The sequence below is a fragment of the Pseudomonas sp. S2_C11 genome, assembly GCF_054668395.1.
Map to the genome: position 1 here is coordinate 4,925,000 of NZ_CP162765.1, position 57,671 is coordinate 4,982,670.

Annotated in this window: 46 protein-coding genes and 3 pseudogenes (2 of these 49 running past the window's edge); 32 read left to right on the forward strand and 17 right to left on the reverse strand. The window is 61.3% G+C overall.

The window, feature by feature from the left end:
- A protein-coding gene (gene putP / locus AB4N48_RS22170; RefSeq protein ID WP_150638076.1) for a sodium/proline symporter PutP crosses the window boundary here: on the reverse strand, window positions 1-1,400 show its 5' portion. The gene continues 85 nt to the left of window position 1, outside the view; the window shows 1,400 of its 1,485 coding nt (coding positions 1-1,400); its start codon is at window positions 1,398-1,400; the stop codon falls past the left edge of the window.
- Window positions 1,401-1,858: 458 nt separating this feature from the next.
- Here putP and putA point away from each other — a divergent pair, with 458 nt between their 5' ends.
- On the forward strand, window positions 1,859-5,812 hold the full coding sequence (gene putA, locus AB4N48_RS22175; RefSeq protein ID WP_217851110.1) for a trifunctional transcriptional regulator/proline dehydrogenase/L-glutamate gamma-semialdehyde dehydrogenase: 3,954 nt from the start codon (window positions 1,859-1,861) through the stop codon (window positions 5,810-5,812).
- A 312-nt stretch (window positions 5,813-6,124) separates the two neighbouring features.
- A complete protein-coding gene (locus tag AB4N48_RS22180; RefSeq protein WP_460094331.1) occupies window positions 6,125-7,927 on the forward strand; it encodes an acyl-CoA dehydrogenase in 1,803 nt (600 codons plus the stop codon).
- Window positions 7,928-8,129: 202 nt separating this feature from the next.
- Here AB4N48_RS22180 and AB4N48_RS22185 read toward each other — a convergent pair whose 3' ends face one another.
- Window positions 8,130-8,975 carry a methyl-accepting chemotaxis protein gene (locus AB4N48_RS22185; protein WP_371857551.1) on the reverse strand — a complete coding sequence of 282 codons (846 nt, stop codon included), beginning with the start codon at window positions 8,973-8,975 and terminating at the stop codon, window positions 8,130-8,132.
- Between the two features lie 69 nt (window positions 8,976-9,044).
- Window positions 9,045-10,067: pseudogene (locus AB4N48_RS22190) on the reverse strand (cache domain-containing protein); the annotation flags it as partial.
- A 252-nt stretch (window positions 10,068-10,319) separates the two neighbouring features.
- Here AB4N48_RS22190 and AB4N48_RS22195 point away from each other — a divergent pair.
- Window positions 10,320-10,691, forward strand: a complete 372-nt coding sequence (locus tag AB4N48_RS22195) for a hypothetical protein (RefSeq protein WP_056787429.1) — start codon at window positions 10,320-10,322, stop codon at window positions 10,689-10,691.
- A 57-nt stretch (window positions 10,692-10,748) separates the two neighbouring features.
- Here AB4N48_RS22195 and AB4N48_RS22200 read toward each other — a convergent pair whose 3' ends face one another.
- Together AB4N48_RS22200 and AB4N48_RS22205 are read right to left on the reverse strand one after the other, a co-directional pair.
- Window positions 10,749-11,051 (reverse strand): cell division protein ZapA, encoded by a 303-nt coding sequence (locus tag AB4N48_RS22200; protein WP_056787426.1) that lies wholly within the window; start codon window positions 11,049-11,051, stop codon window positions 10,749-10,751.
- Window positions 11,048-11,278, reverse strand: a complete 231-nt coding sequence (locus AB4N48_RS22205) for a hypothetical protein (protein ID WP_016772015.1) — start codon at window positions 11,276-11,278, stop codon at window positions 11,048-11,050. The genes AB4N48_RS22200 and AB4N48_RS22205 overlap by 4 nt, the downstream gene beginning before the upstream one ends.
- A 343-nt stretch (window positions 11,279-11,621) precedes the next feature.
- On the opposite strand from AB4N48_RS22205, the pseudogene AB4N48_RS22210 reads away from it, so the two are divergent.
- The 5 genes and pseudogenes from AB4N48_RS22210 to selO all read left to right on the forward strand — a co-directional run.
- A pseudogene (locus AB4N48_RS22210) lies at window positions 11,622-12,278 on the forward strand (MCP four helix bundle domain-containing protein); the annotation flags it as partial.
- 303 nt (window positions 12,279-12,581) lie between these two features.
- A pseudogene (locus AB4N48_RS22215) lies at window positions 12,582-13,181 on the forward strand (methyl-accepting chemotaxis protein); the annotation flags it as partial.
- Window positions 13,182-13,496: 315 nt separating this feature from the next.
- Window positions 13,497-15,239 (forward strand): potassium/proton antiporter, encoded by a 1,743-nt coding sequence (locus tag AB4N48_RS22220; RefSeq protein ID WP_041477603.1) that lies wholly within the window; start codon window positions 13,497-13,499, stop codon window positions 15,237-15,239.
- 34 nt (window positions 15,240-15,273) lie between these two features.
- On the forward strand, window positions 15,274-18,627 hold the full coding sequence (gene mscK, locus AB4N48_RS22225) for a mechanosensitive channel MscK (RefSeq protein ID WP_095181005.1): 3,354 nt from the start codon (window positions 15,274-15,276) through the stop codon (window positions 18,625-18,627).
- A gap of 48 nt (window positions 18,628-18,675) precedes the next feature.
- Window positions 18,676-20,139, forward strand: coding sequence for a protein adenylyltransferase SelO (gene selO, locus AB4N48_RS22230; protein WP_460094332.1), 1,464 nt, complete (start codon window positions 18,676-18,678; stop codon window positions 20,137-20,139).
- A 5-nt stretch (window positions 20,140-20,144) separates the two neighbouring features.
- Here selO and mazF read toward each other — a convergent pair whose 3' ends face one another.
- Both mazF and mazE read right to left on the reverse strand, forming a co-directional pair.
- Window positions 20,145-20,507, reverse strand: coding sequence for a type II toxin-antitoxin system toxin MazF (gene mazF / locus AB4N48_RS22235; RefSeq protein ID WP_056787412.1), 363 nt, complete (start codon window positions 20,505-20,507; stop codon window positions 20,145-20,147).
- The gene (gene mazE / locus AB4N48_RS22240; protein ID WP_008077592.1) at window positions 20,507-20,776 is read right to left on the reverse strand and encodes a type II toxin-antitoxin system antitoxin MazE; all 270 of its coding nucleotides are present in this window, start codon (window positions 20,774-20,776) and stop codon (window positions 20,507-20,509) included. The genes mazF and mazE overlap by 1 nt, the downstream gene beginning before the upstream one ends.
- Window positions 20,777-21,012: 236 nt before the next feature.
- Here mazE and trxC point away from each other — a divergent pair, with 236 nt between their 5' ends.
- The gene (gene trxC / locus AB4N48_RS22245; protein WP_056787410.1) at window positions 21,013-21,447 is read left to right on the forward strand and encodes a thioredoxin TrxC; all 435 of its coding nucleotides are present in this window, start codon (window positions 21,013-21,015) and stop codon (window positions 21,445-21,447) included.
- Between the two features lie 130 nt (window positions 21,448-21,577).
- On the opposite strand, the gene AB4N48_RS22250 is transcribed toward trxC, so the two are convergent.
- Window positions 21,578-22,348 (reverse strand): ParA family protein, encoded by a 771-nt coding sequence (locus tag AB4N48_RS22250; RefSeq protein WP_056787407.1) that lies wholly within the window; start codon window positions 22,346-22,348, stop codon window positions 21,578-21,580.
- A gap of 356 nt (window positions 22,349-22,704) precedes the next feature.
- Here AB4N48_RS22250 and AB4N48_RS22255 point away from each other — a divergent pair, with 356 nt between their 5' ends.
- The 22 genes from AB4N48_RS22255 (at window position 22,705) to AB4N48_RS22360 (ending at window position 41,854) form a co-directional block, all read left to right on the forward strand.
- A complete protein-coding gene (locus tag AB4N48_RS22255; RefSeq protein WP_041477598.1) occupies window positions 22,705-23,430 on the forward strand; it encodes a beta-ketoacyl synthase chain length factor in 726 nt (241 codons plus the stop codon).
- Window positions 23,406-24,218 (forward strand): lysophospholipid acyltransferase family protein, encoded by an 813-nt coding sequence (locus tag AB4N48_RS22260; protein WP_041477597.1) that lies wholly within the window; start codon window positions 23,406-23,408, stop codon window positions 24,216-24,218. The genes AB4N48_RS22255 and AB4N48_RS22260 overlap by 25 nt, the downstream gene beginning before the upstream one ends.
- Window positions 24,196-24,471, forward strand: a complete 276-nt coding sequence (locus AB4N48_RS22265; protein ID WP_039756723.1) for a phosphopantetheine-binding protein — start codon at window positions 24,196-24,198, stop codon at window positions 24,469-24,471. The genes AB4N48_RS22260 and AB4N48_RS22265 overlap by 23 nt, the downstream gene beginning before the upstream one ends.
- Window positions 24,472-24,480: 9 nt before the next feature.
- Window positions 24,481-24,735: an acyl carrier protein gene (locus AB4N48_RS22270; RefSeq protein WP_150638062.1), complete on the forward strand. Its 255-nt coding sequence runs from the start codon at window positions 24,481-24,483 to the stop codon at window positions 24,733-24,735.
- Window positions 24,732-25,277, forward strand: a complete 546-nt coding sequence (locus tag AB4N48_RS22275) for a COG4648 family protein (RefSeq protein WP_041477595.1) — start codon at window positions 24,732-24,734, stop codon at window positions 25,275-25,277. The genes AB4N48_RS22270 and AB4N48_RS22275 overlap by 4 nt, the downstream gene beginning before the upstream one ends.
- Window positions 25,274-26,953, forward strand: a complete 1,680-nt coding sequence (locus AB4N48_RS22280) for an AMP-binding protein (protein ID WP_353188801.1) — start codon at window positions 25,274-25,276, stop codon at window positions 26,951-26,953. Before AB4N48_RS22275 ends, AB4N48_RS22280 begins: the two co-directional genes overlap by 4 nt.
- Window positions 26,946-27,680 carry a glycosyltransferase family 2 protein gene (locus AB4N48_RS22285; protein WP_056787395.1) on the forward strand — a complete coding sequence of 245 codons (735 nt, stop codon included), beginning with the start codon at window positions 26,946-26,948 and terminating at the stop codon, window positions 27,678-27,680. Before AB4N48_RS22280 ends, AB4N48_RS22285 begins: the two co-directional genes overlap by 8 nt.
- Window positions 27,677-28,624 carry an LpxL/LpxP family acyltransferase gene (locus tag AB4N48_RS22290; protein WP_252887199.1) on the forward strand — a complete coding sequence of 316 codons (948 nt, stop codon included), beginning with the start codon at window positions 27,677-27,679 and terminating at the stop codon, window positions 28,622-28,624. Before AB4N48_RS22285 ends, AB4N48_RS22290 begins: the two co-directional genes overlap by 4 nt.
- A complete protein-coding gene (locus tag AB4N48_RS22295; RefSeq protein ID WP_095181015.1) occupies window positions 28,605-30,149 on the forward strand; it encodes an HAL/PAL/TAL family ammonia-lyase in 1,545 nt (514 codons plus the stop codon). The genes AB4N48_RS22290 and AB4N48_RS22295 overlap by 20 nt, the downstream gene beginning before the upstream one ends.
- On the forward strand, window positions 30,142-30,567 hold the full coding sequence (locus AB4N48_RS22300; protein WP_056787385.1) for an acyl-CoA thioesterase: 426 nt from the start codon (window positions 30,142-30,144) through the stop codon (window positions 30,565-30,567). The genes AB4N48_RS22295 and AB4N48_RS22300 overlap by 8 nt, the downstream gene beginning before the upstream one ends.
- Window positions 30,564-31,166, forward strand: a complete 603-nt coding sequence (locus AB4N48_RS22305; protein ID WP_460094333.1) for an outer membrane lipoprotein carrier protein LolA — start codon at window positions 30,564-30,566, stop codon at window positions 31,164-31,166. Before AB4N48_RS22300 ends, AB4N48_RS22305 begins: the two co-directional genes overlap by 4 nt.
- Window positions 31,150-33,480, forward strand: a complete 2,331-nt coding sequence (locus AB4N48_RS22310) for an MMPL family transporter (protein ID WP_460094334.1) — start codon at window positions 31,150-31,152, stop codon at window positions 33,478-33,480. The genes AB4N48_RS22305 and AB4N48_RS22310 overlap by 17 nt, the downstream gene beginning before the upstream one ends.
- Window positions 33,477-34,640 (forward strand): cation:proton antiporter, encoded by a 1,164-nt coding sequence (locus AB4N48_RS22315; RefSeq protein WP_056787377.1) that lies wholly within the window; start codon window positions 33,477-33,479, stop codon window positions 34,638-34,640. Before AB4N48_RS22310 ends, AB4N48_RS22315 begins: the two co-directional genes overlap by 4 nt.
- Window positions 34,627-35,874, forward strand: a complete 1,248-nt coding sequence (locus AB4N48_RS22320; protein ID WP_252887197.1) for an NAD(P)/FAD-dependent oxidoreductase — start codon at window positions 34,627-34,629, stop codon at window positions 35,872-35,874. Before AB4N48_RS22315 ends, AB4N48_RS22320 begins: the two co-directional genes overlap by 14 nt.
- Window positions 35,871-36,596 carry a class I SAM-dependent methyltransferase gene (locus AB4N48_RS22325; RefSeq protein WP_150638049.1) on the forward strand — a complete coding sequence of 242 codons (726 nt, stop codon included), beginning with the start codon at window positions 35,871-35,873 and terminating at the stop codon, window positions 36,594-36,596. Before AB4N48_RS22320 ends, AB4N48_RS22325 begins: the two co-directional genes overlap by 4 nt.
- Window positions 36,596-37,207 carry a hypothetical protein gene (locus AB4N48_RS22330; RefSeq protein ID WP_191637005.1) on the forward strand — a complete coding sequence of 204 codons (612 nt, stop codon included), beginning with the start codon at window positions 36,596-36,598 and terminating at the stop codon, window positions 37,205-37,207. Before AB4N48_RS22325 ends, AB4N48_RS22330 begins: the two co-directional genes overlap by 1 nt.
- Window positions 37,204-38,400 (forward strand): beta-ketoacyl-[acyl-carrier-protein] synthase family protein, encoded by a 1,197-nt coding sequence (locus AB4N48_RS22335; protein WP_217851087.1) that lies wholly within the window; start codon window positions 37,204-37,206, stop codon window positions 38,398-38,400. Before AB4N48_RS22330 ends, AB4N48_RS22335 begins: the two co-directional genes overlap by 4 nt.
- Complete coding sequence (locus AB4N48_RS22340; protein WP_056787367.1) at window positions 38,397-38,861, forward strand: hotdog family protein; 465 nt, start codon at window positions 38,397-38,399, stop codon at window positions 38,859-38,861. Before AB4N48_RS22335 ends, AB4N48_RS22340 begins: the two co-directional genes overlap by 4 nt.
- Window positions 38,854-39,582, forward strand: a complete 729-nt coding sequence (gene fabG, locus AB4N48_RS22345) for a 3-oxoacyl-ACP reductase FabG (protein ID WP_041477582.1) — start codon at window positions 38,854-38,856, stop codon at window positions 39,580-39,582. Before AB4N48_RS22340 ends, fabG begins: the two co-directional genes overlap by 8 nt.
- Complete coding sequence (locus AB4N48_RS22350; RefSeq protein WP_041477581.1) at window positions 39,582-40,808, forward strand: beta-ketoacyl-ACP synthase; 1,227 nt, start codon at window positions 39,582-39,584, stop codon at window positions 40,806-40,808. The genes fabG and AB4N48_RS22350 overlap by 1 nt, the downstream gene beginning before the upstream one ends.
- Before the next feature lie 29 nt (window positions 40,809-40,837).
- On the forward strand, window positions 40,838-41,281 hold the full coding sequence (locus tag AB4N48_RS22355) for an excinuclease (RefSeq protein ID WP_071174154.1): 444 nt from the start codon (window positions 40,838-40,840) through the stop codon (window positions 41,279-41,281).
- A gap of 135 nt (window positions 41,282-41,416) precedes the next feature.
- Window positions 41,417-41,854 carry an excinuclease gene (locus AB4N48_RS22360; RefSeq protein ID WP_460094335.1) on the forward strand — a complete coding sequence of 146 codons (438 nt, stop codon included), beginning with the start codon at window positions 41,417-41,419 and terminating at the stop codon, window positions 41,852-41,854.
- Window positions 41,855-41,923: 69 nt separating this feature from the next.
- Here AB4N48_RS22360 and AB4N48_RS22365 read toward each other — a convergent pair whose 3' ends face one another.
- Together AB4N48_RS22365 and AB4N48_RS22370 are read right to left on the reverse strand one after the other, a co-directional pair.
- Window positions 41,924-42,919 (reverse strand): IS110 family RNA-guided transposase, encoded by a 996-nt coding sequence (locus AB4N48_RS22365; protein WP_150638880.1) that lies wholly within the window; start codon window positions 42,917-42,919, stop codon window positions 41,924-41,926.
- A 300-nt stretch (window positions 42,920-43,219) separates the two neighbouring features.
- A complete protein-coding gene (locus tag AB4N48_RS22370; protein WP_150741719.1) occupies window positions 43,220-44,122 on the reverse strand; it encodes a LysR family transcriptional regulator in 903 nt (300 codons plus the stop codon).
- Between the two features lie 118 nt (window positions 44,123-44,240).
- Between AB4N48_RS22370 and AB4N48_RS22375 the strand changes: the two genes are divergently transcribed.
- A complete protein-coding gene (locus AB4N48_RS22375) occupies window positions 44,241-45,515 on the forward strand; it encodes an MFS transporter (RefSeq protein ID WP_095181025.1) in 1,275 nt (424 codons plus the stop codon).
- Between the two features lie 176 nt (window positions 45,516-45,691).
- Here the strand turns inward: AB4N48_RS22375 and hemE are convergent, their stop codons facing one another.
- The 7 genes from hemE to pilQ all read right to left on the reverse strand — a co-directional run.
- Complete coding sequence (gene hemE / locus AB4N48_RS22380; RefSeq protein WP_056787355.1) at window positions 45,692-46,759, reverse strand: uroporphyrinogen decarboxylase; 1,068 nt, start codon at window positions 46,757-46,759, stop codon at window positions 45,692-45,694.
- Window positions 46,760-47,005: 246 nt separating this feature from the next.
- Window positions 47,006-48,424: an FAD-dependent oxidoreductase gene (locus tag AB4N48_RS22385; RefSeq protein WP_460066127.1), complete on the reverse strand. Its 1,419-nt coding sequence runs from the start codon at window positions 48,422-48,424 to the stop codon at window positions 47,006-47,008.
- A 33-nt stretch (window positions 48,425-48,457) separates the two neighbouring features.
- Entirely contained in the window at window positions 48,458-52,903 is a 4,446-nt protein-coding gene (gltB, locus tag AB4N48_RS22390; RefSeq protein WP_150638042.1) for a glutamate synthase large subunit, read from the reverse strand.
- Window positions 52,904-53,253: 350 nt separating this feature from the next.
- The gene (locus tag AB4N48_RS22395) at window positions 53,254-54,840 is read right to left on the reverse strand and encodes an AAA family ATPase (RefSeq protein WP_056787348.1); all 1,587 of its coding nucleotides are present in this window, start codon (window positions 54,838-54,840) and stop codon (window positions 53,254-53,256) included.
- Window positions 54,841-54,850: 10 nt separating this feature from the next.
- Window positions 54,851-55,951 (reverse strand): 3-dehydroquinate synthase, encoded by a 1,101-nt coding sequence (gene aroB, locus AB4N48_RS22400; RefSeq protein ID WP_073471604.1) that lies wholly within the window; start codon window positions 55,949-55,951, stop codon window positions 54,851-54,853.
- A gap of 152 nt (window positions 55,952-56,103) precedes the next feature.
- A complete protein-coding gene (gene aroK, locus AB4N48_RS22405; RefSeq protein ID WP_024011270.1) occupies window positions 56,104-56,622 on the reverse strand; it encodes a shikimate kinase AroK in 519 nt (172 codons plus the stop codon).
- Window positions 56,623-56,626: 4 nt separating this feature from the next.
- Window positions 56,627-57,671, reverse strand: partial view of a type IV pilus secretin PilQ gene (gene pilQ, locus AB4N48_RS22410; RefSeq protein ID WP_315434785.1) — the 3' portion only. It continues 1,034 nt past the right edge of the window; only the last 1,045 of its 2,079 coding nucleotides appear in the window; its start codon lies beyond the right edge, outside the window; its stop codon occupies window positions 56,627-56,629.

The following is a 57,671-nucleotide window of genomic DNA, read 5'->3' on the forward strand; positions in this document are numbered from 1 at the left end:
TAGATGGCCAGGCTGGCGAAGATGAAGCCAGGAATGATTTCGTACAGACCCAGCAGTTCGAAATGCTTCCAGACCACCACGGTGATCGCGCCGACCAGAATGCCGGCCAGGGCGCCGTTGCGGGTCATGTCTTTCCAGACGACCGAGATCAGCACCACCGGACCGAACGCAGCACCGAAACCGGCCCAGGCGTAGGACACCAGACCCAGTACGCGGTTTTCCGGGTTGGCAGCCATCGCGATGGCAATCAAGGCTACCAGCAGCACCATGGCACGACCGACCCAGACCAGCTCAAGCTGGGAGGCGGACTTGCGCAGAAAGGTCTTGTAGAAGTCTTCGGTCAGGGCGCTTGAGCACACCAGCAACTGGCAGCTCAGGGTGCTCATTACCGCAGCCAGAATGGCCGACAGCAGCACACCGGCAACCCATGGGTTGAAGAGGATTTTCGCCAGTTCGATGAACACGCGCTCCGGGTTCTCGGTGACCGGACCGGCCACTTCCGGGTGCGCCGAGAAGTAAGCGATACCGAAGAAGCCCACCGCCACGGTGCCGCCCAGGCAGAGGATCATCCAGGCCATGGAAATGCGACGCGCCTTGGCGATCGACTTCACCGAATCCGCCGCCATGAAACGCGCGAGGATGTGCGGCTGGCCGAAGTAGCCCAGACCCCAACCCATCAGCGAGATGATGCCGATGAAGGTGGTGCCTTTGAGCATGTCGAAGTTGCTCGGATCCTGCGCTTCGATGGCCAGGAACGTGGTATCGACGCCGCCGGTGGCCAGCAGGACGATGATCGGCGTAAGGATCAGCGCGAAGATCATCAGGGTCGCTTGTACGGTGTCGGTCCAGCTCACCGCGAGAAAACCGCCGACGAAGGTGTAAGCAATGGTCGCCGCAGCACCGGCCCACAGCGCCGTCTCGTAGGACATGCCAAAGGTGCTTTCGAACAGACGCGCACCGGCGACGATGCCGGAGGCGCAGTAGATGGTGAAGAACACCAGAATCACCACCGCCGAGATAATCCGCAGCAAGCCGCTTTTATCTTCGAAACGGCTGGAGAAGTAGTCCGGCAGAGTCAGTGCATCGCCGTTGTGCTCGGTCTGCACCCGCAGACGGCCGGCGACGAACAGCCAGTTCAGGTAGGCACCGACGATCAGGCCGATGGCGATCCAGCTTTCGGACAGACCGGACATGTAGATGGCGCCCGGCAGGCCCATCAGCAACCAGCCGCTCATGTCGGAGGCACCGGCAGACAGCGCGGTGACGACGCTGCCGAGGCTGCGACCGCCGAGAATATAGTCGGAAAGGTTATTCGTGGAGCGATAGGCCATGAAGCCGATCAGCACCATTGCTGCGATGTAGATCACGAACGTGATCAGGGTTGGATTGCTTACGCTCATTGAGTTACGCCCTGGCTTTGTTTTTATGTAGCGGCGGTAGTGAACCGCTCGCAAACGACGACGTTTGGCAGACGATCCGGGATCCCGCGCATTTAAGACTGATGTTTCCCCAGGAAAGCCATCAGCCGGTACACCGGGTTATTCCCGGTTGCACCTTGGCGGCGAATGCTATGCAACAAAGCAAATAAGGTGCAACCAGTTTCGCGAGAATTAGTTGCACCCAGTCGGATTAATCGACGATCACCCCGTTTTTGCTCCCTTTTGTGGCAGTCACGCCTCTTTGCTAGAAGTAAAAGCACCAAGCAGGAGCAGCACTTTCGTACCAGAAATTATTTCCTGACGAGCTGCGTATTATTCCGGCAAAAAAAGGGTTGCACCCGGTTGCACCTCATTCAGCGCACGGCTAATCTTGCGGCCAGCTGATGCCACGCAACTGTGGCAACCATGAGGATAAAAATATGGCTACCACCACCCTTGGGGTCAAACTCGATGACCCGACCCGCGAGCGCCTGAAGGCTGCCGCAACCTCGATTGATCGCACGCCGCACTGGCTGATCAAGCAGGCAATTTTCAATTACCTGGAAAAACTCGAGGGTGGTGCAACCCTGACCGAGTTGAACGGTTTGACCGCCAAAGACGCCGATGACGCGGGCGAAGTGCAGACCGATCACGCTCACCAATGCTTCCTCGAATTCGCTGAAAGCATCCTGCCGCAATCGGTGCTGCGCGCTTCCATCACCGCTGCTTACCGCCGTCCTGAGCCGGAAGTGGTGCCAATGCTGATCGAGCAGGCACGCCTGCCGGCACCTATGGCCGAAGCCACCAACAAGCTCGCGGCGACCATCGCGGAAAAACTGCGTAACCAGAAAAGTGCCGGCGGTCGCGCGGGCATTGTTCAGGGTCTGTTGCAGGAATTCTCCCTGTCGTCCCAGGAAGGCGTGGCGCTGATGTGCCTGGCCGAAGCGCTGCTGCGCATCCCGGACAAAGGCACCCGCGATGCGCTGATCCGCGACAAGATCAGCACCGGCAACTGGCATCCGCACCTGGGCAACAGCCCTTCGCTGTTCGTCAACGCTGCGACCTGGGGCCTGCTGCTGACTGGCAAACTGGTTTCCACTCACAACGAAGCCGGCCTGACCTCGTCGCTGAGCCGCATCATCGGCAAGAGCGGCGAGCCGATGATCCGCAAGGGCGTCGACATGGCCATGCGCCTGATGGGCGAGCAGTTCGTTACCGGCGAAACCATCGCCGAAGCACTGGCCAATGCGAGCAAGTTCGAAGCCAAAGGCTTCCGCTATTCCTACGACATGCTCGGTGAAGCGGCACTCACCGAAGTCGACGCACAGAAATACCTGGCCTCGTACGAACAGGCGATCCACTCGATCGGCAAAGCGTCCCACGGCCGTGGGATTTATGAAGGCCCGGGCATCTCCATCAAGCTCTCGGCGCTGCACCCGCGCTACAGCCGTGCGCAGTACGAGCGCGTGATGGACGAGCTGTATCCGCGCCTGCTGTCGCTGACCCTGCTGGCCAAGCAATACGACATCGGCCTGAACATCGACGCCGAAGAAGCCGACCGCCTCGAGCTGTCGTTGGATCTGCTTGAGCGCCTGTGCTTCGAGCCGCAGCTGACTGGCTGGAACGGCATCGGTTTCGTCATCCAGGCTTACCAGAAGCGTTGCCCGTACGTGATCGACTACGTGATCGATCTGGCCCGCCGCAGCCGCCATCGCCTGATGATCCGCCTGGTAAAAGGCGCGTACTGGGACAGCGAAATCAAGCGCGCCCAGGTTGAAGGCCTGGAAGGCTATCCGGTCTACACCCGCAAGGTGTACACCGACGTTTCCTACATTGCTTGCGCACGCAAACTGCTGTCGGTGCCGGAAGTCATCTACCCGCAATTCGCCACCCACAACGCCCACACCCTGTCGGCGATCTACCACATCGCCGGTCAGAACTATTACCCGGGCCAGTACGAGTTCCAGTGCCTGCACGGCATGGGCGAACCGCTCTACGAACAGGTTGTAGGCAAGGTTTCCGAGGGCAAGCTGAACCGTCCGTGCCGCGTGTACGCACCGGTCGGCACCCACGAAACCCTGCTGGCGTACCTGGTGCGTCGTCTGCTGGAAAACGGCGCCAACACTTCGTTCGTCAACCGTATCGCCGACCAGTCGATTTCGATTCAGGAACTGGTGGCCGATCCGGTGGCGCAGATCGAGCAGATGGCCACCGTGGAAGGTGGTTTCGGCCTGCCGCACCCGCGCATTCCGCTGCCGCGTGACCTGTACGGTGCCGAGCGCGCCAACTCGAGCGGCATCGACATGGCCAACGAACATCGTCTGGCCTCGCTGTCCTGCGCCCTGCTCGCCACCGCGCACAACGACTGGAAAGCCGCGCCGATGCTCGGTTGCGCGTCCAGCAACGAAACGCCGGTCGCCGTGCTGAACCCGTCCGATCACCGCGATGTGGTCGGTCATGTTCAAGAAGCTACCGTTGAAGATGTCGACAGCGCCATTCAATGCGCGCTGAACGCCGCGCCGATCTGGCAGGCCACCCCGCCGGCCGAACGTGCGGCGATCCTGGAACGTGCCGCTGACCTGATGGAAGGCGAGATCCAGCCGCTGATGGGCCTGCTGGCTCGCGAAGCCGGCAAGACCTACGCCAACGCCATCGCCGAAGTCCGCGAAGCCGTCGACTTCCTGCGTTATTACGCGGTGCAGGCGCGCAACGATTTCAGCAACGACGCCCACCGCCCACTGGGCCCGGTGGTGTGCATCAGCCCGTGGAACTTCCCGCTGGCAATCTTCAGCGGCCAGGTCGCTGCGGCATTGGCTGCCGGTAATCCGGTACTGGCCAAACCGGCCGAGCAGACTCCGCTGGTAGCGGCTCAGGCTGTGCGCCTGATGCTCGAAGCCGGCATCCCGGAAGGCGTGCTGCAACTGCTGCCGGGGCGCGGTGAAACCGTCGGCGCCGGTCTGGTCGGTGACGAGCGCGTCAAAGGCGTGATGTTCACCGGTTCCACCGAAGTCGCGCGCTTGCTGCAACGCAACATCGCTGGCCGTCTCGACAGCCAGGGCCGTCCGATTCCGCTGATCGCCGAAACCGGTGGCCAGAACGCGATGATCGTCGATTCCTCGGCTTTGACTGAACAAGTCGTGATCGACGTAGTGTCGTCGGCCTTCGACAGCGCCGGTCAGCGCTGCTCGGCGTTGCGCGTGCTGTGCCTGCAGGAAGATTCCGCCGATCGCGTCATCGAAATGCTCAAGGGTGCCATGGCCGAAAGCCGTCTCGGCAACCCCGAGCGTCTGTCCGTGGACATCGGTCCGGTGATCGACGCCGAAGCCAAGGCCGGCATCGACAAGCACATCCAGGGCATGCGCGACAAAGGTCGCAATGTTTACCAGGTTGCGATTGCCGACAGCGAAGAGATCAAGCGCGGCACCTTCGTCATGCCGACCCTGATCGAGCTGGAAAGCTTCGACGAACTGCAACGCGAGATCTTCGGCCCGGTACTGCACGTGGTGCGCTACAAGCGCAAAGAGCTGGATCAACTGATCGGTCAGATCAACGCCTCCGGTTACGGCCTGACGCTGGGCGTGCACACGCGCATCGACGAGACCATCGCCAAGGTGATCGACAACGTCAACGCCGGTAACGTCTACGTCAACCGCAACATCGTCGGTGCCGTGGTCGGCGTGCAGCCATTCGGCGGCGAAGGCTTGTCGGGTACTGGCCCGAAAGCCGGCGGCCCGCTGTATCTGTACCGTTTGCTGTCGACGCGTCCTAGCGACGCCATCGAGCAATCCTTCGCTCGCGGTGACGCCATCGTCGCCCCGGACGTGCGCTTGCGCGATGCCATGAGCCAATCGTTGAACGCTCTGAAAGCCTGGGCCGACAACAACAAGTTCGCCGATCTGAGCACCCTGTGCGTGCAATACGCAGCACAATCGCAGAGCGGCATCACCCGCGTGCTGGCTGGCCCGACCGGCGAGAAAAACAGCTACGCCATTCTGCCGCGCGAACACGTGCTGTGCCTGGCGGAAGTTGAAGGTGATCTGCTGACGCAACTGGCGGCGGTGCTGGCGGTTGGCGGTTCGGCGGTGTGGCCGGAAACCGAGCTGACCAAGGCGTTGCTCGCCCGTCTGCCGAAGGAAGTCCAGGCGCGGATCAAACGCGTTGCCGACTGGAACAAGGACGAAGTGGTGTTCGATGCCGTGCTGCATCACGGCCACTCCGACCAGTTGCGCGGCGTCTGCCAGCAGATCGCCCAGCGTGGCGGCGCGATCGTTGGCGTTCAAGGATTGTCCCAGGGCGAAACCAACATTGCCCTGGAGCGTCTGGTGATCGAACGGGCATTGAGCGTTAACACCGCTGCGGCGGGGGGTAATGCCAGCTTGATGACCATCGGTTAAACCGCTGTAAATCCAGGCGACCGCAATGGTCGCCTGGTACGCAATACTCTGTGGGAGCGAGCCTGCTCGCGAAGACAACGTTTCAGTCGACATCAATGTTGCCTGAACCACCGCTTTCGCGAGCAGGCTCGCTTCCACAGAAGATCAAAAGATCGCAGCCTTCGGCAGCTCCTACAGGGAAACGCATTCCAAATGTAGGAGCTGCCGAAGGCTGCGATCTTTTGCTTCTGCATCACTCTCATCAATCATCCTATCCAGCCTCTATTCCACCGACTTAGACTCGGCCCAACCCCAATTTCCAGGTAGGCCGCCATGTCCGAGACGCTGCTCAGTTCCCGCAATCTGGCTTTCGAGCTGTACGAAGTCCTCGATGCCGAGGGCCTGACCCGGCGCGAGCGCTTTGCCGAGCACAATCGCGAGACCTTCGACGCCGCCATCGGCACCGCGCGCAATATCGCCGAGAAGTATTTCGCCCCGCACAACCGCAAGGGCGACGAGAACGAGCCGCGCTACGAGGATGGTAAGGCGATCCTGATTCCTGAAGTGAAACCGGCGGTGGATGCCTTCCTTGAGGCCGGATTCCTTAACGCAGCGCGCAGTTTCGACGCCGGCGGTATGCAATTGCCGACCCTGCTGTCGCAAGCCTGCTTCGCGCACTTTCAGTCCGCCAACGCAGCGTCGACGTCGTACCCGTTCCTGACCATGGGCGCGGCCAATCTGATCGAGAGCTTTGGCAGCGAAGAGCAGAAACAGCGCTTCCTGCAACCGATGATCGACGGACGTTTCTTCGGCACCATGGCCCTGACCGAGCCCCATGCCGGTTCATCGCTGTCGGACATTCGTACCCGCGCCGAGCCTGCGTCCGACGGCACCTATCGCCTGAAGGGCAACAAGATCTTCATTTCCGGCGGCGATCATCCGCTGTCGGAAAACATCGTACACATGGTGCTCGCCAAACTGCCGGACGCACCGCCGGGGGTGAAAGGTATTTCGCTGTTTATCGTGCCGAAGTTTCTGGTCAACGACGACGGCAGCCTCGGCCAGCGCAACGACGTGCTGCTCGCCGGCTTGTTCCACAAGATGGGCTGGCGCGGCACCACATCGACGGCGCTGAACTTCGGCGATAACGGCGAGTGCGTCGGCTATCTGGTGGGCAAACCGCACCATGGTTTGAGCTACATGTTCCAGATGATGAACGAAGCGCGAATCGGCGTCGGCATGGGCGCGGTGATGCTCGGCTATGCCGGTTACCTGTATTCACTGGAATATGCGCGTGAGCGGCCGCAGGGCCGGGTGCCGGACAGCAAGGATCCGACCACTGCGCCGGTGGCGATCATTCAGCACGCGGACGTCAGACGCATGCTGCTGACGCAGAAATCCTACGTCGAAGGTGCGTTTGACCTCGGCCTGTATGCCGCGCGGTTGTTCGATGACACCACCACGCTGGAAACCGAAGCCGAACGCAAACAGGCTCATGAGCTGCTGGACTTGCTGACACCGATCGTCAAATCCTGGCCTTCGGAGTTTTGCCTGAAGGCCAACGAACTGGCGATCCAGATTCTTGGCGGCCACGGCTACACCCGTGAGTACCCGGTGGAGCAGTACTATCGCGACAACCGCTTGAATCCGATCCACGAAGGCACCCACGGCATCCAGTCGCTGGATCTGCTTGGGCGCAAACTGGCGCAGAACGGTGGGGCCGGTCTCAAGCAGTTGATTCGATTGATCGCCAACACGGCCGAACGTGCCACTGCATACGACTCGCTGAGCGCACTGCGCGAACCACTGGAAAAACTCGTGGCCCGCCTGCAAACCGTGACCATCGGCCTGCTCACCGATCTGGCCCAAGGCAAGGTCAACAGCAGCCTGGCGAACTCGGCGCTGTACCTGAAAGTGTTCGGTCACGCAGTGATCGGTTGGCGCTGGCTGGAGCAGGCGATTCGCGCCGAAGAAGGCCTGGCCAAAGGGAATGCGGCGGATGTCGACTTCTATAAGGGCAAGTTGCAGGCGGCGCGGTATTTCCTGACATGGGAAGTGCCGGGTTGCCAGCATGAGCTGGACTTGCTGGAGGCGCGGGATGATACGTGTCTGGGGATGCGGGATGCGTGGTTCTGAAACGCTACCCTCACCCCAGCCCTCTCCCGGAGGGAGAGGGGGCCGAATGGGGGATATTCAAGAAGTACGCCGACCTGAAAGGGCCTTGCCGGATCCATAATCGACTGGTGTTTTCAGGTCGACGTATAGCGATAGACGCCTCGGTCAGTCCCCTCTCCCCTCCGGGAGAGGGCTAGGGTGAGGGGCTTTTCAGGTCTGATACTCAACTCAGTTTGAACCCACCCATCTGCCGCGCCAGATCATCCGCCAGCCGCTGCAACATCTGACAATCCTCACGACACGCACGAACCTCCCCCGCCGTCGCCCGTGCCAGATCGGAAATCCCCTGCACGTTGCGGTTGATCTCTTCAGTCACCGCGGACTGCTCTTCGGTTGCCGTCGCTACCTGATGGTTCATATCGCTGATGCGCTCGACCTGACCGGTGATCGCCGTCAGTGACGCGCCGGTACGCTGGCTCGATTCAACCCCGGTCCCGGTTGCAGCCTGACCGGTGCGCATCGACGACACGGCGTTTTCCGCGCCTTGCTTGAGGCTGCCGATCATCAATTGAATTTCGTCGGTCGAGGCCTGGGTTCGGCGCGCGAGGGTGCGCACTTCATCGGCGACCACCGCGAAGCCACGGCCCATGTCGCCAGCGCGGGCGGCTTCGATGGCGGCGTTGAGTGCGAGCAGATTGGTCTGTTCGGAAACGCCACGAATCACCGCCAGCACCGAATCGATCGACGCCACTTGCTGCGCCAGCTCACCCACTGCGCCCGCCGCTAAGCCGATCTCATCGGACATGCTTTCGATATGACGGATCGAGCCACCGACCACTTCCCGTGCCTGTAACGCCTCATCGCGCGCGGTTTGCGAGGCAAGCGCGGCGTTGCCAGCGTTCTGCGCGATTTCCTGCACGGTCAGGCCCATTTCGTGGACGGCGGTGGCTACCATGTCGGTCATTTCCTGCTGCCGGCCGGAACGCTCGGCGGTGTTGTCCACCACCGTAGCCACTTGCCCTACGGCTGTGCGCAGGCGCTCGCTGGTGGTCAGCACTTCACCGATCATTGCGCGCTGGCTGTCGAGGAAACGGTTGAAGCCGCGCGCCAGGTCGCCCAGCTCATCGGCACGGCTGGAATCTAACCGGTGGGTCAAATCTCCACCACCGCTACCGATGGCCACCAGCGCCCGTGTTACTTGTCGAATCGGTCGCACCAGCCCCTGCGCCAGCCACACCACCAACGCCAGGCAGACCAGCGCCACCACCAGACCGATGCCGCCACTCATCCACATCGCTTTCCGTGCTTCGGCGTAGATCTGCGACTGCGGCACTTCGGCCACCAGGGTCCAGCCGAGATCGCGCAGCGGCAGGCTGAAAGCGAGGAAGTCTTCACCCTCGCGCTGGAAGCTGCTGTTCACTGCGGATTTGTGCCCCATCAGCGCTTGCGCCGCGTTGGCACCGATCTGCTCGGTCAAGGTGCGTTTGCCGCTGAACTGCGCCTCAGGATGGACCTGAATCAGACCGTCGGAACGCACGAGATAGACCTTGCCGCGCTCGCCGAAATTGAAGTTGTGAATCAGCTCCGACAGCTCTTTCATGCTCAGCCCAAGCCCGGCGACACCGACAACTTTACCGGCCTGCTCGACCTTCAGATCGATGAACAGGGCCAGCTCGCCAGTGGCGCCGTCGTTGTCGATATTGAGGGTGCGCGGCTGATTGCTGTCGAGGAAGGAATAGAACCAGGCGTCGGCCGGTTTCGCGCGACTGAGGGTGCGATCGAGGCCTTTTTCGGTGATGTAGTGATTGGATTCGATGCCGATGATCAGCGCAGTGAAGGCCTTGTGTTCGGCGCGGATGCCTTCCAGATACTGCGCAAAGAGCGCGGTTTTGCTGCTGTCCTCGCCTGTCGCCAGCCAGTCACGCACCATGGTGTTGCTGGCGATGTCCTTGGCGGCGGTGAGCGGTTGCACGAGGATGCGTTCGATATCGTTGCGCGTCGCTTCAATGCTCGACGGCAGCGCTTGTTCGACCAGATAGCTCTGGGCGAGGCGGTTGACCACCAGGGTATAAATGCCAACCACGATCACGATGCTGATCAGCAGGGCCGTGCCCATGCCGAGAATCAACTGCCACTGAATACTGCGTCGCCACCACTGCATGGAGCACCCCCGAAGAATAAGAGCCTGAACCACTGCAACAGCCGTGCCGATTGTATACAAAGAGCATCAGAATAAAACACAACCTTCGGTACAGCCGTATCCTTACAAGCAAGAAGCTGGCCGTTATATCGAGGGATTCACTGTCAAGTCTGACAGGTTACAACTTGCATCGGGTGGCTTAGATTCGCGGTTTCACGTCTGTGACAAGCATCCGCGTCGCAGATCCAAGCCGTCCATCGCAGGAGAAAGAACATGACTGACACCGGTCCACGAGAGAATTTTGTTCAGGCAATGGCTGACAACGATACGTTTGTTAAATCGGCGCTCATTGGCGACTTTGTCGGGAGCTCGACTTCTCAATCGATGATTATTCGCAGGCACTTCACCGAGGTCATGGTTTTCCCGGTAATCCATTACAAAATTACGATCACCACCCTCGCAGGCACGACGTACAGCACAGTTCAGCCAATTCCGTCGGCAGAATATATCTACCTGCTTTCCAAGGGTGATGAAGTGACGATCGAAAATACTACCTATAGAGTTTCCCACTCAGAGTTCATCAAGCAATCCGATGGAGAATGGACAACAAAAGTCTACTGGCAGCCAATACTCCAAGCCTCATAGCAACAAGACCTCAGCATGTTCAGCGCCTCAATGTACCGAGGCGCTGCGAAAAGCGAGTCAACCCTGACTGATCGTCTTGGCAATGGTGTCGACCGTGGCGCTGACTTGCTCTTGATAACGGTCGAGTTCTTCCTGGTGCTGTTTCTTCATTTCGATCTGCTGCGAGCACAGATTCATCGCCGCCAGCACCAGCAAACGGTCACCGATCAGCGTCGGGTATTTGCGCTTGGTGTCTTCCAGCGCGGCCTTGAGCATCATCGCCGCGTCCAACAGGGTCTGTTCTTCCCCGGCCGGTGCCTTGATCGAATAGTCCTCGCCGAGAATGGAGATGACTTTTACCCCTGCTGTGCCGTGGTTCATGCGCTGACAGGACCGGCATTGACGCGATCAACCAGCGCCTGGATGCGCGCGGCGGTGGCGCCGTGTTTTTCTTCCTGCTCCATCAGGTTCAGTTGCAGGTTTTCGTTTTCATCCTTGGCCTGGGCCAGTTCCGTGGACAGAGTCTGGTTGGTCTGCAGCAGGGTCTGGTTCTGTTGCACCAGGTCGCTGACGAGCTGTTCCAATTGGCTGAGGGATGCTTCCAACATTTTGATCTTCCAAGCGTTTTTCAAAGGGCGCGTACGATAAAGAAAAGTCACCACGGATGCCAGGGTTAAACCGGCGCAAGGCCTTGATTTTCCTGGGTGGCGAAGCTTCTCGCGAGTTTAAAAGACTGTGATTGGTCGATCTGGTTCCTGCACTTCGTCGCTCAAGCCTGTCTGCGACAAATACGCACACCACCTCAAGACTTTAGTCGTATGACCGATAAGTCACCCATACAGCAGTCTCAGCCCGCATGGATGCGGCCCTTTTCGGTATCCGCCCATGTCCCTTCGCAATATGAACATCGCCCCACGGGCGTTCACCGGCTTCGCCCTGATCGGCGGCCTGATGTTGATCCTCGGCGTGTTTGCGCTGAACCAGATGAGCAAGATCCGCGCGGCCGGCGAAGACATCGCCACCGCCAGCGTGCCGTCGATCAAGGCTCTGGACGAATTCACCCAACTGACCCTGCGCCTGCGCGTGCTCTCCTATCGTTTGCTGATCAACCGCGAACCCGACGTGCAGCAGAAAACCATGGAACTGTTCGACCTGCGCAATCGCCAGATCGCCGATGCGCAACGCGCATACGAGCCACTGATCGAAGGCCCGCAGGAACGTGCGGCGTACGATCAGTACGTGCAATTGCTGGCGCAGTACCGTCAGCTCGAAGAGCGGATGAAAACCCTGTCGCGCAACAATCAGATCGACGAGTTGCGGCAGATGCTCAACAGCGATTTGCTGAGCAATTCGGAAGCGGTGAATACCGCGCTGGCGCGCTTGCTGGAGATCAACACCCAGCAGATCGCCGAAACCGACCAGGGCGCGAAGGATCAGTATTCGATGTCGTTCAATCTGGTGGTGACCTTGCTGGTGATCGCCAGCGGCCTGACCCTGCTGTTCGCCTGGTTGCTGACCGTGAGCATTACCAAGCCGATTTCCAAGGCACTGGAGGCGGCGGAAACCATCGCCGAAGGCAACCTGACCCAGCCGATCCATGTCGATGGCGAAGATGAAGCCGGGCGCCTGCTGGCGGCGATGGCGAAGATGCAATCGAAGCTGCGCGATACCCTGCAGCGCATCTCCGGTTCGGCCACACAGCTTGCGTCTGCCGCAGAAGAGCTGAACAGCGTCACCGATGAAAGTGCTCGCGGCCTGACCCAGCAGAACAACGAAATCGAGCAGGCGGCCACTGCCGTGAATGAGATGACCAGCGCCGTCGAAGAAGTCGCGCGCAACGCGGTCAGCACTTCGGAAGCCTCGAAAAACGCCACCACTTCGGCGGGCGACGGTCGTGATCTGGTGCAGGAAACCGTCAGCGCCATCGAACGCATGAGCGCCGATGTGCAGAGCACCGCGTCGCTGATCGGCGACCTGGCCAATGAATCCCGCGACATCGGCAAGGTGCTCGACGTGATCCGTGGCCTCGCCGACCAGACCAACCTGCTGGCATTGAACGCAGCGATCGAAGCGGCCCGTGCCGGTGAGGCCGGTCGTGGTTTTGCCGTGGTGGCGGACGAAGTGCGCGCACTGGCCCATCGCACCCAGCAGTCGACCAGCGAAATCGAGCGCATGATCGGCAGCATCCAGAGCGGCACCGAGCATGCCGTGGATTCGATGCGCAACAGCACCGAGCGCGCCGAGTCGACGCTCAACATCGCCCGTGGCGCCGGGATGTCGCTGGACACGATCAACAGCGCCATCGTCGAAATCAACGAGCGCAACCTGGTCATCGCCAGCGCTGCCGAAGAGCAGGCGCAGGTGGCGCGGGAAGTCGATCGCAATCTTGTCAACATCCGCGATCTGTCGGTGCAGTCGGCAACCGGCGCCAATCAGACCAGCGCGGCGAGCAATGAGCTGTCGCGCCTGGCGCTGGATCTGAACAACATGGTTGGGCGGTTCAGCCTCTAAGATCAAAGGCTACCCCCTCACCCCAGCCCTCTCCCCCAAGGGAGCGAGGGGGAAAGGGAGCAGATTGAGGGCCTTTCAGATTTTGAGTTCGGCTCGATATTGCAAGTCGGTGTAACCTGCACAAACACCTCGGTCAGTCCCCTCTCCCCTCCGGGAGAGGGCTAGGGTGAGGGCCGCAATCCTCCGCCTGCCGCAAAACCTGATGCACCCTGAAAACCTTTTTGACAGCATCACATTTCAACAGGTTAGAATCGCTGGCACGCAGACTGCATGGTCAGTTTGTGCCCCCGTCTTTACGCTTCTGGAGTACTGCCTTTGAATGCGACGACCATCAACAGCCTGTTCTTGATCGGCGCGTTGCTGGTAGGCGCAAGCATTCTTGTCAGTTCTCTTTCTTCACGTCTCGGCATTCCGATTCTGGTCATCATCCTCGCGGTCGGCATGGCTGCCGGGGTCGATGGTGGCGGGATCATTTTCGATAACTACCCGACGGCCTATCTGGTCGGCAACCTCGCCCTTGCAGTGATCCTGCTCGACGGCGGCTTGCGTACACGGGTATCGAGTTTCCGCGTGGCGTTATGGCCGGCGCTGTCGCTGGCCACGGTCGGGGTGTTGATCACCACCGGGCTGACCGGCATGGCCGCTGCGTGGCTGTTCGACCTCAATCTGATTCAGGGCCTGCTGATCGGCGCCATCGTCGGCTCGACCGACGCCGCTGCGGTGTTCTCGCTGCTCGGCGGTAAAGGCCTCAACGAACGGGTCAGCGCCAGTCTGGAAATCGAATCCGGCAGCAACGACCCGATGGCGGTGTTTCTCACCGTGACCCTGATCGACATGCTCGCCAGCGGCGAAACCGGCCTGCACTGGAGTCTGCTGACCCACCTGATCCGCGAGTTCGGCATCGGTGGTGTGATCGGTCTGGGCGGCGGCTGGGTGATGCTGCAACTGGTCAACCGCATCAATCTCGCGGCCGGGCTCTATCCGATTCTGATCATCGCTGGCGGTCTGGTGGTGTTCGCGCTGACCAACGCCTTGCACGGCAGTGGTTTTCTCGCCGTGTACCTGTGCGGTCTGGTGATCGGCAACCGCCCGGTGCGTAGCCGCCACGGCATTCTGCACATGCTCGACGGCATGGCCTGGCTGGCGCAGATCGGCATGTTCCTCGTGCTGGGCCTGCTGGTCACGCCCCACGATCTGCTGCCGATCGCCCTGCCCGCCCTCGGTCTGGCGCTGTGGATGATCCTGTTCGCGCGGCCGCTGTCGGTGATGGTCGGCCTGCTGCCGTTCAAGGCTTTCCATGGTCGTGAAAAAGCCTTTATTTCCTGGGTCGGCCTGCGCGGCGCGGTGCCGATCATTCTCGCGGTGTTCCCGCTGATGGCCGGGCTGCCGCAAGCGCAGCTGTATTTCAACCTGGCCTTCTTCATCGTACTGGTGTCGCTGCTAGTGCAAGGCACGAGCCTGCCGTGGGTGGCCAAATTGCTCAAGGTGACCGTTCCGCCAGAACCCGCGCCGATATCCCGGGCGGCACTGGAAGTGCACGTCACCAGCGAGTGGGAACTGTTCGTTTACAAGCTCGGCGCGGAGAAATGGTGCATCGGTTCGCCGCTGCGCGAGCTGAAAATGCCCGAGGGCACACGCATCGCGGCGCTGTTTCGTGGCCAGCAACTGCTCCATCCGTCGGGTAGTACGGTGCTGGAAGTCGATGATTTGCTGTGTGTTATTGGTCATGAACACAACTTGTCGGCCCTCGGCAAACTGTTCAGCCAGGCGCCGCAACGTGGCCTCGATTTGCGCTTCTTCGGCGACTTCGTACTCGAAGGAGACGCCCAGCTTAAAGCGGTTGCAGCGCTGTATGGCTTGCCGGCCGAAGGCATCGATCCGGACATGACCCTGGGCGCGTTCATCGCCCAGAAAGTCGGGGGCGCCCCCATCGTCGGCGACCAGGTGGAGTGGAACAACACCCACTGGACGGTTGCGGTCATGGACGGGAACAAGATCGGCAAAGTGGGCGTCAGATTCCCCGAAGGAAGTCGCCCGGGCCCCGGACTCTTCCTCTAAACTGCTTCCACTCTCACTTGCTTGACCGGTCTCTATGCCTACCCTGCGCTCCTTTTTCGCCGCGGCCCTGCTGGGCCTCAGTCTTGTCGTCGGCCCGCTGCATGCTGCCGAACCACCGTCCAGCGATGCCGTGCAGGCCAGCCTCGACAAGCTGGCTGACAGCAAACTGCCGGACGCCGACAAGAAGACCCTGCAGACCGTCCTGCAGAACACCCTCAATCAACTGAACAACCAGCGTGATTACGAGCAGAAGCTGATCGATCTCAAGCGTCAGCTGGCCAACGCGCCGAAGCAGACGATTGAAAATACCCGCGAACTGAGCCGCCTCAAGGCCACCGCACCGGTGCCGGTAGCGCAACGTTTTCCGAAAGAGTCGATCCAGCAACTGGAGCAGATCCTCACCGATCGCTCGACCCAGCAAAGCGATCTGCAAAAAGCCCTGGCCGAAGCCAACAGTCTGATCATCACCGCGCAGACTCGCCCCGAGCGTGCGCAGGCGGAGATTTCCGCCAGCCAGACGCGCATCCAGCAGATCAACACCATCCTCAAATCCGGCAAGGACACGGGCAAAACGGTCACCGCCGAACAGCGCGACCAGTTGAACGCCGAACTGGCCGCACTCAATGCGCTGATTCCGCTGCGCCGCCAGGAACTGGCTGGCAACACCCAGTTGCAGGATCTGGGCAACGCTCAGCATGACTTGCTCTCGGAGAAATCCGATCGCCTCGACCGCGAGATCCAGGAACTGCAAACCCTGATCAACCAGAAACGTCTGGCGCAGTCGCAGGAAACCGTTACCCAGCAATCGATCGAAGCGCAGAAGGCCGGCGGCAGCAGCCTGCTGGCGAGCGAGAGCGCGACCAATCTCAAGCTTTCCGACTATTTGCTCAAGAGCACCGACCGTCTCAACGAAGTCACGCAGCAGAACCTGCAGACCAAACAGCAACTCGACACCCTGACCCAGAGCGATTCGGCACTGGACGAACAGATCAGCGTGCTCAAGGGCAGCCTGCTGCTGTCGAAAATTCTCTACAAACAGAAGCAGGCGCTGCCGCACTTGAAGGTCGACCGCGACCTCGCCGACCAGATTGCCGATATTCGCCTGTATCAGTTCGATGTCAGCCAGCAGCGGGAGCTGTTGAGCAATCCGGCGACCTATGTCGACAATCTGCTGGCCACGCAGCCGCCAGAGCAGGTCACCCCGCAACTGCGCAAAAGCCTGCTCGATCTGGCCAACACCCGTGCTGATCTGCTCGAGCGGCTGAACCGCGAGTTGAGCGCGATGCTCAATGAATCGATCACCCTGCAGCTCAACCAGAAACAATTGCTGAGCACCGCGCAAAGCCTGCGCGCGACCCTCGACGAACAGATGTTCTGGATCCCCAGCAACAAGCCGCTGGACGTGGAATGGATGCGCGGCGTGCCCGAGCGTCTCGAGCGACAGGTCAACACCCTGCCCTGGGCGTCGAGTCTGAGCGAACTGACTGACGGCCTGACCCAGCGTCCCTTGCTGTTCCTGCCATTGGCGCTGCTGATCGGCGCCCTGTTGTGGCGACGCAAAGCGCTGTACGGACGACTCAACAAGGTTCACCAGGACATCGGCCACTTCAAGCGCGACAGCCAGTGGCACACGCCGCAGGCGATTCTGATCAACATCCTGTTGGCGATGCCGGTGGCGCTGGGTCTGGCGCTGTGCGGTCTGGCCCTGCAGATCGACGCGCGCGGGCAGAACGCCAACATGGGCGCGGCGCTTTTGCAGATGGGCCAGGCCTGGCTGGTGTTCTACACCGCGTACCGGATTCTTGCGCCGGGTGGCGTGGCGGAATTGCACTTCCGCTGGGAAAAACCGCAGGTCGAGTTCCTTCAGGGCTGGGTACGTCGATTGGGCCTTGTGGTCATGGCGCTGGTGGCCGTGGTGGCCGTCGCCGAGTTGCAACCGGCGGCGCTGGCCGATGACGTGCTCGGCATGCCGGTGGTACTGACCTGCTACGCCTTGATGGCATGGCTACTCAGTCGCCTGCTGATCAGCAGCCCGACGCACCAGAACGCTTCGCTGTTCCGCAAAGCCGTCGGAGTGATGTTCACCCTGCTGCCGATCGCCCTGTTTGTTGCGGTGTGTTTCGGCTACTACTACACCGCGCTGAAACTCAGCGACCGTTTGATCAACACCCTGTACCTGCTGATGTTCTGGCTAGTGATCGAGGCCACTTTCGTACGGGGCCTGAGCGTTGCCGCGCGGCGTCTGGCTTACCAGCGCGCGCTGGCCAAACGGCAGGCGGCAAAAGAAGCTGGCGACGGCGAAGCGGTGATCGAAGAGCCGACCCTGGACATCGAAAAGGTCAACGAACAGTCCCTGCGTCTGATCCGCCTGGCCCTGCTCGGCGGCTTCATTGCGGCGCTGTACTGGGTCTGGTCGGACCTGATTTCGGTGTTCTCGTATCTGGACAACATCACCCTTTACGAATACACCAGCGGCACCGGCGCCAACATGAGCATGGTGCCGATCAGCATCGGCGACATGCTCGGCGCGCTGATCATCATCGGTATCACCTTCGCTCTGGCGCGCAACTTGCCCGGCCTGCTCGAAGTGTTCGTGCTGTCCAAACTCAATCTGGCCCAGGGCAGCGCTTATGCGACAACCACGCTGCTGTCCTACGTGATTGCCGGCGTTGGTTTTGTCACCACCCTGTCGACCCTCGGCGTCAGTTGGGACAAGTTGCAATGGCTGGTGGCAGCGCTGTCGGTGGGCCTCGGTTTCGGTATGCAGGAGATCTTCGCCAACTTCATCTCCGGCATCATGATCCTCTTCGAACGCCCGGTGCGGATCGGCGACACCATCACCATCGGCAACCTGTCGGGCACGGTGAGCAAGATCCGCATCCGCGCCACAACCATCACCGACTTCGACCGCAAGGACATCATTGTCCCGAACAAAACGTTCATCACCGGGCAATTGATCAACTGGTCGCTGACCGACACCATCACCCGCGTCACGCTGAAACTCGGCGTCGATTACGGTTCGGATCTGGACCTGGTCAAGGAACTGCTGCTCAAAGCGGCCCGGGAGAACCCGCGTGTGCTCAAAGAACCGGAGCCACACGTGTACTTCCTCAACTTCGGCGAAAGCACCCTCGACCACGAACTGCGCATGCATGTGCGCGATCTCGGTGACCGCAACCCGGTGCTGGATGAGGTCAACCGCTTCATCAATCGCGAGTTCAAGAAGCAGCACATCAACATCTCGTTCCGACAGATGGAGGTTTATCTGAAGAACCTCCACGGTCAGGAATACAAGATGGTGCCTGTGGAGCCCGAGAACAAAACCATCGTGCCGATCGTCGACGGGCAGAAACCGTTACCGGAACCGCCACCGAGCAAACTCGACTAACCGACATGGTCCCAGCAGAATGCTCGGACATTCTGCTGGAGCCGGCCCGTGAAAGCCCTCGACGAACTGACTTTCGACAACCGCTTTGCCCGCCTGGGCGACGCGTTCTCCGCGCACGTGCTGCCCGAACCGATCGACAATCCGCGTCTGGTGGTCGCCAGCCCGGCCGCTCTGGCCTTGCTTGATCTCGATGCGGCCAGCGCCGACACCGAAGAATTCGCGCAACTGTTTGGCGGCCACAAGCTGTGGGCCGATGCCGAGCCGCGGGCGATGGTGTATTCCGGGCATCAGTTCGGCGGTTATACCCCGCAACTGGGTGACGGGCGCGGGCTGCTGCTGGGTGAGGTGTACAACAACGCTGGTGAGCACTGGGACCTGCACCTCAAGGGCGCCGGGCAGACGCCGTTTTCACGCATGGGCGATGGTCGCGCGGTGCTGCGCTCATCGATTCGCGAGTTTCTCGCCTCCGAAGCGCTGCAAGCGCTGAACATTCCCTCCTCGCGCGCCGCCTGCGTGATCGGCTCCAACACGCCGGTCTGGCGGGAAAAGCAGGAACGCGCGGCGATGGTGCTGCGTCTGGCGCCGAGCCACATCCGCTTCGGCCACTTCGAATATTTCTACTACACCAAGCGCCCCGAGCAGCAGAAACAGCTCGGCGAGCATGTGCTGGCGATGCACTTCCCCGAATGCCTCGAACAACCGGAACCGTATCTGGCGATGTTTCGCGAAATCGTTGAGCGCAACGCCGAGCTGATCGCCAAGTGGCAGGCTTATGGCTTCTGCCACGGCGTGATGAACACCGACAACATGTCGATCCTCGGCATCACCTTCGACTTCGGCCCGTTCGCCTTCCTCGATGACTTCGACGCGCATTTCATCTGCAACCACTCCGACGATCAGGGCCGCTACTCGTTCAGCAATCAGGTGCCGGTGGGGCAGTGGAACCTCAGCGCCCTCGCCCAGGCACTGACGCCGTTCATCAGCGTCGAGGCCCTGCGCGAAACCCTCGGCTTGTACCTGCCGCTGTTCCAGGCGCACTACCTCGACCTGATGCGCCGCCGCTTCGGCTTCACCACCGCCGAGGACGACGATCAGCAACTGCTGGAAAACCTGCTGCAACTGATGCAGAACAGCGGCGTCGACTACACGCTGTTCTTCCGCCGCCTCGGTGAAGAGTCAGCCGAACAGGCCATCGCCCGCCTGCGCGACGATTTTGTCGATATCAAAGGTTTCGATGCCTGGGGCAAACGCTACGTCGCCCGGGTCGGCCGCGACGGCAATGCCGATCAGGCACAACGCCGCGCACGGATGCATGCAGTCAATCCGCTGTACATCCTGCGCAATTATCTGGCGCAAAAGGCTATTGATGCGGCGGAACAAGGGGATTATGCCGAGGTACGCCGACTGCATGCGGTGCTGAGCAAACCGTTTGAGGAGCAGCCGGGGATGGAGGGTTACGCCGAGCGGCCACCGGAGTGGGGAAAGCATTTGGAGATCAGTTGTTCTTCGTAGGCGCTTCAGCTTAGCGGGTCGATTGCACTGATTACACGGTCGACGATGTCAGACATTGTCACGTCATCCAGTCGCTCGATGAATTTGGCCGTGCCGTCTCGTACCCGTTGTTCTATGTCAAAACTGCGAACCTGATTACACACCGCTACACCATTGGTTTCGTGGCCAGTAATGGCGACCGCCAAACCCATATACCGGCTGAAATTCCCACCGCTAGTAACAGGCACCGTCATGCTCACGCCCAATGCGTTGATCTCTCTGGGCGTGATCACCACAAAGCGATGTCTGTTCATCATCTCCCGCCCCGCCACTGGGTTTGGATCAATCCAGTAAACGTCACCCCGCTGAGGGGGCTGTCGGCGCACCATCAACCCAGCTCCCGGCCGACAGAATCACCTTCAAGGGTCTCGCTAGTCTGGGCGTTAAGTTTCTGCAATTCTTCTGCGCCTTCGAGTAGCTCTGACAAACTATAACGCTTACGCGTAGCGGCTACGGCTGGACGAGCAATCAGTTCGCCATCGACCACATTCAGCTCTAGCTGTGCGCCAACCTCCAGATGCAACAACTTTAAAAGCGTGGGCGGAATCGTAATGACGGCAGCGCCGCCTTGGCGGCGTATCTTGGAAGTTACGGACATTATGTCGCTCCGATTTGATGCATAGGAATCATCGATTCCTGGATTAGTGCAACAAAAGTAGCACGCGAATAAAGACAAAGCGATCTCCTCACGACAAGCGTAAAACGCCGAATTGGTCTTCAGACTAGCCATCGATCCCGGAACTGTTTTGAGAAAAATGTGAGCAGTTGCGACATTGATAAGTTGGCAGATCGACTCCAAATCAGTTCTATAGACTGCCTATCAGAGAACCAATCATGACCACCCCACTCCTCATCCCCTGCCCCTCCTGCAATGGCGTCAACCGCATTCCAGCCGAGCGTCTCGCCGATCAACCCAAGTGCGGACGCTGCAAGTCTGCGGTGATGGTGAGCAAACCCTTCGAACTCAAACAAGGCGATTACGCCAGTCAGATCAAGGGCGATCTGCCGTTACTGGTGGATGTCTGGGCGGACTGGTGCGGGCCGTGCAAGTCGTTTGCGCCGGTGTTCGAACAGGCTGCGGCGCAGCTGGCGGGCAAGTGCCGGCTGGCCAAGCTCGACAGCGAAGCGAATCAGCAGTTGTCGGCGCAGTTGGGGATTCGCTCGATTCCGAGTCTGATTCTGTTTAAAAACGGCAGGGAAGTGGCGCGGCAGAGCGGTGCGTTGCCATTGCCGCAGTTGATGGCGTGGCTGCGTAGCCAAGGCATCTGACCCAACACAGACCACCCTGTGGGAGCGAGCCTGCTCGCGAAGGCGGCCGATCATTCAACGCTGATGTTGAATGTGCCGGCCTCTTCGCGAGCAGGCTCGCTCCCACAGGATTTGCGTGTGAGTCGGGGAATCAGTGGCCTTCCAGCAGATTGTGCAGTTCAACAAACTGCTGCGTCAGTTTGTGCCGTGGATCGAGGTGGATCAGCGGCATGCTGGCCTGGTGCGACTCGCGCATGCGCACCGAACTGCTCAGGTACACCGGTAATACCGGCAAGCCTTCGGCGATCAACTCATCGAGCATCTGCTGTGGCAGGCTGGCCCGCGCCTGAAACTGATTGACCACAATGCCTTCGACTTCCAATCCTTCGTTGTGGTCATCCTTCAACTCTTCGATCTCGGCGATCAGCCCATACAGGGCCTGACGTGAAAAGCTGTCGCAGTCAAAGGGGATCAACACTCGATCTGCGGCAATCAGCGCCGATACCGCGTAGAAATTCAGTGCCGGCGGGGTATCCAGATAAATCCGGTCGTAATCCTCGGACAATTCGTCGAGCAACTTGCGCAGCTTGTTGATCTTGTGTTTCGCCTCGAGCTTGGGCTGCAGGTCAGCCAGCTCGGCGGTGGCGGTAATGATGTGCAGGTTGTCGAACGGCGTTTCGTAGATGTCCGCCTGATTCTTTTTCGAGAACGGCCCGGAGGACAGGGTCTGTTTGAAGAAGTCAGCGATACCCATCGGGATATCGTCGCCGGTGAGCCCGGTCAGATACTGAGTGGAATTGGCCTGGGCATCGAGGTCGACCAACAACGTGCGATAACCCTCGCTGGCGCTGACCGCCGCCAGATTGCAGGCGATGCTGGATTTGCCCACGCCACCTTTCTGATTGAACACCACGCGCCGCATGACCAAACCTCCGTGTATCAAAGAATGACCGAGTGTAGTTGGCGGTGACCGCGCTTCGCTACCTTCACCGACATGGACTACGTCGTCAGGTGTAAAAATCGACGCCCAGGCATGGAAAAAACCGCCAGCCATTACGGAGACACCTGACAGACACGCCGCGTCAAATCTGGATAATGGCCAAGTGATAGCCATACAGCGAACCGCTCGGTACATTTTGTTGGGCAAAATGTAACCAACATTTGCTACACACCCGTCGCACCGGGATAATGCGCGCCACCCGGCGCCCTGCGCCAAGCCAAGCCTGCTGCGGCGCTGGCGACTCAACGCGTCAACGAAAGCCCGCAGGGGCGGGATGAATGTCCGTGATCAACTTCAACATCGCCCAATGGCGCGCGTGGGCCCCGGGGCTCGACAGCGTGGACGCCTGGCAGGCCTGGAGCCGACAACCGGTCGTGCTGCAGAGCAGTGATGCCGCGCCCGATGTGTCGTTTCTGCCGGCCATGCAGCGCCGCCGCCTCAGCCGCCTGGCGCGGATGGCCTTCAGCGTTGGCTGGCCGCTGGCCGACGGCCGGGACAACCTGCCGCTGGTGTTCGTCTCCCGGCACGGCGAAACCCCGCGCACGTTTGAAATACTCCGCGACCTGGCCACCGAACAGCCATTGTCGCCGACCCAGTTCAGCCTCTCGGTGCATAACGCGATCATCGGTTTGTGGTCGATCATGCGCGGTGAAACCAGCGAAATGACCGCCCTCGCCGCTGCTGGCGACGGCCTCGAACACGGCATGCTCGAAGCGGCGGCACTGCTTGATGAAGGCGCCCCGGCGGTGCTGCTGGTGATCACCGAAGAGCAGCCGCCCGAGGCGTATTCGCAGTGGGTCGATGATGTGCCGTTCCCTTATGCGCTGGGCTTGTTGCTCACGCCCGGTACCGACTGGCGGCTGACCCTGAACAGCAGCACCGAAACCCGGTCAAAGGCGCACTGGCCGCACGCGCTCAACCTGCTGCGAACCCTGCTCGGCCAGCAACCTGACTGCCAACATGCGTGGAAAAATCGTGTATGGACCTGGCATCGCAACCCGTGACCGCCAAACACCGCGACGCCTACTACTGGCGCCTGCTGGCCACTGCTGCGAGCTTCGCCTTGTTCGGGCTCGGCGGGCTGTGTCTGCGCCTTCTGGTATTTCCGCTGCTCGGCTGCCTGCCCGGTGACGCGCTGGTCCATCGCCTGCGCGCGCGGCGTACGGTCAGTCGCTTGTTCTGGTTTTTCGTGCGTTTCATGGCCCGCACCGGCGTGCTCACTTACGACATTGAGGGTGCCGAGCGCCTCGGTCGCCCGGGGCAGATGATCATCGCCAACCACCCGTCGCTGATCGATGTGGTGTTTCTCATCGGTCTGGTGCGCCACGCCAATTGCGTGGTGAAAAAAACCCTCTGGGAAAACCCGTTCACCCGTGGCCCGCTGCGCCGCACCGAGTACATCAGCAACGACGGCAGCATGGACATGCTCGACGCCGCCGCGCAGTCATTGCAGGACGGCCAGACCCTGATCATCTTCCCCGAAGGCACCCGCACCCAGCCGGGGCAGGCGCCGGCCTTTCATCGGGGGGCGGCGGCAATTGCCCTGCGCGGTGCGAAAATCGTTACCCCGGTGATCATCAAGGTCAGCCCGACCACCCTGACCAAAGCCGAGCCGTGGTATCGCATCCCCCATCGCCGCGTGCACTTCAGTTTTCGCGTGGGGGCCGATATAGACCCACAGACCTTCGCCGCGCAAGGCCCCGCACCGCAGGCCTCGCGCAAGCTCAACGATTATTTGCATGACTATTTCATTAAGGAGCTCGCCGCAGATGAGCGAACTGAACACCGCTAGCCTGGTGCGTGACATCAAACTGCTGATCATCGACGCCTTGGGCCTGGAAGACATCAGCCCCGAGGACATCGGCGACGAGCAGACATTGTTCGGCGAAGGCCTCGGCCTGGACTCCGTGGACGCGCTGGAACTGGGCCTGGCGATCCAGAAAAAATACGGCATCAAGATCGACGCCGATGCCAAGGACACCCGCAACCATTTCACCAACGTGGCCAGCCTTGCGGCATTCGTCACGGCAAAACAGGCAGCTTGAGACCGGACCATGCAAACTCGTGACGATATTTTCAACACCCTGCGCGATGCCTTGGTCGAGCTGTTCGAACTGGATCCGGCTTGTGTAAGCATGGAAGCCAATCTGTATCAGGATCTGGAAATCGACAGCATCGATGCGGTCGACCTGATCGATCACATCAAACGCCAGACCGGCAAGAAAATCGCCGCCGAAGAGTTCAAATCGGTGCGCACCGTCGGTGACGTGGTCGAGGCGGTGTTCCGTCTGGTTCAACCGGCCGCATGAGCCGACTGATCGGCCTGGGCCTGCTGCTGGCCGGTCTGCTGTACCCCTTTGCGGTGTATTTCGGCATGGAGCATTTCGCCCCGTGGCAATTTGCGCTGCTGTTGGGCAGCCTGTGGCTGGCGCGAGCCCTGACCGGCGAACGCAAGCCGGGCAGCCTGTGGATGGCGTGCGTGGCGATGGTTTTCTGCCTGCTGCTCGCGGTGTTCGACAGCCCGCAGCTGCTGCGCTGGTACCCGGTGCTGATCAGCGCATTCATGCTGGTGCTGTTCGGCGCAAGCCTGAAATTCGGCCCGCCGATGGTCGAGCGTCTGGCGCGCTTGCGTGAGCCGGAGCTGCCGCAGGTTGCCATTCGCTACACGCGCAAGGTCACGCTGGCCTGGAGCGTGTTTTTCTTCTGCAACGGTTTGTGCGCCGCCCTCCTCACCCTGTGGGCGCCGCTGGATTGGTGGATGTTGTACACCGGCCTGATCTCCTATGGATTGATCGGCCTGATGTTTGCCATTGAATGGCTGATACGACAACGGGTAAGAGGCCGTACATGAATTGGATAAAACTTGAGCAGCTGTTGCTCAAGGCACTGCCGGCACGGGCGATCTGCCAGGCGCCGGCACTCGATCACACGCAACTGCGAGCGCAGGCCCTGAGCGTCGCCGCGGGTCTGCAAAGCCAAGGCGTGAAAAGGCTGGCCGTGCATCTGGAAGATGCCGCCGACCTCGCCATCGCCCTGCTCGGCGCGTGGCGTGCCGGCGTCAGCGTGTTGCTGCCGGCGGATCTGCAAGCGCAGACGCGTCAGCGCTGGTCGCAGGAAGTCGATCTATGGCTGACCGATCAATCAGGCGATGCACAGCTGGACGACTTCACTCAGCCCGGCCTGCCCGGAGCACAACTGGATCTCGATCAATGCCGCCTGAGCCTGTGCACTTCCGGCTCCAGCGGCGAGCCCAAGCGCATCGACAAGACCCTGCGCCAATTGGCCAACGAGGTCGAAGCGCTGGAACAGTTGTGGGGCGCAGACCTCGGTGAAGCCTGCATCATCGGCAGTGTCGCCACGCAACACATCTATGGCCTGCTGTTTCGCGTGTTGTGGCCATTGTGCGCCGGGCGCCCGTTCGTGCGCCGGCAACTGGCGTTCTCCGAAGACTTGCAGCGCGCCAGCCGCGAATACCCGGCCTTCGCCTGGGTCGCCAGCCCGGCGCTGCTCAAGCGCATGGGCGACAACCTCGACTGGCCGGCCCTGAGCGCGGTGCGCCGGGTGTTTTCCTCCGGGGGCGCGTTGCCGTCGGAAGCGGCGCAAAGTCTGCAACAGCGCTTGCAGCAATGGCCGACGGAAATCCTCGGCAGCTCAGAAACTGGCGGCATCGCCTGGCGTCAGGGCGATTCGTTGTGGCGGCCGTTTGCTGGCGTCGAACTGAGCCAGGACAGCGACGGCGCCCTGCTGATCGCCTCGCCTTACCTGCCTGCCGGCCATGTCGAACACAGCGCCGATGCCGCGCGCATTGCCGCCGATGGTCGCTTCGAACTGCTGGGGCGACTGGACCGCATCGTCAAACTGGAAGAAAAACGCATCTCGCTGCCGATGCTCGAGCAGGCCTTGGCAGCCCATGACTGGGTCGTCGAAGCGCGCCTCGGTGTGGTCCAGGAAAACCGCGCCTCGCTCGGTGCGCTGCTGGTGCTCAGCGAATCGGGCCTGTTCGCCCTGCGCGAGCACGGTCGCCGCGACCTGACCGAAACCCTGCGCAAACATCTGAGCCAACATTGCGAAGCCCTCGCCCTGCCCCGACGCTGGCGCCTGCTGCGGCAGATGCCATTGAACAGCCAGGGCAAACTGGCGCAAGCCGACGTCGAAGCATTGCTGCTGGCCGCGCGACCCAAAGCCCCCGAAGTGCTGGAGCAAAGCGAAAGCGACGGCGAGTGGAGCCTGCAACTCAGCGTGCCGCCGGATCTGGCCTACTTCAGCGGGCATTTTCCCAAGGCACCGGTGTTGCCCGGTGTGGTGCAGGTGGAATGGGCGCTGAATCTGGGTCGGCAGTTGCTGAAGCTGAATGGCGGGTTCGCGGGAATGGAGGTGCTGAAGTTTCAGCAACTGGTGCGCCCGGGTGATGAAATCCAGCTGCATCTGCGTTTCGATGCCGAGCGCGGCAAGTTGTATTTCGCTTATCGCAACGACACGGCGACCTGTTCCAGCGGACGCATTCTCCTGGGGCCTGCCCATGCATAACCCCTGCGCCGTAATCCCGGTATACAACCACGAAACCGCGATCACCACCGTGGTCGATGCCCTGCTCGCACAAGGTCTGCCGTGCATTCTGGTGGACGATGCCAGCGAGCCATCCTGCGCGCGGGTGCTCGACACCCTGGCCGAGCGCGACAGGGTTTTTCTGGTGCGCCTGACGGCCAATCAGGGCAAGGGCGGCGCGGTGATGACCGGTCTGCGTGAAGCCTCGCGTCTGGGTTACAGCCATGCCTTGCAGGTCGATGCCGACGGCCAGCACGATTTGCACGACGTCGCGCGCTTCGTCGGCGAATCCCGCGGCCATCCCGAGGCGATGATCTGCGGCTATCCGCTGTTCGACGAGAGCGTGCCGAAAGGGCGTTTGTACGCGCGCTACCTGACGCACGTGATGGTCTGGATCAACACCCTGTCGTTGCAGATTCGCGATTCGATGTGCGGCTTCCGCGTCTACCCGCTGGCGCCAACTCTGGCCGTGATCGACTCGGCGAAGGTCGGCAAGCGCATGGATTTCGACTCGGACATTCTTGTGCGGCTGGCCTGGCGCAATCAGCCGATGCGCTGGCTGCAGACAAGCGTGCATTACCCGCTGGACGGCGTGTCGCACTTTCGCCTGTTCCACGACAACGCGCTGATTTCCAGCATGCACACGCGGCTGTTCTTCGGCATGTTGCTGCGTTGGCCGGTGATCCTCTGGCGGCGGTGGAAACCATGAGCGAAGAAGTCGACAAGAAGCACTGGGCCGACCGCGAAGAGCGCGGCAGTTTCCTGCTGATGAAATTCACTGCATTCGCCGCCAAAGTCCTCGGACGGCGCCTGCTCAGCCCGTTGCTGTACGCCATCGTCCTGTATTTTTTCCTCTTCGGCCGCGTCGCCCGGCGCAGTGCCTGGCAGTACCAGCAGCGGCTGGCCGAGTGGAGCCGGCGCGACGACCTGCGCCCGAGCCACTGGCGGGTGTTCGGCCAGTTCATGACCTTTGCCGATTCGCTGCTCGACAAGCTCGACGTGTGGAACGGCAAGCTGAGCATCGAGCAGATCGAAATCATCGACCCGGCGCTGCTGCGCAAGCAGTTGCGCGGCAGTCGCGGGCAACTGCTGGTCGGCGCGCATCTGGGCAATCTCGAAGTGTGCCGGGCGCTGGCGGAGATCGGCGAAAAGGTCACCATGAACGTGCTGGTGCACACCAAGCACGCCGAGCAATTCAATCGCTTGCTTGGCGAAGCCGGGGCGACCAATCTGCGCCTGATTCAGGTCAGCGAACTCGACCCGGTGATCATGCTGCAACTGCATGAACGACTGGAACGCGGCGAGTGGCTGGCGATTGCCGGTGACCGCGTGCCACTGCACGGCGGGCGCAGCGTGACGGTGGATTTTCTCGGCCACCCGGCGCCATTTCCGCAAGGCCCGTGGTTACTGGCCGGCCTGCTCAAGTGCCCGGTCAATCTGCTGATGTGCCTCAAGCAACCCGACGGCCACTATCGCCTGACTCTCGAACCGTTCGCCGACGCGGTGGTGTGGACACGCCGCGAACGCGAGCAGGTCATTCATCAGTGGGCCACCCGCTACGCGCAGCGCCTGAGTCACTATTGCCTCGAAGCCCCGCAGCAATGGTTCAACTTTTACCCTTTCTGGAAGACCGATGACGACGCCAACCCATGAGCCGGTAACCTTCGGCGAACGCCCTTTGCGCATCGAAGACGTGCTGGCCCTGGCCAACCGTCAGGCGCCCGTGCAATTGCAGGCTGACGCCGACTATCGCGAGCGCATCGCCAAGGGCGCGCGGTTTCTCGATTCGCTGCTGGACAAGGAAGGTGTGATCTACGGCGTCACCACCGGTTACGGCGATTCCTGCGTGGTCGCGGTGCCGCTGCATCACGTCGAGGCGCTGCCGCGTCATCTCTACACCTTTCATGGTTGCGGCCTGGGCAAACTGCTCGACGCGCAGGCGACCCGCGCGGTGCTGGCGGCGCGCTTGCAGTCGTTGTGTCACGGCGTTTCCGGGGTGCGCGTCGAACTGCTCGAGCGTCTGCACGCGTTTCTCGAATACGACATCCTGCCGCTGATTCCCGAAGAGGGTTCGGTGGGTGCCAGCGGCGATCTGACGCCGTTGTCCTATGTCGCCGCAACCCTGTCCGGCGAGCGCGAAGTGCTGTTCCGTGGCGAACGTCGTCAGGCTGCCGACGTGCATCGCGAGCTAGGCTGGACGCCGCTGGTGCTGCGCCCGAAAGAGGCGCTGGCGCTGATGAACGGCACGGCGGTGATGACCGGCCTCGCCTGTCTCGCTTTCGCCCGCGCCGATTACCTGCTGCAACTGGCCACGCGCATCACTGCGCTCAACGTCGTCGCGCTGCAAGGCAATCCGGAGCACTTCGACGAACGCCTGTTCGCCGCCAAACCGCACCCGGGGCAGATGCAGGTCGCCGCGTGGCTGCGCAAGGATCTGGCGATCGACGCGCCGACCGCGCCACTGCATCGTCTGCAGGATCGTTACTCGCTGCGTTGCGCGCCGCATGTGCTCGGCGTGCTGGCCGACAGCCTGAACTGGCTGCGCGGCTTCATCGAAACCGAGCTGAACAGCGCCAACGACAACCCGATCATCGATGCCGAAGCCGAGCGCGTTCTGCATGGCGGGCACTTCTACGGCGGGCACATTGCGTTCGCTATGGACAGCCTGAAAAACCTCGTGGCCAACGTCGCCGATCTGCTCGATCGGCAATTGGCGTTGCTGGTCGACGAGCGTTACAACCACGGCTTGCCGAGCAACCTCTCCGGCGCGCCAGCTGATCGGGCCATGATCAATCACGGCTTCAAGGCGGTGCAGATCGGCACCAGCGCCTGGACCGCCGAAGCGCTGAAAAACACCATGCCGGCCAGCGTGTTCTCGCGCTCCACCGAGTGCCACAACCAGGACAAGGTGAGCATGGGCACCATCGCCGCCCGTGATGCGATTCGCGTGCTGGAGCTGACCGAACAGGTCGCCGCCGCCACGCTGCTCGCCGCCAATCAGGGCGTTTGGCTGCGCGCTCAAGCCGCCGATGCGCGTCCGCTGCCGCCGGCACTGGCAGCGATGCACGAAGAACTCGGCAAAGACTTCCCGCCGGTCATCGAAGACCGCGCGCTGGAAGGCGAACTGCGCCTGTGCCTGCAACGCATCGCCGCGCAACACTGGAGGCTGCATGCGTAGTGCCGGAGTGCTTCACGCCGATACCGAGATTCTCGTACCGTTTTTCGACGTCGACACCATGCACGTGGTCTGGCACGGCCATTACGTCAAATACCTCGAAGTCGCGCGCTGTGCGTTGCTGGACAAGATCGGCCACAACTACACGCACATGGTCGAGTCGGGTTACGCCTGGCCGATCATCGATCTGCAATTGCGCTACGTGCGCAGCGCGGTGTTCGGCCAACGGCTGAACGTGCGCGCCAGCCTGATCGAGTGGGAAAACCGTCTGAAGATCAATTATCTGATCAGCGACCTGCAGACCGGCGAACGCCTGACCCGCGCAAGCTCCGTGCAGGTCGCCGTCGAAGTCAGCAGCCGCGAGATGCAACTGGCTTCACCCAAAGTCTTCACCGATGCCGTGGAAAGGATGCTGCGATGAATGTGTTGTTCAAAAGCCTTGGCGCGTTGGCGCTGCTGGCCGTGTCGTCATGGGCCAATGCCTTCGACCTGCAACAACTCAGTGAACAACTGGCGAAACCGGATGTTATCCACGGCCAGTTCATCCAGGAAAAACACCTGCGCGCCCTGCCGCAGCCGCTGATCAGCAAGGGCAGCTTCGTCCTCGCGAAAAATCATGGCCTGCTGTGGCTGTTGAAAACCCCGCTGCAACAGGATTACCGCATCACCGCCAATGGCATCGCCCGCCGTGACACCAATGGCTGGCAACTGCTGCCGAACAAGAGCGCCGGTGCCGAGCAGAACCGTTTGTTTCTCGCCGTGCTGCAAGGTGACAGCAGCGGTTTGCAGCGCGATTTCGAACTGGCCCTGAGCGGCACGGCGCAGCAGTGGCAACTGACCCTGACGCCGCGTTCGATGCTGCTCAAGCAAGTGTTCCAGCAGATCAATATCGACGGCGGTGCTCTGGTGCAAACCATCGAACTGCTGGAAACCCAAGGCGACAGCACCCTGCTGCGCATGCAGGACAGCACGGCCGAGCAACCCTTGAGCGAAGCGGAGCAACATGACTTTGCCGAGTGAACGCAAGCTGCCCTGGCTGTTTCTGAGCCTGCTGCTGGCCGTCGTCGCGCTGGCTGCCTGGCAGTGGCGCGACGGTGCGCCGCTGTCGGCCAATCTCATGGAGCTGGTACCCGGGACCAATCCAGACGCGCTGGAGTTGCGCGCCGAACAGCGCATGCAAGAACCGCTCAATCGCGAAATGCTGGTGCTGGTCGGCCACGCCGATCGCCAGCAAGCGCTGACCATGGCCCAACAACTGGGCGAACAATGGCAGGCCAGCGGTCTGTTCGAAACCGTGCAGTGGAACCTGCAAGCCGACTTGCCGGCGCTGCGCAAGCAATTGCTGCAAGGACGCCTTGCGATGCTCTCGGCGGATGATCGGCAGCTACTCAGCAAGCACCCCGACGCGTTCATCCAGCAGCGAGTACAGGCGCTGTTCGATCCGTTCAACGGCTTCACCCTGGTGCCAAGCCAGGACGACTGGCTGGGCCTGACCGGGCGCATCCAGAACAGCCAGCCGAAACATGGCGCAGTGCAACTGGACATTGGCAGCGGCGCACTGGTCGCCGATGCCGACGGCAAGAGCTGGGTGATGCTGCGTGCGCGCACCACCGGCAACGCCTTCGATATGAACCTGCCGCTGCAAGTGGCAGAGCTGCTCCAGCACAGCCGCGAACAGGCGGCGAAAGGCGACGTGCAGTTGCTCGCCGCCAGTGGCCTGCTCTACGCCGCCAACGGCCAGCAACAAGCCACCCGCGAAATGACCTGGGTCGGCGGTGGTGCGACGGTCGGCATTCTGCTGTTGCTCCTGTTGGCGTTTCGCCGCTGGGGCGTGCTGCTGGCATTTGTTCCGGTGCTGGTCGGCATGCTGTTCGGCGCGGTGGCCTGCGTGGCGCTGTTCGGCCACATGCATGTGATGACGCTGGTGCTCGGTTCGAGTCTGATCGGCGTCGCCGTCGATTACCCGCTGCACTATCTGTCCAAGAGCTGGAGCCTCAAGCCGTGGCGCAGCTGGCCGGCCCTGCGCCTGACCTTGCCGGGGCTGACCCTGAGCCTGATCACCAGCGTTATCGGCTACCTGGCGCTGGCGTGGACACCGTTCCCGGCGCTGACGCAGATCGCGGTGTTCTCCGCCGCCGGTTTGCTCGGCGCCTATCTGTCGGCGGTCTGCCTGCTGCCGGCGCTGCTGAAAAATGTCCAACTGCGCCCGGCGCAATGGCCGCTGCGCCTGGCCGAGCGCCTGATTCATCTGCGTGAGGCGTTGCTCGGTTGCATGCGCACGCCCGCGCTGCTGGCCCTGCTGATTGCCTTCTGCATCGGCGGCTTGATGCAGTTGCAGAGCAAAAACGACATTCGCCAATGGGTCGGCGCGCCGCAGCATCTGACCGACGAAGCGCAGACCATCGCGCGCATCACCGGGTATCAACCGACCAGCCAGTTCTTCCTGATCCGCGCTGCCAATCAGGAGCAATTGCTCGAGCGCCAGGCAGCGCTGAGCGAACGGCTGCAGCAGCTGGTCAACCTCGACAAACTGCAAGGCTATCTGGCCCTTGATCAACTGGTCAGCGCGCCGAGCCAGCAACAGCAAGTGCGCGAATCACTGAACAAGCTGCCGTCGTTCTGGCAACCGCTGCTCGATCTCGGCGTGCCGGTGGCTGCGTTGCAAAATGAATTGCAGCAGTTGCAGACCCTGCCCGCCGAAGACATCGACGCCGCGCTGGCCGGCCCGCTCGGCGAGCCGTATCGGACACTGTGGCTTGGACCGACTGAAGACGGCGTCGCAGCGATGACCAGTTTGCAGGGCTTGAACAATCCGTCGTTGTTGCGCGTGCAGGCGCTCGATTTGCCGGGGGTGGTGCTGGTCGATCGCCTCGGTGATCTGAACAAGGTGTTCGCCGCCACGCAGATCAGCGCTGCCGAACTGAAACTGGCCTCCTGCGTGTTGATCGTGCTGGTGCTGATGCTGCCGTTCGGCCTGACCGGCGCCCTGCGTATCGTCGCCCTGCCGCTGCTGGCGGCGCTGTGCAGTCTGGCCAGCCTTGGCTGGCTCGGTCAGCCGCTGACCCTGTTCAGCCTGTTCGGCCTGTTGCTGGTGACGGCGATCAGCGTCGATTACGCAATCCTCATGCGCGAACAGGTCGGCGGCGCAGCGGTAAGTCTGCTCGGCACCTTGCTCGCCGCCGTCACCACGTGGCTATCGTTCGGGCTGCTGGCGGTGTCCAGCACCCCGGCGGTGAGCAATTTCGGCCTGTCGGTGAGCCTCGGCCTGGCGTTCAGCTTCATGCTCGCGCCGTGGGCCGGGCGCCATGAACCGGTTGCGGAGCCAGCGGCATGATGGTCTTCGGCTTCTGGTTGCTGGCCTTGGCGCTGTTTGCGCTGGCGACTCGTGTCGGCCGTCACTTCGGCCTGATTCCGATCGTCAGTCAGTTGCTGCTGGCGAGCTTCGGTTTGCCGTTGCTGATGTATTTCTGGATCGAGCCGGGCTGGCAGCTCAGCGGCGCACAACTGATCGCCCCGGACTGGCTGAAAGATCTCTACAGCCTGAGCTTCGCCTTGCTGCTCGGGCACATCCTCAGCGATGTCATCGATCTGCGTCTGGATCGCCAGAGCGTAAAAATCGCTGTGCCGAGTTTCGCTGTGCCGTTCGCTTGCGGGCTGGCGGTTGCGTACTGGTTGCTGCCGTCGCAGCCGTGGTTCAACGCATTGGCCATCGGACTGGTCTTCGCGATTACCGCGATCCCGGTGTTGTACCTGTATCTGCGTCATATCGATTACCCGCCCGCTGCCACGCGGCGGCTGGTGCAAACCGCGATCCTTATCGATCTGACCTGCTGGACGCTGTTCGGCCTCGCCCAGGGCAGCCTGCACCTGAGCAGCCTGTTGCTGCCTGTGGCCATGGCCGGCGTGCCGCTGCTTTTGCACCTGCTGCGCGTGCGTCGCCCGCTGACTTACAGCCTCGGCTTCTTCGCGTTGCTGGTCATGGCCGAGCATTACAAACTCAACGCGCTGATTTTCGGCATCGGCTATCTGCTGTGCATGGCGCTGCTGAAAGTGCCGTTGGTGCTGCCGTTGCCGGCACGCTGGATGAGCCGTTTGCAGACGTGGATCGCAATCCCGCTGATCCTCACGTTCGGCATCGTCCAGATCGACGTGCACAGCGCCCTCGCCAGCCTCGACGCCGGGCAATGGGCGGCGCTGCTGCTCTTGCCGATTGCCAGTAAACTGCTCGGCAACTGGCTCGGCCTCGGTTGGGCTGGAGCCTCGTTCGCGGGTGCCAGCCGCTGGCGCGAAAGCGTACTGCTGAACATTCGCGGCCTGAGCGAAATCGTCTTTCTCAATCTGTTGTTGCAACAACAGCTCATCACCCCGGCGCTGTATTTCGCGCTGATGCTGATGGGCCTGATCGCGACGCTGCTGCCGGCCCTGATCGGCCTGCATCGCGCGCCCCTGAATCTGAACAGTCCTCTGCCCCGGAGCTCACGTGCCAATCGTTGAAATGGAATCCCGTCAGGTCGTGATCATCGGTGCCGGCCCGTCCGGTGCTATCGCCGCTGCCCTGCTCAAGCGCAAGGGCCACGATGTGCTGGTGCTCGAGCGCCAGCACTTCCCACGCTTCTCCATCGGCGAAAGCCTGCTCAGCCACTGCCTGGACTTCGTTGAAGAAGCCGGCATGCTCGACGCCGTCAACGCCGCCGGGTTCCAGCGCAAGACCGGCGCGGCGTTTGCCTGGGGCGAGCGCTACAGCGCTTTCGATTTTGGCGACACTTTCACCGCCGGCAAGCCGACCACGTTCCAGGTGCAGCGCGCCGATTTCGACAAGTTGCTGGCCGATCAAGCAGCATTGCAAGGTGCGGAAATCCGTTATGGCGATGCGATTGTCAGCGTCGATTTCGATCAGGCGAAACCACAACTCGATGTGCGCCGCGAAGATGGCAGCGAGTACCGCGTCGAAGCCGATTTCGTCCTGGACGCCAGCGGCTACGGCCGCGTGCTGTCGCGCTTGCTCGACCTCGAAGCACCTTCGAATTTCCCGGTGCGTCAGGCCGTGTTCACCCATGTCGAAGATCACATCGACAACCCGGCGTTCGACCGTGAAAAGATCCTCGTCACCACCCATCCCGAGCATCGCGATGTGTGGTTCTGGACCATCCCGTTCAGCAATGGCCGCTGCTCGGTAGGCGTGGTCGCGGCTGAGGAACATTTCCGGGGTCGCGACAGCGATCTCGATGCCTGCCTGCGCAGCTTCATCGCCGAGACGCCGAGCCTCGCCGGGGTTCTGAACAACGCGGTCTGGGACACCCCGGCGCGCACCCTCGGCGGCTATGCGGCCAACGTGAAAACCCTGCACGGCCCGGGCTTTGCGCTGCTGGGCAACGCCGCAGAATTCCTCGACCCGGTGTTCTCCTCCGGCGTGACCATTGCCATGCGTTCGGCGAGCATGGCCGCTGGCGTGCTGCACCGCCAGTTGCAGGGTGAAACGGTGGACTGGCAAAGCGAATTTGCCGAACCGTTGAAACGCGGCGTCGATACCTTCCGCTGCTACGTCGAAGGCTGGTACGCCGGCACCTTCCAGGACGTGATTTTCTACGAGGACAGTCAGGCGGAGATTCGCCGGATGATCTGCTCGATCCTCGCCGGTTACGCCTGGGACGAGCGCAACCCGTTTGTCAGCGAAGCGCGGCGCCGGCTGAAGATGATTTCCCAACTCTGCGCGCAGGACGCCTCATGAATTACTTGAGCGACAGTTACGTCGAGGAAACCCGCTTCGGTCTCTGGTTCTTGCGCAGCCACACCTGGCAGCACCATGTGCTGCGCGTGGCGATCAACGATTTGCGTGGATTATTCAGTGAAGCACTGCCGGAACACCCGGTGCTGCTCGACGCCGGTTGCGGTCAGGGCAAGTCGTTCGGCCACCTGCGCCAGACCTTCGCCCCGCAGCGACTGATCGGCGTCGACGCCGACCCGCACAGCCTGCAACTCAGCGCCCAAGAGGCCACGCGCCTGGGCATGCCAGTCGAGTTGATCGGCAGCGATTGCGCCACGCTCAACGTCGCCGATGCCAGCGTCGACCTGCTGTTCTGCCACCAGACCTTCCATCATCTGGTCGAGCAGGAAAAGGCTTTGGCCGAGTTCTATCGCGTGCTCAAGCCAGGCGGCTATCTGCTGTTCGCCGAATCCACCGAGGCTTACATTGATACCTGGGTGATTCGCTGGCTGTTCCGCCATCCGATGCATGTGCAGAAGAGCGCCGCCGGCTACCTGCAGATGATCCGCGAGCAGGGCTTCGAGTTTGCCGAGCGCAATGTGTCCTACCCGTATCTGTGGTGGAGCCGGTCGAAGGATTTTGGTTTGCTGGAGCGGTTGGGGTTGAGCAAACCCAAGCCATTCGGTGAGCGCGAAGAGACGCTGGTGAATGTCGTCGCGCGCAAGCCATTGCAGGAATCTGTCTGATGTACGGCTATCGATCTGAACACCTGAAACCCTGTGGGAGCGAGCCTGCTCGCGAAAGCGGTGTATCAGTCAGCCAAAGTGGCGAATGTCAGATTGCATTCGCGAGCAGGCTCGCTCCCACAGGGTTTGCTGCATGGCTGGTGATCGTTTTGTCAGCCCTGCTGCTCAGTGCCTGCGCCAGCCAGCCACCGCTACCAGCGGCCAACCCGACGCTGCCTCTGCCGCTGCAACTGCACATTGAGCGCGAGCAAGCCGGGCAGCGTCAGGACTGGCTGCTGGTGATCCAGCGCGAAGGCGCCGGCACGCGTTGGTCGATGATGGATCCGCTGGGCATTCCCCAGGCCCGCCAGCAACTGATCGACGGGCACTGGCAGGCCGACGGTCTGCTGCCGCCGAACCCGGAAGCGCGGGAGTTGTTCGCCGCACTGCTGTTCGCCTTGACGCCTCCTGCCGAGCTGCTGCGCAACTATCCCGACGCCCGCCAACAGGCCGATCAGCGTTCACTGCCGGCGCGCTGGAACGTCCGCTATTCACAACCGTTGAGCTTCCAATTGAATCTGCCCCAAGGCCCGCACTATCGCGTTTCCCAGTTAGGTGAATCGACGCCATGACCGCTTACCTGAATGCCCTCGGCGTGATCTGCGCCCTGGGCCGCGACAAGTCTGAAGTCGCGCGCAATCTGTTCGCCGGCGACTGTTCGGGGATGCGCCGCGAGTCCGGCTGGGTCGCCGAACGTGAACTGCCTGTGGCTGGCGTACACGGTGAATTGGCGGCGATCCCTGCGGACCTGGTCGAGCACAGCAGTCGCAACAATCAGCTGCTGCTGGAAGCCGCGCTGCAGATTCGAGACGACATCGATCGTGCGATCCAGACCTTCGGCCGCGAGCGCATAGGCGTGGTGCTAGGCACCAGCACCTCGGGCATCGACGAGGCCAGCCGGGGTCTGGCGCATTACATCCGCGAACAGCAATTTCCCCGCGAGTACGACTATCGCCAACAGGAACTCGGCGCCCCGGCGAATTTTCTCGCCGAATGGCTGCAACTGAGCGGCCCGGCCTACGTGATTTCCACCGCCTGTACCTCCAGCGCCCGCGCGCTGATGAGTGCTCAGCGCCTGCTCGATCTGGGCTTGTGCGACGCGGTACTGTGCGGCGGCGTCGACAGTCTGTGCAAGCTCACGCTGAACGGTTTCTCTTCGCTGGAAGCCGTTTCAGATGAGCGCTGCAATCCGTTCTCCGCCAACCGCAACGGCATCAATATCGGCGAGGCAGCGGTGCTGTTCGTGATGAGCAAACAGCGCGACGAAGGCCCGGGCATCGCCCTGCTGGGTGCGGGCGCCAGCTCGGATGCGCACCATATCTCCGCGCCGGAGCCGAGCGGTCGCGGCGCCCTGCAAGCCATGCAAAAAGCCCTTGGTCGCGCGCATCTGCAAGCCGGGCAAATCAACTACCTGAACCTGCACGGCACCGCCACCCAGCACAACGACGCGATGGAAAGTCTGGCGGTCGCGGCGCTGTTTCCCCAAGGCGTCGCCTGCTCGTCAACCAAGCCGCTGACCGGCCACACCCTCGGCGCGGCTGGCGCGCTGGAAGCGGCGTTCTGCTGGCTGAGCCTGAGTGCCGACAACCCTGAGCAGGCGTTACCGCCGCATATCTGGGACGGCCAGGCCGATCCCGCGCTGCCGCCGCTCAAGTGGGTGACCGCGAGCGAACGCCTGACGTCCATTGCACCGCGCTACCTGATGAGCAACTCGTTTGCCTTCGGCGGCAACAACGTCAGCCTGATTATCGGAGACGCCCCATGAGCCACTGGCCGCTCGCCGAACTGCTGCCGCATGCCGGCGACATGATTCTGATCGACGCGATCGAGCGCTTCGACGATGAGCAGATTTTCACCCGCCTCACGGTCAAGCCCGACGGCCTGTTCAACCTGCCCGACGGCAGCCTGCCGGCGTGGGTCGGCGTCGAGCTGATGGCGCAGAGCGTCGCCGCTTTCGCCGGTTGCCACGCCCGGCAGAAAGGCAATCCGCCGGAGCTGGGCTTTCTCCTCGGCACGCGCAAATTCGAGTGCAACGTCGAAGCCTTTGCGCCTGGCAGCGTGCTGACCATCCACGGCCTGCGCTCACTGGAAGACGACAACGGCATGGGCGTATTCGAATGTCACATCCACGGTGACGGCATTCATGCCAGCGCCCGGCTGAACGTGTTCCGTCCGCCGCATGCCAACCAATATCTGCAACAGACAAAGGAGTCGCACGATGACTGAATCCGTACTGGTCACCGGCTCCAGCCGTGGCATCGGCCGCGCCATTGCCTTGCGTCTGGCGCAAGCCGGGCACGACATCGTCCTGCATTGCCGCAGCGGCATGACCGAAGCCCAAGCGGTGCAGGCCGAAATCGAAGCATTGGGTCGCCGCGCACGCATTCTGCAATTCGACGTCGCCGACCGTGAAACCTGCAAAAGCATTCTCGAGGCCGACGTCGAAAACCATGGCGCCTATTACGGCGTGGTACTCAACGCCGGGCTGACTCGCGACGGAGCGTTTCCGGCGCTGAGCGATGACGATTGGGACGTGGTCCTGCGCACCAACCTCGACGGTTTCTACAACGTCCTGCACCCGGTGATGATGCCGATGATCCGTCGTCGCGCCGCCGGGCGCATCGTCTGCATCACTTCGGTATCGGGCCTGATCGGCAACCGTGGCCAAGTCAATTACAGCGCCTCGAAGGCCGGCGTGATCGGTGCGGCAAAGGCGTTGGCGATCGAGCTGGGCAAGCGCAAAATCACCGTTAACTGCGTCGCCCCTGGCCTGATCGACACGGCCATGCTCGACGAAAACGTGCCGGTGGAGGAACTGATGAAAATGATCCCCGCGCAACGCATGGGCACCCCTGAAGAAGTGGCCTCTGCGGTGAATTTCCTGATGTCGGCGGAAGCCTCGTACATCACCCGTCAGGTCCTGGCGGTCAACGGAGGCCTGTGCTGATGAAGCGCGTCGTCGTCACCGGCATGGCCGGCATCACCTCGCTGGGCAGCGACTGGCCGACCATTGCCGGCAATTTCGCGGCCAATCGCAGCGGCATTCGCCGCATGGACGAGTGGGATCGCTTCACTGAGCTCAACACGCGTCTGGCCGGACCTATCGATGATTTCCTCGTACCGTCGCACTGGACCCGCAAGCAGTTGCGCAGCATGGGCCGGGTTTCGCGACTGGCGGTCGGCGCAGCAGAAAAGGCTCTGGCCGATGCTGGCCTGCTCGGTGACGAATCGATCAAGGACGGGCGCATGGGCGTCGCTTGTGGTTCATCTACCGGTAGCACTGACGAGATCAAAGCCTTCGGCAACATGCTGCTCAACTCGGTGGCCGAGGGGCTCAACGCCAACTCCTATGTGCGGATGATGCCGCACACCACCGCCGCCAATATCAGCATTTTCTTCGGCCTCACCGGGCGCCTGATCCCGACCTCCAGCGCCTGCACCAGCGGCAGCCAGGGCATCGGCTACGCCTACGAGGCAATCAAGTTCGGCCGCTTGCCGTTGATGCTCGCCGGCGGTGCCGAAGAACTGTGCCCGACTGAAGCCATGGTGTTTGACGCGCTCTACGCCACCAGCCTGAAAAACGATGCACCACAGACCAGCCCACGCCCGTACGACAAGGGCCGCGACGGTCTGGTGATCGGCGAAGGCGGCGGCATGCTGGTGCTTGAAGAGCTGGAACACGCCCTCGCCCGTGGCGCGCACATTCACGCGGAAATCGTCGGTTTCGGCAGCAACGCCGACGGCCAGCACACGACCCGCCCGGAACAGGTCACCATGCGCCGCGCCATGGAGCTGGCCTTGGAAGATGCCGGCCTCAGTCCGGACGCCATTGGCTATGTGAACGGCCACGGCACCGCGACCGAACAGGGCGACATCGCCGAAACGCTGGCCACCAGCAGCTTGTTCGGCGAACACATGCCGATCAGCTCGCAGAAGAGCTTCCTCGGCCACACCCTCGGTGCCTGCGGTGCGCTGGAGTCATGGTTCAGCATCGAGATGCTCAACAGCGACCGTTACGTGCACACCTTCAACCTCGACGAGGTCGACCCGCACTGCGGCAAGCTCGATTACCTGCGCGGCGAGTTTCGTCAGATGCACCACGACTACGTGATGAACAACAACTTCGCTTTCGGTGGCGTCAACACTTCGTTGATCTTCCGCCGCTGGGCATAACCGAATCAATCCAGGTCAAGGAGACCTACATGCACTTCAAGAAATTCGCCGCCGTTACCCTGCTGCTCTGCGTCCTGCCAGCGGTCAGCCAGGCACGCGACACGGCGGTCTACCTGCCATTCGACAAAGCCGTCGCCGAAGCCACCCGCTCCGGCAAGATCGATGGCAGCGTGAAATTCTATCTGGCCGGCAACACCCCGGCCGGCAAAGTCACCGTCGTCAGCCCCGACGCCGTGACCAACAAGAAAACCAACGCCTTCAACAAATCCGACGAAGTCGCCTGCGAGTGGGTCGCCCAATCGGCAATCATCAGCCTGCACCAGGCCGCGAAAAACGCCGGCGCCAACGCCGTGACCAACATCGTCAGCTTCTACAAGCGCAACGAGCGCAAGGACGCGCAAACCTACGAATGCCACGCCGGCGCGATCATGGCGGGCGTTGCGTTGAAGGGTGATCTGGCGAAGGTTCAGTAAGCGCCAGAAACGACAAAGGGCGCCGTTTGGCGCCCTTTTTATTTGCGTTGATTGAGCAGCATCTACACTCGCTGATGCAGGTCGCAGCACCGTCACCTGCCCTCGCAGTCTCTTTCACCGTCAAAGGAGATGACCATGCAAGTGAAAGCCCTGATGGCCGCTGCGCTTATCGCCCTGCTGCCAAGTGCCAGCCATGCCACCAACCTCATGTACATGCCTTTCGAAACCGTGCTGTCGGACGCCATTCGCGCCGGGCGACTGGACGGCAGTGTGAAGTTCTACCTGATCGGCAACGGGCCGCAGGGCACTCAGCAGTTGCTGCGCCAAGGGGTGGTCAGTGATTTGAAAACCAACGGCTTCAACAAGAGCGATCAGGCTTCGTGTGAATGGGAGTTGCAGTCGAATCTGATCAAATTGCAGGCTGATGCCAAGCGGGTCGGGGCGAATGCGGTGGTCAACATCGTCAGTTACTACGACCAACGTGTACGCAAGGATTTGAATACCTACGAGTGCCGGGCGGGAGTTTTTGTTACCCGGGTGGCTTTGAAGGGGGATTTGGTGCGGTTGCCTTGAAGGGCAAAGTCCAAAGATCGCAGCCTTCGGCAGCTCCTACATGGATCGGTGTAGATACTCTGTTCACGGTCAAGCTTTTTGGGTGTGTTTATCGCTAAAAAGCTTGGCTGTACTGAAGTCTTCGCCTGCCCGCATGCAGGCCCATAGTCCGGTCAGGTATTTGCGCATGACTGCGACAATAGCCTGCATCTTCCTCTTTCCTCGAGCCACCAAGGCTTCGTAAAACGCTTTCACATTTGGGTCGCAACGTATGGCGGTCAGCGCAGGCATGTACATCGCTGATCGCAAATAGGCATTGCCGCCCTTACTTATCCGGCCGGGTTTATCAATGCTGGTGCCTGATTGCGTGAGTCGGACATCGAGTCCGGCATGGCGGCTGACCTGCGCTGACTTGAGCGTTACCGGTAAGGTCGTCAGTTCAGCCAGCGCCGCAAATACTGAGATCTCACCCATGCCAGGGGCGGCGATCATGTGGGCGAACTGGGCGCTCAACGTTGGGCAGTTGTCGATCAGTGCCCGACCAGCGAGTCGGAAACGCTCGATTCGTTTGTCAAAGGCGTTGATGGCTTCTTCTTCGTCTTCAATCAGCATCAGAAGAGTTGTTTGAGTGGCTTTTAGTGCATGCAGCTCGTTTTTGGCGCGGGTGCGATGACCCGTCAAACGATTGATGTGGCGACCGATAGCGCGTAGCTCAAGCTGTATTGAAGTGGGCGGCGTCCACAACCTTGGGCTCATGCGTTCGCCGTACTCAGCTAATAACTGGGCATCGATTGCGTCCGTTTTGCTGTTTTTGAGCATCAGCTTTGCAAAGTTGTGAAAACTCTTCGGATTGATAACCGAGACTGGCAAACCCGCCGCAGCGAGCTCCATGGCCAAGTCCAGGTAGTAGATTCCGGTGGCTTCCATCACCACAGATATAGGCTTGAGCTCAAGTAACTTGCCGACAGCAGCTTTGCGCCCCGCCGGTGTCTGGTCGATATTGCACTGACCTGCAAAACGGCCGCCATTGCGCCAGCCCATCGCTGTAGTGCGAGATCCCACATCCAAACCGACGTGCATGTTCATGCTTTCAACTCCAAGAGAACTGAGTTAAAAATGCTTCCTGGTTCCCCTGACCTCGAACTTCATGCCACTGCAACCTTGTAATGCGAAGTCCGACTCGTCGGCTTCTCGATACTCTTCGTGGTGGGCAATGAGGCGGGGGGACCTCTCTACATACAAGGTCAGGAGCAAGTCCTGCCTTAAGGAGCGATCGGTCTCCCCCAGAAACACATCTTCGTATGTCGCACCAGCGAGCTTAGATCTCATTCATGCTGGTGTGTGGGGAACATACAAGGAGCTGCCGAAGGCTGCGATCTTTTGATTTCAGGTTTTCAGCGGCTCAACCTTACGCGTCAGCAGTTCGACAAACGCCTTGGCCATCGGCGATTTCTGGTCTTTGCGCTGCACCAGCCACACCGCTGAGATCGCTTCGGGATCGAGCAGCGGTCGGTAGACCACGCCGTCGATGCGCATGCGTTGATAGGACGCTGGCAGCACCGATACACCCAAGCCCGCCGCCACCAGACCAATAATGGTCATCGCCTCACCAGCCTCTTGGGCGAAGTGCGGGCTGAACCCGGCATCGCGCGCCAGACTGAGCAGTTGTGCATAGAGCCCGCTGCCATAGCTGCGCGGGAAAAACACGAAGGGCTCCAGCGCCAGCGCCGATAGAAACAGACCTTCATCGCTACTTTGGGCCAGTGGATGCTTGGAACTGAGCACCGCCACCAATGGCTCGCGCATCAACTCCACAACACTCAGTGAATCTGGCAATCCCAGCGGGCGCATGATGCCGACTTCGATCGACTCGTCCACCAGAGCGTCGGCGACCATGGTGCTGCTCATTTCGCGCAAATTCAGATGCACCGCCGGAAAGCGCTGACGAAAGGAAAAAATCGCCTGCGGAATCGTCGAGTTGAACGGCGCCGACGAGGTGAAACCAATCTTCAACTCACCCAGCTCACCAAGTTGCGCACGCCGGGCAACATCCGCGGCCTTGTCGACCTGCGCCAGCACCAGCCGCGCCTCCTGCAGAAACAGCCTGCCCGCTTCGCTCAACTCGACCCGACGATTGGTGCGCTCGAACAAGCGCGCGCCGAGCTGCTGTTCCAGCGCCTGAATCTGCTGGCTCAGCGGTGGCTGGGAGATGCCCAGCACCTGTGCGGCGCGGCCAAAATGCAGTTCTTCGGCGACGGCGATGAAGTAACGCAGATGACGCAATTCCATAGGATTTCCATTAGGTCGCTGAAGCTATCAAACAGGTCGAACAATATATTGGATAGAAAAATTAGCCAGCTATATGATTTTTTCATTGCCTGCCCGGCTGTGCTTTCCGAGGTCTGAAGTGAAAACTGCTGTCGCGCCCCTTGCCCACGAAGTCCCGCCCGCTGCCGGCGACGATACCCTCGCCGAGCTGCAAGAGATCTACATCGAAAAAGGCACGCCGGCGTTCATGCGCACGGTGCTGGCGCTGTTCTGTGGCGGCTTTGCGACGTTTGCCCTGCTCTACTGCGTACAACCGATGATGCCGCTGCTGTCCCACGAATACGGGATCAACGCGGCGCAGAGCAGTCTGATCCTCTCGGTGGCGACCGGCATGTTGGCCTTCGGTCTGCTGATCACCGGGCCGATTTCCGACCGCATCGGCCGTAAACCGGTGATGGTCGCGGCATTGTTCGCTGCCGCGTTATGCACCATCGCCAGTTCGATGATGCCGAGCTGGCACGGCGTGCTGATCATGCGCGCATTGATCGGCCTGTCATTGAGCGGTCTGGCAGCGGTGGCGATGACCTATCTGAGCGAAGAAATCCATCCACAGCACATCGGCCTGGCGATGGGTTTGTACATCGGCGGCAACGCGATCGGCGGAATGAGCGGACGCTTGATAACTGGCGTGCTGATCGACTTCGTCAGCTGGCACACGGCGATGCTGGTGATAGGCGGTCTGGCGCTGGTCGCGGCGGCGGTGTTCTGGAAGATCCTCCCGGAGTCGCGCAACTTTCGCGCCCGCTCGCTGCACCCGCGCAGCCTGCTCGACGGCTTCACCATGCACTTTCGCGACGCCGGTCTGCCGCTGCTGTTTCTTGAAGCGTTTGTGCTGATGGGCGCGTTTGTCACGCTGTTCAACTACATCGGCTACCGCTTGCTGGCTGCGCCGTACAACCTCGATCAGGTATTTGTCGGATTGCTCTCGGTGGTCTACCTGTCGGGGATCTACAGCTCGGCGAAGATCGGTTCGCTGGCGGACAAACTGGGGCGGCGCAAAGTGCTCTGGGCGACGATTGCGCTGATGTTCGCCGGGCTCGCGCTGACGATGTTCACGCCGCTGTTGCTGGTCATCATCGGCATGCTGGTGTTCACCTTCGGCTTCTTCGCCGCGCATTCGGTGGCGAGCAGCTGGATCGGCCGGCGCGCGTTGACGGCCAAGGGTCAGGCGTCGTCGCTGTATCTGTTCAGTTATTACGCCGGGTCGAGCATTGCCGGGACGGCGGGCGGGGTGTTCTGGCATCTGGGCGGGTGGAACGGCATCGGCCTGTTTATTGGCGCTTTGTTGCTGATTGCCCTTCTGGTGGCGTTGAAGCTGGCGAAGTTGCCGCCGTTGCAGGGTGTCAAAGCCTGACATAAAACCCTGTGGGAGCGAGCCTGCTCGCGAATGCACTGTGTCAGGCAACATCAGTGTTGAATGACACACCGCTTTCGCGAGCAGGCTCGCTCCCACAGTTGATTTGGGTACGACATTAGATCGTGCAAAAGAAAACGCCCGGCATTGGCCGGGCGTTTTTTATTGGGCGCTGATCACTCGTGATACTGCGCCGACAGCTCATGCACCGCACGCAGGAATGCGCCGGCATGTTCCGGATCGACTTCCGGGGTGATGCCATGACCAAGGTTGAACACGTGGCCGCTGCCCTTGCCGTAGCTGGCCAGAATGCGCCCGACTTCAGTGCGGATCGCTTCCGGTTTGGCGTAGAGCACGGTCGGGTCCATGTTGCCTTGCAGCGCGACCTTGTCGCCGACACGGGCACGGGCGTTGCCGATGTCGCAGGTCCAGTCCAGGCCGAGGGCGTCGGCGCCGGCTTCGGCGATGCTTTCCAGCCACAGGCCGCCGTTCTTGGTGAACAGAATCACCGGCACTTTGCGTCCGTCGTTCTCGCGGATCAGGCCGCTGACGATTTTCTTCATGTAGGCCAGGGAGAATTCCTGATACGCGGCTGCCGACAGGTTGCCGCCCCAGGTATCGAAGATCTGTACCGCTTGCGCACCCGCCATGATCTGGCCGTTGAGGTACGACGTCACCGACTGCGCCAGTTTGTCGAGCAGCAGGTGCATGGCTTGCGGGTTGTCGTAAAGCATCGCCTTGGTCTTGCGGAAGTCTTTCGACGAGCCGCCTTCAACCATGTAAGTCGCGAGGGTCCACGGACTGCCGGAGAAACCGATCAACGGCACGCGACCGTTGAGTTCGCGACGGATGGTGCTGACCGCGTCCATGACGTAACCGAGGTCTTTGTGCGGATCCGGGATCGGCAACGCTTCGATGTCGGCCATCGTGCTGACGACTTTTTTGAAGCGCGGACCTTCACCGGTCTCGAAGTACAGGCCCTGGCCCATGGCATCGGGAATGGTGAGGATGTCGGAAAACAGGATCGCCGCATCCAGTTGCGGGTAGCGGTCGAGCGGTTGCAGGGTGACTTCGCAGGCGAATTGCGGATTCATGCACAGGCTCATGAAGTCGCCGGCATGCGCGCGGCTGGCGCGGTACTCCGGCAGGTAGCGACCGGCCTGGCGCATCATCCACACAGGGGTGACGTCAACGGGTTGCTTGAGCAGGGCGCGGAGGAAACGGTCGTTCTTCAGGGCAGTCATGTCGGCATCCGGAAAAAAAGTGCGGGCATTTTCTCAGAGCGCGAGGCAAAAGGCACGGATGTGGGTCAGCCTTTTGTCTATCGGGTCAATTTGTCGCGCTGGAATGCTGACTTTGCAACACCACAAAACACTGTGGGAGCTGGCTTGCCAGCGATGCAGACAACTCGGTTTGTCAGGTAAACCAAGGAGATGCTATCGCTGGCAAGCCAGCTCCCACAGGTATCGCATTGCAGTTTCGAGCGGCGTTTACACACCCAGGTAATCGAGGATCCCTTCAGCCGCATTGCGCCCTTCGAAGATCGCCGTCACCACCAGGTCGGAACCGCGCACCATGTCGCCACCGGCGAAGATTTTCGGGTTGCTGGTCTGGTGCTTGTACTGACCTTGCTCGGGCGCAACAACGCGGCCCTGGCTATCGGTCTGGATCTCGAACTGTTCGAACCACGGCGCCGGGCTCGGGCGGAAGCCGAAGGCGATGACCACGGCATCGGCCGGGATGATCTCTTCGGAACCCGGGATCGGCTCGGGGCTGCGACGGCCACGGGCATCCGGTTCGCCGAGACGGGTCTCGACCACCTTCACGCCTTCGACCTTGTCTTCACCGATGATGGCGATCGGCTGGCGGTTGTAGAGGAATTTCACGCCTTCTTCCTTGGCGTTCTTCACCTCTTTGCGCGAGCCGGGCATGTTCGCTTCGTCACGACGATAGGCACAGGTCACCGACTTGGCGCCCTGACGGATCGAGGTGCGGTTGCAGTCCATCGCCGTGTCGCCGCCGCCGAGTACCACGACCTTCTTGCCTTTCATGTCGACGAATTCTTCCGGCGACTTTTCAAAGCCCAGGTTGCGGTTGACGTTGGCGATGAGGAAATCCAGCGCGTCATAAACGCCCGGCAGGTCCTCACCGGCAAAACCGCCCTTCATGTAGGTGTAGGTGCCCATGCCCATGAACACCGCGTCGTATTCGGCGAGCAGTTGTTCCATGGTCACGTCTTTACCGACTTCGGTGTTGAGACGGAACTCGATGCCCATGCCGGTGAAGACTTCGCGACGATTGCTCAGCACGGTCTTTTCCAGCTTGAACTCGGGGATGCCGAAGGTCAGCAGGCCACCGATTTCCGGGTTCTTGTCGAACACCACCGGAGTTACACCGCCACGCACCAGCACGTCGGCGCAACCCAGACCCGCCGGGCCTGCGCCGATGATCGCGACACGTTTGCCGGTCGGCTTGACCTTGGACATGTCCGGGCGCCAGCCCATGGCGAACGCGGTGTCGGTGATGTACTTCTCGACCGAACCGATGGTCACCGCGCCGAAGCCGTCGTTCAGGGTGCAGGCACCCTCGCACAGACGATCCTGGGGACAAACCCGGCCGCAAACTTCCGGCAGGGTATTGGTCTGGTGCGACAACTCGGCGGCCTGAAGGATGTTGCCCTCGGCCACCAATTTGAGCCAGTTTGGAATGAAGTTGTGCACCGGGCACTTCCATTCGCAATACGGGTTGCCGCAACCCAGGCAGCGGTGGGCCTGATCGGCCGACTGCTGGGGTTTGAACGGTTCGTAGATTTCAACGAACTCTTTCTTGCGTTGACGCAACAGTTTCTTCTTCGGATCCTTGCGCCCGACATCGATGAACTGGAAGTCGTTATTCAGACGTTCAGCCATTGTTAAAACCTCATCAAACTCTTCAGGCGCATATCACTGCGGGTTGGCACGAGTGCTGGAAAGCAGGGTTTTCAAGCTGGCAGCCTTGGGCTTGACCAACCAGAAACGCCGCAAGTAATCGTCGAGGTTCTCGGCGAGTTCACGACCCCACTCGCTGTCGGTTTCGGCGACGTACTCGTTCAGCACGTTCTGCAGGTGGCTGCGATAGGCTTCCATCGCCTCGCCGCTGATCCGCTGGATTTCCACCAGTTCGTGATTGACCCGGTCAACGAAGGTGTTGTCCTGATCGAGCACGTAGGCGAAACCACCGGTCATGCCAGAACCGAAGTTGTAACCGGTCTTGCCCAGCACGCAGACGAAACCACCGGTCATGTACTCGCAGCAGTGATCGCCAGTGCCTTCCACGACGGTGTGGGCACCGGAGTTACGCACGGCGAAACGCTCGCCTGCGGTGCCGGCGGCGAACAACTTGCCGCCAGTGGCACCGTACAGGCAGGTGTTGCCGATAATGGCGCTTTCCTGAGTTTTATAAACGCTGCCCTTCGGCGGCACGATGACCAGCTTGCCGCCGGTCATGCCTTTGCCGACGTAGTCGTTGGCGTCGCCTTCCAGGTACATGTTCAGACCGCCGGCGTTCCACACACCGAAGCTCTGACCTGCCGTGCCCTTGAAGCGGAAGGTGATCGGCGCTTTCGCCATCCCCTGGTTGCCATGCTTGCGCGCGATTTCGCCGGAGATCCGCGCGCCGATCGAACGGTCGCAGTTGCAGATATCCAGCTCAAACTCAGCACCGCTGAGGTCGTTGATCGCCGACGCGGCCAGCTCGACCATCTTCTCCGCCAGCAGACCTTTATCGAACGGCGGGTTGCGCTCGACGCCGCAGAACTGCGGTTTGTCCGCCGGGATGTGATCGCTGCCCAGCAGCGGGGTCAGGTCCAGGTGATGTTGCTTGGCGGTCTGGCCTTCGAGGATTTCCAGCAGATCAGTGCGACCGATCAGCTCTTCGAGGGAGCGCACACCAAGCTTGGCCAGCCACTCACGGGTTTCTTCGGCGACGTAGGTGAAGAAATTCACCACCATGTCGACGGTGCCGATGTAGTGATCCTTGCGCAGCTTCTCGTTCTGCGTCGCGACGCCAGTGGCGCAGTTGTTCAGGTGGCAGATGCGCAGGTATTTGCAGCCCAGTGCGATCATCGGCGCGGTACCGAAGCCGAAGCTCTCGGCGCCGAGGATTGCCGCTTTGATCACGTCGAGGCCGGTTTTCAGGCCGCCGTCGGTCTGCACCCGGACTTTGCCGCGCAGGTCGTTGCCGCGCAGGGTCTGGTGGGTTTCAGCGAGGCCGAGTTCCCAAGGTGCGCCCGCGTATTTGATCGAAGTCAGCGGCGAAGCACCGGTACCGCCGTCGTAACCGGAAATGGTGATCAGGTCGGCATAGGCCTTGGCCACACCGGCGGCGATGGTGCCGACGCCCGCTTCAGCTACGAGTTTCACCGAAACCAGCGCCTGCGGGTTGACCTGCTTGAGGTCAAAGATCAGTTGCGACAAGTCTTCGATCGAGTAGATATCGTGGTGCGGCGGTGGCGAAATCAGGGTCACGCCCGGCACTGCGTAACGCAGTTTGGCGATCAGCCCGTTGACCTTGCCGCCCGGCAGTTGCCCGCCCTCGCCCGGCTTGGCGCCTTGGGCGACCTTGATCTGCAGCACTTCGGCATTGACCAGGTATTCCGGGGTTACACCGAAACGGCCAGTCGCGACCTGCTTGATTTTCGAACTCTTGATGGTGCCGTAACGCGCCGGATCTTCACCACCTTCGCCGGAATTGGAACGCGCGCCGAGGCGGTTCATGGCTTCGGCCAGGGCTTCGTGAGCTTCCGGCGACAGTGCGCCCAGCGAGATGCCGGCGGAATCGAATCGCTTGAGCACAGATTCCAGCGGCTCGACTTCACTGATGTCCAGCGGCGTGTCGAGGGTCTTGACCTTGAACAGGTCGCGAATCATCGACACCGGACGGTTGTCCACCAGTGAGGTGTATTCCTTGAATTTGGCGTAGTCACCCTGCTGCACGGCGGCTTGCAGGGTGTTGACCACGTCCGGGTTGTAGGCGTGATATTCGCCACCGTGGACGAACTTCAGCAGACCGCCCTGCTGGATCGGCTTGCGCGGGCTCCAGGCTTCGACGGCGAGGGCTTTCTGCTCGGCTTCGATGTCGACGAAACGCGCACCCTTGATCCGGCTTGGCACGCCACGGAAGCTCAGCTCGCAGACTTCTTCGGACAGGCCAATGGCCTCGAACAGCTGCGCACCGCGATACGAAGCGATGGTCGAGATACCCATCTTCGACAGGATCTTCAGCAGACCTTTGGTGATGCCTTTGCGGTAGTTCTTGAACACCTCGTAGAGGTCGCCCAGGACTTCACCGGTACGGATCAGGTCGCCCAGCACTTCGTAGGCCAGGAACGGATAAACCGCCGAGGCACCGAAACCGATCAGCACCGCGAAGTGATGCGGGTCACGGGCGGTCGCGGTTTCAACGAGGATGTTGGAATCGCAACGCAGGCCCTTCTCGGTCAGACGGTGGTGCACCGCACCGGTCGCCAGCGAAGCGTGGATCGGCAGCTTGCCCGGGGCGATATGGCGGTCGCTCAGGACGATCTGAGTACGCCCGGCGCGCACGGCTTCTTCAGCCTGATCGGCAACGTTGCGGATCGCCGCTTCGAGGCCGAGGCTTTCGTCGTAGTTGAGGTCGATGATCGCCCGTTCGAAACCCGGACGGTCGAGGTTCATCAGCGAGCGCCACTTGGCCGGAGAGATCACTGGCGAGCTGAGGATCACGCGCGAGGCGTGTTCCGGCGACTCCTGGAAAATGTTGCGCTCGGCACCGAGGCAGATTTCCAGCGACATCACGATCGCTTCACGCAGCGGGTCGATCGGCGGGTTGGTGACCTGCGCGAACTGCTGGCGGAAATAGTCGTACGGCGTGCGCACACGCTGGGACAGCACGGCCATCGGCGTGTCGTCGCCCATCGAGCCCACGGCTTCGTAACCTTGCTCACCGAGCGGACGCAGCACCTGATCACGCTCTTCGAACGTGACCTGATACATCTTCATGTACTGCTTGAGCTGGTCGACGTCGTAGAAAGCCGAACCGTGGTCGTTGTCTTCCATGGTCGCCTGAATGCGCAGGGCATTCTTGCGCAGCCATTGCTTGTACGGATGACGGGATTTCAAACGGTTGTCGATCGCATCGGTATCGAGGATCTGCCCGGTTTCGGTATCCACGGCGAAGATCTGGCCCGGGCCGACGCGACCCTTGGCGAGCACGTCTTCAGGCTGGTAGTTCCACACGCCGATTTCCGAGGCGAGGGTGATGAAACCATTCTTGGTGGTCACCCAGCGCGCCGGACGCAGACCGTTACGGTCGAGCAGGCACACCGCGTAGCGACCATCGGTCATCACCACGCCGGCCGGGCCGTCCCACGGTTCCATGTGCATCGAGTTGTACTCGTAGAACGCACGCAGATCCGGGTCCATGGTTTCGACGTTCTGCCACGCTGGCGGAATGATCATCCGCACGCCACGGAACAGGTCGATGCCACCGGTGACCATCAGTTCGAGCATGTTGTCCATGCTCGAGGAGTCGGAACCGACGCGGTTGACCAGCGGGCCGAGCTCTTCCAGATCCATCAGATCATTGGTGAACTTGGTCCGACGGGCCTGCGCCCAGTTGCGGTTACCGGTGATGGTGTTGATTTCGCCGTTGTGGGCGAGGAAGCGGAACGGCTGCGCCAGCGGCCATTTCGGCAGGGTGTTGGTGGAGAAGCGCTGGTGGAACACGCAGATCGCGGTTTGCAGGCGCTCGTCACTCAGGTCCGGATAGAACGCGGCCAGGTCGGCCGGCATCATCAGGCCTTTATAGATGATGGTCTTGTGCGAAAAGCTGCAGATGTAATGGTCGGTGTCAGCGGCGTTGGCCACCGACGAACGGCGACGGGCGCTGAACAGCTTCACGGCCATGTCCTGATCGCTCAGGCCTTCGCCGCCGATGTAGACCTGCTCGATCTGCGGCAGGCGCTCAAGGGCCAGGCGGCCGAGGACGCTGGTGTCGATCGGCACTTTGCGCCAGCCGATCAGTTGCAGGCCTTCGGCGAGGATCTCGCGGTTCATGTTCTCGCGAGCGGCTTCGGCCTTGGCCGGATCCTGATTGAAGAACACCATGCCCACGGCATATTGCTTGGGCATTTCGACACCGAAGCTCTCCTGGGCAATGGCTCGCAGGAAGGCGTCGGGTTTTTGAATCAGCAGACCGCAACCGTCACCGGTCTTGCCGTCGGCATTAATCCCACCGCGGTGGGTCATGCAGGTCAGGGCCTCGATGGCCGTTTGCAAAAGGGTATGACTGGGCTCGCCCTGCATATGAGCTATCAGGCCGAAACCGCAGTTATCCTTGAATTCATCTGGTTGGTACAGACCTGCTTTCATAGACACTTTCTCACCAGGCTGCCTCTACTCGAGGCAAATTTCTTTTCAATTCAACCACTTGCGTTCCGCGCCGAACGTACGCCGGCTTAGCGGGGGCAAAAGGGTGGTCATTGTACACAGCGACACAGAGGCTCACAAATTTGACGACGAACTGTCGCAAATTCATGTCGCATTTGTGAAAGGTTTAAAGCGATCTGCTGTGCTAGTCAAAACTTTTTTAATTTTGACCGCAACGACTCAAAGACTACTGTGACGCAGACACCACAAGGCACGCGGCCCTTTCAGGCGGCGCGCACTCATGGAGATTTTGAGGTGCCGGGAGAGGCGGCCTGGGTAAGGCCGCCGAATCTTCAGCGAGTTGTTGCCAGTTCCTGTTGGACGCTGGCGACAGTGCGAGGCCAAGGTTTACCAGCCTGAACCTTCGCTGGCAAGGCCTTGATGGCAGAAACGGCCGCATCACGATTGGCAAAGTTGCCGTAGGTGATCACGTAAAGCGGCTTGCCGTTGAGGACTTTCTTGAAATAACGGTACTCGCCGCCCTGCTCCTTGACGAAGTTCTGCGCGGCGGTCTCCGAGCTGGTGCCGAGGATCTGCACGACATAGTTGCTGGTCGGCTGACCGGCGTACCAGCTGCCACCGGCAGCCTTGGCCACGGTAACGGGCTTGTCGGCAGGCTTGGCCGGAGCAGGAGCCGGTTTCGCAGCTGGCGCCGGGGTGGCCGGAGCAGGCTTGGCTGTGGCGATCTGCGTCGGTGCCGGGGTTGGCGCCGGTTTGGCGGCAGGAGTCGGAGCCGGTGTCGGCGCGGGACCGGCCGGAACGCCCGCAGGCGGTGCGGAGGTGGTTACGGTCGGCGGCGTATCGCTGGAGCCTTCCAGGGGCACGCCGTCGTCGCCTTCGGTGATGCCACCGGCGGCTTCTGCCAGCGGGCCACGCATGACCGGCTGCGAGTTGCCGACCAATGGCAGCGGCATCGGCTGGGTGTTGCCGGCGAATTCGACGGACGGGTTGGCGCCGTTCGCTGCACCCTGACCCAATGGCAGTTGCGCCTGTTCATTGGCCGGAGCACCGGTGGTCGGTGCCTTGCTGCGACCCGGCATCAGCCAGGCGGCGGCAACCGCGACCACAACGACGGCGGAAATCGCCAATACGTGTTTCTTCGGCATGTTGAACCCCATACTTGGACGCTTGACCGCGGAGCGGCTGGCAATCATGACTTCGATCAGTGCATCGCGAGCGACCTGGTTGATGTTGCCCGGCCAGCCCTCGGAGCTTTCGTGAATATCAGAGATCTGATCTGCGGTGAAAAGTTCGACACCCCGGCCCGCGCCTTCCAGCCGCTGGTCGAGATATTCGCGGGTCTCTTCTTCGGTGTACGGCTGCAATTCGATGACGTGGAAACGCTCTTCTTCGAGCTGCAACGCCTCAAGCTGAGCGATCAGCGACGACTCGCCGAACAGGAACACATGCGGACGACCTTCCGGCGTGCCGGCGCCGAGCGCCATCAATGCTTCCAGCGCGGACTCGTCGAGCTGCTCGGCATCGTCCACGAGCAGATAGACTTCCTGCCCGGTCAGACCCAGTTGCACCACCTGCTCGAGAATCGCGCCGACTTCGGCCTGAGCGACATCCAGCGCCTGCGCCACCTGGCGCAGCACGCCGGCCGCATCACCGGCGCCACGGGCGGAAACCACCACGCTCTGCACCGATTGCTTATTGGTGCTGGCCACCAGCGCCTGCCGCAGCAGGGTCTTGCCGCTGCCTTGCGGGCCGGTGACCACCAGCAGCAACTGGCTGTAACGCGCCAGGTGATGCAGTTGACCCAGCACCGGTTTGCGCTGGGCCGGGAAGAATTTGAAGCCCGGCACCCGTGGCGCGAACGGGTCGTGACTTAACTGGAAATGGCCGAGAAACGCCTCGTCGGCATGCAAACTAGTCATCGGAATCGTTTTAACCTTTAAGCTGAGCCAGGGCGCGGTAATCCGCTCCCAGCGTGGCCTGTAGAACCTCTTTCGGATAATCGTCGGTCACTACCGCTTCGCCCATCCGGCGCAGCAGCACCAGGCGCAGACGACCGTCGATCACTTTTTTATCAATTGCCATGTGTTGGAGAAAATCGGCTTCGCTCATCTCTTCAGGCGGAATGACCGGCAGGCCGGCCCGCTGGAACAGACGAATGCCGCGATCACGCTCCTGTTCGCTGATCCAGCCCAGGCGCGCGGACATTTCCAGCGCCATCACCGTGCCCGCCGCGACCGCCTCGCCATGCAGCCAGACACCATAGCCCATGTGGGTTTCGATGGCGTGGCCGAAGGTGTGGCCGAGGTTGAGCGTAGCGCGGACGCCGGTTTCCTTTTCATCGGCGCCGACCACCGCAGCCTTGGCCGCGCAGGAACGCTCGATCGCATAGGTCAGCGCGGTTTGATCCAGCGCGCGCAGAGCGTCGACGTTTTCTTCCAGCCAGGTCAGGAACGGCTCGTCGCAGATCAGGCCGTACTTGATGACTTCCGCCAGGCCCGCCGACAACTCGCGCTCCGGCAGGGTTTTCAGCGATGCGGTATCGATCAGCACCACGTTCGGCTGATAGAACGCGCCGACCATGTTCTTGCCCAGCGGATGGTTGATGCCGGTCTTGCCGCCGACCGAGGAATCGACCTGCGACAACAGCGTGGTAGGAATCTGGATGAAATCGACACCGCGCTGATAACAGGCGGCGGCGAAACCGGCCATGTCGCCGATCACCCCGCCGCCCAAGGCGATCACGGTGGTGCGGCGGTCATGACGGGCGGTCAGCAAACCGTCGAAAATCAGTTGCAGGGTTTCCCAGTTCTTGAAGGCTTCGCCGTCAGGCAACACCACCGAGATAACCGAAAACTGCGCAAGGCTGCGGGTCAGACGTTCGAGATAGAGCGGCGCGACGGTTTCGTTGGAGATGATTGCCACCTGCCGCCCGTGGATATGCGGCGCCAGCAGTTCCGGCTGATCCAACAGACCTTCGCCAATATGAATCGGGTAGCTGCGCTCGCCTAGATCGACCTTGAGTGTCTGCATGTGTCCCCACAGTGAAGATGGAAGCAGGCGTCCTGCCCTGAAATTATTGGTGTTCTGCGGCCTGTAGCGGTATGACGCCGCTCGCCCGGCAACCGCCACACCCTCGGCGGGCGCTGACAGGACGCCGAGGATAGCGCATTTCGGGCGATGCTTTAACGGGGTGGCAACTGCGCGAGACGGTCGAGAATGTCGAGCACCACCATGCGTGGCGGCCGCTCGTCGGTTTCCACCACCAGATCGGCAATTTCCCGATAAAGCGGATCACGGATCTCGAGCAGGTCGCGCAGGGTTTTCGCCGGATCGGCGGTACGCAGCAGCGGCCGATTGCGGTCGCGGGAGGTGCGGCCGACCTGCTGCTCGACGGAGGCGTGCAGATACACCACGCGCCCGCCTTCATGCAGGGCCTTGCGATTGGCATCACGCATCACTGCGCCGCCGCCGGTCGCCAGCACCACGCCATCGAACGCGCACAGCTCGGCGATCATCGCCTGCTCACGGTCACGAAAGCCGGGCTCGCCTTCCTTGTCGAAGATCCATGGGATATTGGCACCCGTGCGCAGCTCAATTTCCTTGTCGGAATCCTTGAACGGCAGGCGCAGCTCTTTAGCCAGCAATCGGCCGATGGTGCTTTTGCCAGCACCCATCGGTCCTACAAGTATCAAATTTCGCACAGAATCAACGACTCACAGCAATCGCCTGGTTATTCATGATACGCGGAGTGAGAAATACCAGCAGCTCGGATTTTTTCTCCGAAACCACATCACGCCGGAAAAGGCGGCCAAGATACGGCACATCGCCAAGAAATGGCACCTTATCTACGACCTTGCTCTGAGTATTTGAAAAAACGCCGCCGATTACGATGGTCTCGCCGTCATTTACCAGCACTTTGGCGTTGACCTCGTTTTTCTTGATCGGCGGCACATCCTGCACTTTGTTCAGGTAATCGGGCTCATCCTTGGTGACCTTGACCTCCATGATGATGCGGTTGTCCGGGGTGATCTGCGGTGTGACTTCCAGTGACAGCGAAGCCTCCTTGAACGACACCGAGGTCGCGCCGCTGGAGCTGGCCTCCTGATAGGGAATCTCGGTGCCTTTGAGGATTTTTGCGGTTTCCTTGTCCGAGGTGACTACCTTCGGCTGCGAGACGATTTCACCGTTGCCGGTCTTTTCCATCGCCGTCAGTTCCAGATCCAGCAGCACGTTGTCGGTGATGAACGCGATGCCGATCCCCGAGGTATTGTTGACCGTGCCCATGTCGACGAACGGCGAGTTGGTGCCGGTGCTGCCCGGCGTACCGATGGTGCTCGAGGAGCCATTGACCCCGGACGCGTTCCAGTTGCCCTTGTTCTGCACCGAACCGCCCCAGCGCACGCCCAGGCTCTTGTCATAATCGACGTTGGCCTCAACGATGCGCGCCTCGATCATCACCTGGCGTACCGGAATATCCAGCTGCGCGACGATCCGCCGGAGTTCATCGAGGCGATCCTGGGTCTGGTAGGCAATGATGTTGTTGGTTCGCTCATCGACGGTAATCGAACCGCGCTCGTCGACCTTGGCCTCGGCACTGGTCACCGACTGGAACAGCTTGGCAATGTCCGCTGCCTTGGCGTAATTGACTTGCAGCAGCTCACGACGCAGGGGCGCCAGTTCGGCGATCTGCTTCTGCGATTCCAGTTCCTGACGCTCGCGAGCGGCAATTTCATCGGCCGGCGCGACCAGC

Excerpts from the sequence above, each read along its gene's own strand:
- AB4N48_RS22350 (WP_041477581.1), top strand. The coding sequence starts at position 39,582 with ATGAAGCGCGTCGTCGTCACCGGCATGGCCGGCATCACCTCGCTGGGC.
- AB4N48_RS22385 (WP_460066127.1), bottom strand. The coding sequence starts at position 48,424 with ATGGCTGAACGTCTGAATAACGACTTCCAGTTCATCGATGTCGGGCGC.
- AB4N48_RS22280 (WP_353188801.1), top strand. The coding sequence starts at position 25,274 with ATGAATTGGATAAAACTTGAGCAGCTGTTGCTCAAGGCACTGCCGGCA.
- AB4N48_RS22340 (WP_056787367.1), top strand. The coding sequence starts at position 38,397 with ATGAGCCACTGGCCGCTCGCCGAACTGCTGCCGCATGCCGGCGACATG.
- AB4N48_RS22310 (WP_460094334.1), top strand. The coding sequence starts at position 31,150 with ATGACTTTGCCGAGTGAACGCAAGCTGCCCTGGCTGTTTCTGAGCCTG.
- AB4N48_RS22295 (WP_095181015.1), top strand. The coding sequence starts at position 28,605 with ATGACGACGCCAACCCATGAGCCGGTAACCTTCGGCGAACGCCCTTTG.
- AB4N48_RS22200 (WP_056787426.1), bottom strand. The coding sequence starts at position 11,051 with ATGAACCACGGCACAGCAGGGGTAAAAGTCATCTCCATTCTCGGCGAG.
- AB4N48_RS22370 (WP_150741719.1), bottom strand. The coding sequence starts at position 44,122 with ATGGAATTGCGTCATCTGCGTTACTTCATCGCCGTCGCCGAAGAACTG.
- trxC (WP_056787410.1), top strand. The coding sequence starts at position 21,013 with ATGACCACCCCACTCCTCATCCCCTGCCCCTCCTGCAATGGCGTCAAC.
- fabG (WP_041477582.1), top strand. The coding sequence starts at position 38,854 with ATGACTGAATCCGTACTGGTCACCGGCTCCAGCCGTGGCATCGGCCGC.
- AB4N48_RS22305 (WP_460094333.1), top strand. The coding sequence starts at position 30,564 with ATGAATGTGTTGTTCAAAAGCCTTGGCGCGTTGGCGCTGCTGGCCGTG.
- AB4N48_RS22205 (WP_016772015.1), bottom strand. The coding sequence starts at position 11,278 with ATGTTGGAAGCATCCCTCAGCCAATTGGAACAGCTCGTCAGCGACCTG.
- AB4N48_RS22185 (WP_371857551.1), bottom strand. The coding sequence starts at position 8,975 with ATGATCGGTGAAGTGCTGACCACCAGCGAGCGCCTGCGCACAGCCGTA.
- AB4N48_RS22315 (WP_056787377.1), top strand. The coding sequence starts at position 33,477 with ATGATGGTCTTCGGCTTCTGGTTGCTGGCCTTGGCGCTGTTTGCGCTG.
- AB4N48_RS22255 (WP_041477598.1), top strand. The coding sequence starts at position 22,705 with ATGTCCGTGATCAACTTCAACATCGCCCAATGGCGCGCGTGGGCCCCG.
- hemE (WP_056787355.1), bottom strand. The coding sequence starts at position 46,759 with ATGACTGCCCTGAAGAACGACCGTTTCCTCCGCGCCCTGCTCAAGCAA.
- AB4N48_RS22395 (WP_056787348.1), bottom strand. The coding sequence starts at position 54,840 with ATGACTAGTTTGCATGCCGACGAGGCGTTTCTCGGCCATTTCCAGTTA.
- AB4N48_RS22250 (WP_056787407.1), bottom strand. The coding sequence starts at position 22,348 with ATGCGGCGCGTGGTGTTCAATCAGAAAGGTGGCGTGGGCAAATCCAGC.
- AB4N48_RS22195 (WP_056787429.1), top strand. The coding sequence starts at position 10,320 with ATGACTGACACCGGTCCACGAGAGAATTTTGTTCAGGCAATGGCTGAC.
- AB4N48_RS22325 (WP_150638049.1), top strand. The coding sequence starts at position 35,871 with ATGAATTACTTGAGCGACAGTTACGTCGAGGAAACCCGCTTCGGTCTC.
- AB4N48_RS22275 (WP_041477595.1), top strand. The coding sequence starts at position 24,732 with ATGAGCCGACTGATCGGCCTGGGCCTGCTGCTGGCCGGTCTGCTGTAC.
- AB4N48_RS22290 (WP_252887199.1), top strand. The coding sequence starts at position 27,677 with ATGAGCGAAGAAGTCGACAAGAAGCACTGGGCCGACCGCGAAGAGCGC.
- AB4N48_RS22265 (WP_039756723.1), top strand. The coding sequence starts at position 24,196 with ATGAGCGAACTGAACACCGCTAGCCTGGTGCGTGACATCAAACTGCTG.
- mazF (WP_056787412.1), bottom strand. The coding sequence starts at position 20,507 with ATGGTGCGCCGACAGCCCCCTCAGCGGGGTGACGTTTACTGGATTGAT.
- AB4N48_RS22260 (WP_041477597.1), top strand. The coding sequence starts at position 23,406 with ATGGACCTGGCATCGCAACCCGTGACCGCCAAACACCGCGACGCCTAC.
- AB4N48_RS22180 (WP_460094331.1), top strand. The coding sequence starts at position 6,125 with ATGTCCGAGACGCTGCTCAGTTCCCGCAATCTGGCTTTCGAGCTGTAC.
- AB4N48_RS22330 (WP_191637005.1), top strand. The coding sequence starts at position 36,596 with ATGTACGGCTATCGATCTGAACACCTGAAACCCTGTGGGAGCGAGCCT.
- AB4N48_RS22360 (WP_460094335.1), top strand. The coding sequence starts at position 41,417 with ATGCAAGTGAAAGCCCTGATGGCCGCTGCGCTTATCGCCCTGCTGCCA.
- AB4N48_RS22355 (WP_071174154.1), top strand. The coding sequence starts at position 40,838 with ATGCACTTCAAGAAATTCGCCGCCGTTACCCTGCTGCTCTGCGTCCTG.
- mazE (WP_008077592.1), bottom strand. The coding sequence starts at position 20,776 with ATGTCCGTAACTTCCAAGATACGCCGCCAAGGCGGCGCTGCCGTCATT.
- putA (WP_217851110.1), top strand. The coding sequence starts at position 1,859 with ATGGCTACCACCACCCTTGGGGTCAAACTCGATGACCCGACCCGCGAG.
- AB4N48_RS22285 (WP_056787395.1), top strand. The coding sequence starts at position 26,946 with ATGCATAACCCCTGCGCCGTAATCCCGGTATACAACCACGAAACCGCG.
- aroB (WP_073471604.1), bottom strand. The coding sequence starts at position 55,951 with ATGCAGACACTCAAGGTCGATCTAGGCGAGCGCAGCTACCCGATTCAT.
- AB4N48_RS22335 (WP_217851087.1), top strand. The coding sequence starts at position 37,204 with ATGACCGCTTACCTGAATGCCCTCGGCGTGATCTGCGCCCTGGGCCGC.
- AB4N48_RS22270 (WP_150638062.1), top strand. The coding sequence starts at position 24,481 with ATGCAAACTCGTGACGATATTTTCAACACCCTGCGCGATGCCTTGGTC.
- AB4N48_RS22365 (WP_150638880.1), bottom strand. The coding sequence starts at position 42,919 with ATGAACATGCACGTCGGTTTGGATGTGGGATCTCGCACTACAGCGATG.
- gltB (WP_150638042.1), bottom strand. The coding sequence starts at position 52,903 with ATGAAAGCAGGTCTGTACCAACCAGATGAATTCAAGGATAACTGCGGT.
- mscK (WP_095181005.1), top strand. The coding sequence starts at position 15,274 with ATGCCTACCCTGCGCTCCTTTTTCGCCGCGGCCCTGCTGGGCCTCAGT.
- AB4N48_RS22300 (WP_056787385.1), top strand. The coding sequence starts at position 30,142 with ATGCGTAGTGCCGGAGTGCTTCACGCCGATACCGAGATTCTCGTACCG.